Source organism: Pedobacter sp. ok626 (assembly GCF_900100435.1).
Classification (GTDB): Bacteria; Bacteroidota; Bacteroidia; order Sphingobacteriales; family Sphingobacteriaceae; genus Pedobacter.
In genome coordinates this window covers 57,672-115,342 of sequence record NZ_FNEX01000021.1, presented here as the reverse complement: position 1 = coordinate 115,342, position 57,671 = coordinate 57,672, and the positions used below count along the sequence as shown (strand labels likewise).

Sequence of the window (57,671 nt, the reverse complement as noted above, 5' to 3'; positions counted from 1 at the left end):
CCATTTTAAATAAAGGTGGGGAAAGCTCCTCAAGAATGAGTGAATATTACGATAAATTTTCGAGTATTTCCAGTTTAAAAGCCTCTCTATATGATGAAAAAGGCAATAAAATAAAAGATTATAAAAATGCCGACTTTAAAGACAAAAGCGCTGTTTCTGATGGGACCCTCTATCAGGATGACAGAATCAAGTATCTTGACTTTTTACATACCAGCTTTCCATATACTATAGAGTTTAGTTACACTGTTGACTACAATGGGATCCTTAACTATCCTACATGGTACCCGGCAAGTACATGGGATATTGCTATAGAAAAATCAAATTACACCTTTAAGATTCCTGAGAACATGACTTTCAAATACATGAAAAGTAAGGGACTAAACACAGATTCACTAAAGGTTAAAGACAAAATAAATTACAAATGGAGCTGCCAGAACATATCTGCGGTAGAGTTTGAAGCCATGAGTATTGGCTTAAGAAATATAATGCCCTGGGTAAATGTTGCACCTAATGAATTTGAATTTGACCATTCGAAAGCCAACATTGAAAACTGGAAAAATCTGGGCTCCTGGCTATTTACCCTTAGTAATGGTGGACAAGTGTTGCCAGAAGCTACGAGAGCTAAAATCCAGCTGCTGATTAAGGATGCAAAAACACCAAAAGATAAACTAAAGATCCTTTACAATTACCTACAATCGAATACCAGATATGTAGGTGTGCAGCTAGGTATTGGAGGCTATAAACCGATTCCGGCAGAGAAAGTATCGGCTGTAAATTATAGCGATTGCAAAGGCTTATCGAACTACATGAAAGCCCTATTGCAGGAAGCAGGTATAAAATCTAACCTTGTAGTTATTGGTAATGATCTACCTTCTTTAAATAAGAACTATGCCAGTATGAATCAGGCTAACCATATGATACTTTGTGTTCCTTTTGAAAAAGATACCACCTGGCTGGAATGTACCAGTCAATACAAACCTGCAGGATTTATTGGAAACAGCAATTCGAACAGGACTGTTTTATTGGTTACCGAAGAGGGTGGTAAACTTGTTCAAACACCTACTTATAGTCCGGCCAGCAATCTTCAACATCGCAATACCAAAGTAACGCTAGATGAGGAAGGTTCTGCAAACATCAATATTGAAACGCAATATAAAAATGCGCAATATGAAGATAACATTGGCCTGTTATTAATGGAACCCACAGACCGGAGAAAAAGAGTAATGAACACGCTAAGCATACCGAATATGCAGATTACAACATTGAACATTACTCAACCAGATAAAGATGCCCCCGTTCTTCATGAGCAAATTGAGCTAAAATCTTCCCAGCTATTAACTAAAGGTGGTGACAAACTGTTTTTAACTTTAAATCTATTAAACAGGCAGGAAAGGACGGTAACGCCTTTGGAAGCACGTAAAACATTTTTCAGTATTAAGTATGGTTATAACGATGAGGATCATATCACTTACACCATACCAAAGGGATATAAAGTAGAATTTATGCCTAAAGATATTGCGATAGAATCAGAATTTGGAAAATATACTGCTAAGGTAGTTGTAAAGGATAATACGCTGGTATATACCCGCACGCAGATGATGGTAAACGCGATTTATCCACCAGAAAAGTACAATGATCTTGTTGCCTTTTATAAAAAGATATATCAGGCTGATAAACAAAAAGGTATCCTGGCTAAAATAGATTAGCCAGGATATATTTTATTTTTTACCCACAACAACCTTAGTAAAGCTCTCGGTATTGAGGTATTTATTTGCCAGATCTTTTAAATCGGCAGCAGTAATTGACTTTACTGTTTTAATATAGTTTTCGTAGTAACTGTAGTCCAGTCCAGAGAAATAAACATTCTTGAATTTGTCGGCATGTGAGAACGCATTTTCAAGGCTACCTAACATGGAACCTAGCATATAATTCCTCACTAATGCCAACTCATCATCCTGCACCAAATCAGTCTTAAGTGTACTGATCTCCTTTTCAATTTCTGTAAGAGTATTGTTGCACACATCTACACCTACTTCTGTAGCAATAAAGAAATAACCTGCATCTTTTAAAGAGGCTACAGCCGAACCAATACCGTAAGTATAACCTTTATCTTCGCGAATATTAGCCATTAACCTGGAACCAAAATAACCACCAAGTAAACAGTTTAACACTTGAAAACCTGGGAAATCAGGATGGTTTCTGGTGATAGCAAGAGTACCCATTCTGATTGCCGATTGAATCGCTTCTGGTTTTTCAACAAAAATCTCTCCCTGATGAATGTTGGTAAAACTAAACTTGTTGATTACCGAAGGGGCATCGTTATCCCAATCTTTACCAACAACACTGTTTAGTATATTAAATTCTGTTTCTTCAAACTTACCCGCTACAAAAATGGTACAATTCTTAGGTTTGTATGCCGCTTTAAAATAATCTAAAAGATCTTCTCTTTTTAAATCATCGTAATGAGAAGGCTGAATATTAGAACCGTATGGAGTTTCGCCAAAAAGTGCATTTGCAAAATTCTTCCTTGCCAGGAAATCATTCTTTTGCAAACTTACCTGTAGCGACTGCTTTTGATTCTGGATAAAAATAGCCAGTTCCTGCTCAGGAAAAATACTTTCATTTAAAATTGAACGCAGAATAGGCAAAACTGATTGCAAGTGTTTATTTAAGGTATAAAGCTTAACGCAGGTTTGATCTGCACCATACTCTGTTTGCAGGAAAGCACCATAATAATCCACTTTATCAGCAATCTCCTTGGCACTAAGTGTACTGGTACCATTGTTTATCAAATGGCTAACTGCAATTGCTTCCAACGGTTTTGAAGCATTCCAATTTACATTTTCAAATATAAATTCTATACGAACAAGTTCTTGTTTACCTGCATTGATGGTAAAAACCGGTATACCATTATCCAGTACTTGTTTTAAAGGTTCAATAAAACTAATTTCATCAACCAGTTTCGATTCTGGGGCTAGTGTACGATTAAGCATCTTGGGCAGTTAAATAATGTAAAGTTGAGCATTGTTCATTCTTAAAGGTAGCTTTTGCAGCCTGCTGAATATCTGCAGGTGTTACCGCAAGATATTTGTTGATCTCTGTATTCAGGCCATCAGCATCTCCTAATAATTCATAGTAAGCAAGGTTCATCGCCTTATCTAACAAACTCATTTCCGCGAATACCATGATAGATTCTGACTTGTTTTTCACCTTGGTAATCTCTTCTTCAGTAACCTGTGCTTCAATAAGTTTATGGAGTTCAGCCCAAATTGCTGCCTCTGCGGTTTCTATGCTAACGCCTTCAACTAGTTTACCTTCAATTACAAATAACCCTTCGTCGATACTACTGGTGATATAAGCATGAACATCACTAAATAGCTGCTGTTCTTTTAACAAACTGTTGTACAACCTGGAAGATTGGCCTTGTGAAAGCACATCAGACATCAGATCAAAACTTTGATAGGCTTTATCGTTCCTTGCAGGCATTTTAAAGGCCATATAAATGGCATTTAAAGGAACATCTGCACGTACCACCTCTCTTCTCTCAGTTATCTGCACTGGTTCTTGAGGCAGATCTCTAAGGTATCTTTCTCCAGCTGGAATTGGGGCAAACCATTTTTCTGCAAGTGCTCTTACATCTTCAGTCTTAACATTTCCACCTACTACCATGATGGCATTTTGTGGATTGTAATGCTTTTGGAAAAATGCTTTTACATCTTCCATTTTCGCATCCTCAATTTGCTTTAAATCCTGACCAATAGTAGCCCAGCGATAAGGGTGAGTTGAATAAGCTAAGGGTCTTAATTTTAACCATACGTCGCCATAAGGTTGATTAAGGTAACGTTGCTTAAACTCTTCGCATACTACATTACGTTGTGTCTCCAGACTCTTTTCAGAAAAAGCAAGGCTCAACATCCTATCGCTCTCCAACCAGAAAGCGGTTTCAAGATTTACGGCTGGTAAAGTAATGTAGTAATTGGTGATGTCATTGCTGGTAAAAGCGTTGTTCTCGCCTCCTACCCTTTGCAAAGGCTCATCGTAACTTGGAATATTTACTGATCCGCCAAACATGAGGTGCTCAAATAAATGCGCAAAACCTGTTTTGTCATGCTCTTCGTCTCTGGCACCAACATCATATAAAATATTTAACACCGCCATGGGCGTAGTGTCATCTTCGTGTACTAAAACACGCAACCCATTGGCTAATGTAAAACGGTTAAAATCTACCATATATTGAAAATAATTGGGCCAAATATAGGAATAATGGGCAGCCGAAATATCATCATCTTTAATAAAGGACAAACAAATTATATTGATAAAAACAACTTATGGTATATTTGTAGTATGAATACTGCCGAATTATTACACAGGGCCTTGCATTTCGACTTTTTAACAAAAGAAGAGGGTGTATTTTTATATCATAATGCAGCAACTGCTGAACTGGCTTATGTAGCCAATGAACTTAGGAAAAAACAAGTGCCAAGTGGCAAAGTAACCTGGCAGATAGATAGGAATGTAAATACTACCAATGTATGTATCGCTAACTGTAAATTCTGTAATTTTTTTAGAAGGCCTGGTCATGATGAAAGCTACATCACGGATATAGAAACCTACAAACAAAAAATAGAAGAAACATTTAGATTAGGTGGCGATCAGTTGTTGTTACAAGGTGGTCACCATCCAGATCTAGGCTTAAATTTTTATGCCGATTTGTTTAGACGCCTTAAGGAACTATACCCTGATTTAAAACTTCACGCTTTAGGTCCACCCGAAATTGCCCACGTAGCTAAACTGGAAAGCCTTTCTCATACCGAAGTTTTATCTGCGCTAAAAGAGGCTGGAATGGATTCGTTACCAGGTGCTGGTGCTGAGATATTGAATGATAGAGTTAGACGATTGATATCAAAAGGTAAATGTGGTGGAAAGGAATGGCTTGATGTAATGCGGGCTGCTCATCAATTAAATATTACGACCTCTGCAACTATGATGTTTGGTCATGTTGAAACCATAGATGAACGTTTTGAACACCTGGTATGGATTAGGGAAGTGCAAAGTGAAAAGCCTGTTGATGCTAAAGGTTTTCTAGCCTTTATTCCATGGCCTTTCCAGGATGATGGTACTTTATTAAAAAGGTTAAGAGGGATCAGCAATAATGTTTCTGGTGATGAATATATCAGAATGTTGGCTTTAAGTCGCATTATGCTACCTAACATTAAAAATATACAGGCTTCATGGCTTACTGTTGGTAAAAACGTAGCAGAACTTTGTCTGCATGCTGGTGCCAATGATTTTGGCTCTATCATGATCGAAGAAAATGTCGTTTCTGCTGCTGGTGCACCACATCGTTTCACAGCAAAAGGGATTCAGGATGCGATTAGAGAAGCTGGTTTTGAGCCACAGTTACGTGGACAACAATACAACTACCGTGATTTACCTGACCATCTGGAAGAGCAGGTGATTAATTACTAAAATACTTATTGAAATATAGCACCATTATCTGGCTATAAAATCTATATTAGGAATATGCACTGTATTCCTAATATAGCATAGATAGAAAAGATGTACAATTTACTTTCTTTCCAAAAGAAAAGTATTTACTTTACAAATCGAATGAAGCTTCTATTTATGAAAAAAATAACGCTACTAATTATCCTAGTTTCTCTTTGCGGCATCTTATCTTACGTAGTTCCTCAATTACCAATGTATTTCTGGAGAATCTATGATTTGTTAAAACCTTTTAGTGTTGATTTCTTAACCCTAAATATATCAAACGGCAACAACGTACAGATTAATTTTACACTTAATATATTACTTTTAATTGGAGCCCTACTGTTTCAGTTTACCCGCGGTAAAGAAATGCGGCTTATCAGGTTTTTATTCTCGATCATCTTTGCATCCAAAATTATAGAAATAATTACCTCATTCATATTTTTATGTTTGAGTATTGGTGATGCTGAAGCATATTTTTCGTGGTGGACTTTTCTCTTGTCTTCTATTATAAATATCGGTTGGATCTATTTATCATATCGAATACTGCTGGATTTAAACAAATCAAGAGAGCTGGATATACAAAGAGCGAAGTATAAAGAGGCTGTATCCGAATCATATATCGCCGCTTCTTCTACACAGCGTATTTTTCATTTATTTATTGACTTGCTGGTAACCATACTTATTTTTTCCAACTTATTTAAATTATTGATAAAAACAGATGCATTAAGATCCGTTCTGGAAAGTATTGCATCAGTGCTTGGAGAGCGGGGCTTAATTCTATTGATATTTGTCATTTTTAGAGTAATATACTATGTGTTTTTTGAAACAATTTTTCAGTACTCTCCAGCCAAATTTTTATCAGAGACAAAGGTCATAAAAAATGAGGAAGACACTTTAACACTTAAAACAGCAATTTATCGAACAATTTACAGGTTCATTCCTTTCGAGGCACTATCCTTTATTTTTAATCATACCGGATGGCATGACAAGTGGTCAGATACTTCGGTAATCAGGGAAAAAAAAACTGGCGTTAAGGGCAATTATTATTTTCTGCTAATTCCTGTTATTGCGCTTTGTTTTATTGTGACTAATTACGCCTCATTTTGGTATTCATCTTATTTGAGAGAGGTAACATTTAATGAAGCCCACGAGAAAACTATGTTAGAATTTGATCAGAAAATTAAAGGACTAACCACCAACGATATCATAGAATTATATGATAAAGAAGATTATAATACCTTGATATATTTAAAACCCGAAAAAATTAATGGCAATCATATTATTTTTTCATTAGTGAGTCTTGACAATACTTTTGAATATCACCCTGATCAGGAAAGCATTGAGCCTTTTTACGTTAGAAATAAAACAATCTGGCCGGAAATTTCTTTGACCAAAAGGAATTTAAAAAAAGGTATTACTGCTAACAAATATGCAGGATTAAATTACCTAGATCCTGAACAAAAAAGAAAGTCTGATAAAAATGAGGATGAAGGAATTCCTTTAAAGGGGAAAAAATATATCATTAAAAGTATTGAACCATATTTCCAACCGAACCTCAAACTTAAAGACAGCTATGTAAATAACAATTATATCCAGCTAACAATTACCAACATGGGTTGGAAAGCGAATATTCTTAAAATTGATAACGTTGAAGGAGATATCGAATGGAAAGGGCAATTTCCTCAATTAATAGAAGGAAAACGTTTAGGTAATTATTTGACGGGGACAATTAAAAGTGAATCCAATAAAATAAAGTTCGATATAGTTGCACAAGATTCAACACATAAACTACACGTCTATCGGGTTGAAAAGGATGGCCCCGGAGAGATTGAAAATTTTACAAAAATTAAATAAAGAGTAAAAAAGGGAAGAGGATATTGATCCCCTTCCCTCATCTTAAACTTAAACAAACTACAATTTAAATCCTGTTCGAAGGAATAGATTGGCAATCGCAACAACTTCAATTTTTGATAATGTTTCATCAAAAGACTCTACTGCTGCGGCTTTAGTTACCCCTGTTGCAATACCTGTAATGGTAATGCCAGCCTGAACATCATTATTTTCGCGGACATAGACTGCGTCAACAGCACCAACACCTGTGTCATTGGCAATACCTCCGGCACCTAAACTAATCCATGGTTTTAATCCTGTTGCACCATTTGCCGCTAGCATCTGACGAATGTGTGAAGCGTGACGCGCCTCTACAGAATGGATCTGCAAAGCAGTTGTCAAAACAGCATTCCCTTTCAAAGCTGTAGCCTGCCCCTTATATGCCCTTACTCCTGTATCTTCAAAGCCTAAAGCAACTTTAAGAAAAGTGACATAATCATTATATACCAAAGGAAATGTTCCTCCAGCAGTAAAATCTGTCATGGCATAGGTAATTTCTGCTCTTGCCGAAGTCCCTAAAGCTCCCTTTAGCAAGTTAACGTGGGCCATTTCGTGATTACGAATGGTTGTAATTGCTGCTGTCGGTAGACCGGTAGGAACTAAAGTTGGCGCAGCAACCAATGCATGGTTATAATAATGATATTCCAAATATTCTAAGGCTAAAGCAAAGTTCAAAACATCTGTAACAGTACTGGGCGTAGTTTGCCCATAAGCTTTCTGAAACATAGAACCCATTGCCAAAGGCAAAGCAGCTAACGAGATCTTTTTACCAATGTTAAAAAAATCTTTCATGGCAGCCCTTCTCGGATTTAAACGCTCATAAATCTCTCCGTCGACCTTTTCAATTTCTTCTAATATATTTACGATATTCATGATTTCTGATTTTTAGGTTAAAGATTGATTACGTTAATTTTCGTTTTGATGTATTTCCCGGCTATTCCAAGCACCTTATCAGGTGTTAAAGCTCCATCTAAACCGCCAGCATCATTTGAATTAAGTGCAGTTAGACTGGGTAAATCGGCAAAACTACCATTTGAAATCAAATCTCTTATGTATGCAGCATGACGTGCTTCGACTGAAACAATCTGTCCCGCTAAGGTTAAATAGGTATCACTTTTTATCCGCACACCAGCGCCATTGTAAGCTGCAACTCCCAAATCCTCAAAAGCCTTGGCAGCTCCTAAAACGCTCGAACGATCCAAAAAGTTTATACTCGAAAAATCAACTTCTAAACCAGCAATAGCCGCAGGTCCGAGTGCCTTTTTGAAGAATTCTCTGTGTGCAATTTCATGAAATTGAATATCCTGGAAATACGCTTTTTCAGTAGGACTAAAAGTTGCAGGTGGATTTGAAGCTACCTGAATATAAAATGCAGCTTCCAATTGTTCCAAAGCGTATGCATAGTTCAACACACCGAAGTCGTCCTTAAAATCTAAAGTTACCCCTGAAGGCATCATTTCATCCCGGCGATTCTTTTTGCAGCCAGCTGCAATTAAAGCAATCCCTGCTGCTCCGACTCCTGCATATTGCAAAAAGGAACGACGCTGCAAGCGGGCATTAAATATGTTACGTTCTTCCTGCAACGCATCAACTTGTTCATTTTTCTGTAAGTTTTTCATAGTCTTTAGTTTTTCTTAACTATGAGCCCTGCCGTCGCATGATTCACAATTGTTAAATTATTGGTTGTTTCAGTAAGACGTTTTACAGGTTCACTTACGAAAGAAGAAGACCAGTGGTTTTCTTCCCTGCCTTATATTTATTAAAAGCACCTTGTTGTGCCTTTTTTTTAATAAATTCACCGTATTAAATTAAAGCCGTGCTAAATACTATTATTGTAGACGATGAGGAATTTGCCCGTTCTTCATTATACTTTCTTTTACAGGAGAATTGCGAAAGCATCCACATATCCGGAATTGCGAAGTCCGTAGCCGAAGCGCGCAATCTGCTTTCACAACATACTATTGATTTGATTTTCCTTGATATTGCAATGCCGGGAGAAAATGGTTTCGAACTCATCCCCTATGCACAATCAAGTAAAGCTCATGTTATTTTTACTACCGCATACGACCAATATGCCTTAAAGGCGATAAAAGCAAATGCGCTTGATTATCTATTAAAGCCTATCGATATTGATGAGTTGAAAATTGCTGTTGATAAAGCCGAGAAGCTCATTGCCTTAAATAAAAACGATAATAGCCGTGCAGAAAGCATGCAAAACCTTGCGCTAAGTCTTTCGGAAAAAAACGAGATTCGGAAAATCAGTTTGCCAAATGGTCAGGGTTATAGCCTCGTAAATATCGACGATATTATTCACATCGCGGCAGATAGTAACTATTCTGTTTTTTACTTGTTAAACAAGGATAAAATCACGGTTTCCAAAGTCCTAAAAGAATACGAGGAAATATTACCTGACAACCAATTTATAAGGATCCATAAATCAAGTATTGTTAATTTGAATTATGTAAAAGAATACAACTCAAAAAATGGGCTGGAAGTCATCCTTAAAAATGGAGAAAAGATTGCGGTATCAAGGAGACGCGCAAGTGATTTTCTTGAGAAGATAAAAACATATACTAGTTTTGACAGCGATAAATAAACATCTTAACTTGATAGGAAGATTTTTAATCCTCATAACTCTGTTGTTAACCATCAGCCTTAGCAGCTATTCTCAAACCACCAATTTACAGCGTTTTAGTACAAAAAACGGATTACCAAGTAACAATTGCTATTATACCTTACAAGATTCCAAAGGCTATATATGGGTAGCAACAGACGCTGGAGTTAGTAGATTTGATGGCAAAATATTTGAAACCTTTTCTATTGACGATGGCTTACCTGACAATCAAATTTTACAGGTAAAAGAAGATAAAAGCGGTAGAATCTGGTTCTTAGCGCTAAATGGCCAACTTAGCTACTTTTTTAATGGTAAAATATACAACGAAACCAATGAAAAGCTACTTAAATTACTAAAATTTAATGCTGTAATTGTTTCTTTCTTTGAAGACAGTAAAGGTAGAATCTGGTTTGGCACGAACAAAAACATATTGGTAATGTGGGATGGAAAAGCAATTATGAAATACATTTCTGCTGATCCGCAACACCCATATGCAAGTACATTTATACATGAAGACAAATCGGGAACAATATGGGCTTTTAGTAATGAATGTGTGCGTACTTTCAATAATAATACTTTCAAAATTTCGTCTCACGGCACCCTCCCCCTTTCTTACAAAACCATATTGAACCTGCCTGACAAAACACTGGGCTATCTTGATAAAAACGGACTCAATATTAGAAATGCCTACAATCAGCAACTCTTATTAAAGCTCGATACATCGCTGTTAAATAATGACCCAGGATATTTCTTTCTCAACAAAAACAACGATTTATGGCTGAGCAATAGTAATGGAATTTACCATATAGAACCTTCAGGAAAAACAACGCAGTATTTAAAAAACATATCCTCGAGTCAAATCATCAAAGACTCAAAAAATAACATGTGGTTTACCACCACAAGTGGAATCTATATGCTCCCCCAGAAAGGTGAGCGCCTCTATGTTATCAACAAAACAAATGGTTTAAATAGTGATATGGTAAAAAGTGTGGTTCAGGATGACCACAACAGATTATGGTTAGGTTTGGACGAAGGAAATATCAATATCCTTGATTTGAACACCTTCAAAACCTCAAAAATCCAACTAGAGGATAAAAAAAGATATAATGCCATAAAGCATCTGATTTACGATACGCTTAAACAAACCGTGTATTTCGCATCGGATTATGGTCTGGGTAGAATCAACAATATCTACAACACCCACCGTATCGATTATCTGAAAGAAACAAACAATAGGATGTTTGTAATTAAAAGTTTGAGTTTACGTAACGACCGTACATTGGCAATTGCACTCTCTTCAGGTGTATACATTTTGCCTTATCACGTCGATAAGCTAGAGTTCACTTTAATGTATTTTAAACAGGGAGTAGATTTTTTTACCAATAGGGCTTACCGTGTGTTTTATGACAAAGAGCAGAATCTATGGTTTTCGAATATTAACGGCCTATCAGAATATTCCAAAGGTATTTTATACAATTACTCTGGAGAGAACCTACTGCTAACAAAAAGGATTAACGACATTCAGAAATTAGATGATGGCACGATTGTTTTGGCAACAGATGGTTACGGGATTGTATTCCTTAAAAACAAAAAAGTTATTAAAGTAATTACCAGAAAAGACGGACTAGCCAACAATATCTGCAAACGCCTTTTTGTAAAGGACAATTACATATGGATCATTACCAATAATGGCATTAACAGGATTGCCTTAAACAACAAACAGCTTCCGGTAGAATCATTTGAATACACCAATGCTTTACTAGCTGATGATATAAATGATTTATTTATTGATGACCGTTATGCCTATTTTGGGACCAACAATGGCCTCATTTACTTTTCATACCACAAGGAAAATGGCCAGCATGAAGCACCTAAGGTTTTAATCTCCTCTATAATAAATAATAAGACGAAGCTAGCGCTCAATACTGCAATGCATACGCTAGCCCCATCTAACAATAGCATCACCTTTACATACAGTGTAATTGACTTCCAAAATAAGAGCATTACCTATCGCTACCGACTAAAAACAGAGGCCAATTGGACGGAAACTAAGAGTCGACGACTTGAATTCCCTTCCTTAGAGCCCGGAGACTATACCTTTGAGATTAGTGCAAAATCAAACAACAGTAACTGGAGTACCCCTACCAGGGTTAATTTTTCTTTAAAAAAACACTTTTGGCAAACGACATTATTTGTCGTTGGCATTTTTCTGTTGGCCGGTTTTGCTTTTTACAAAGTAGCCGTAGTGGTTACCAAGATTCAGAAAAATAAAGAACAAGAACAACTGCTTTTAAAGAACAAGATTTTAATGCTCGAACAACGTGCATTACAGGCGATGATGAACCCGCATTTTGTTTTTAATGTAATGAACTCTATTCAGCATTACATCAATACGAAAGACACGAATTCGGCCAATAAGATATTAACAGGCTTCGCAAAGCTGATTAGAAAAAACCTGGAGATCTGTACCAAGAGCTTCATCGGTCTGGATGAGGAACTAGAATACCTTGAGCTTTACCTGAGTCTGGAGAAAAAAAGGTTTGGCGAAAAGTTTAAATACCACATATACGTAAATCGCGCAATCGATAAGGAAGAGACGTTAATACCGTCCATGATCCTTCAGCCTTATATTGAAAATGCGATTTGGCATGGCTTAATGCCCAAAGAAGATGGCGGTAAACTGGATATACGTATCGATCTCAAAGGGGATGATCACCTGGTGATCGAAATCATAGACGATGGTGTTGGAATCGACAACTCTTTGAAAAGTAAAAAGGGGCACCATGTCAGCAAAGGTATGAGCCTTACCCGCGAGCGAATCAATCTTTTGAACCAGGTTGAACCAAATCCGATACAGATAGACATTAAACAAAACGGCATTTCGGGCACTTTTGTCTCCATTTTGATCCCATTAAACAACTAATTTACCGTTTACTCAATTATTCATACCACTTACTAAGTTTACATTAATCATTCTAAAATTAGCATTAAACTTGTTATAGATATTAAAACAAACAGAAGTTTGTAAAAGCGTTCTTATAGGATTGATCAAAGATATTTTTACCTAACCTAAAACTATATCTCAATTCAGGTTTCATTTGTGTGTTAAAAAATGGTAAAGTTCATAGCTTTACCATTTTTTTTTGCCCCTATCTCAGGTATTTTTTTTTTAGATTATTTTATAAAAAATTCTTTGCAGAATTTCTTTTTGTCTTACTTTTGATGAGCTAAAAATTTAAAAAAAACATCGTTCTTTTGATTTAAAAAGATTTTTAGTAAATTTAAATTATCAAATAAAACCCTTACGGAATTATATTTTTTGTAATGAAAACTCCAAAAAAACCAATTAACAAAAGCAAAGCAGAAGATCCAGAAAATGATCTGGACGATTCGTATGAAGAAACAACGAAAAAGAAATCATACGACGATGATGAAGATGACGACCTCGACATGCCATTAGATGATCTGGACAACTTTGATAGTTTTGGTTCGGATGATGATGATGACGACACCTATTAACAGGTAAAAAATAATTATTAATAAAGCATCCCTCTTAGGGATGCTTTTTATTTTAATTCCATTAGGAGAAAATGCAAATAACCACCGTATCCGGAAAGCGTTCCAGAAAAGATTTTTTAGCCACTGCCCGTTTTATATATAAAGATGATCAAAATTGGATCTGCCCACTGGATCAGGATATTGAAAACATATTTGACAGCAGTAAAAATCCATTTTTTCAACATGGAAAATGTACCCGGTGGTTGTTGCAAGATGACAATGGAAATTATATAGGAAGAATTGCCGCCTTTATCAATGATAAAAAAGCGTACCAATATGAGCAACCTACTGGTGGCATGGGCTTTTTTGAATGTATAGACAACAAAGAAGCTGCTTTCTTACTCTTCGATACAGCCAAATCCTGGTTACAAGAACAGGGAATGAAAGCCATGGACGGTCCCATCAATTTTGGAGAGAATGATTCTTTCTGGGGATTACTCGTAGAAGGCTTTACACAACCCTCTTATGGCATGAATTACCATCACCCCTACTACCATAGCTTTTTTACAGATTATGGCTTTAAAACAGAATATCAGCAAATCACTAATCACCTGGCTGTACGAAATCCTTTTCCAGAACGATTTACCAAAATTGCCAACTGGGTAGCCAATAAACCAGGATATACTTTTGAGCATTTCTCAAAAAAGAAAGCCTCAAAATATGTGGCAGATCTGATGGAGATTTACAATGATGCCTGGAAAGACTTTGAGAATTTCGTACCAATTAAAAGAGAGACGCTGGAAGAGAGCTTTGAAAAGATGCAGACCATCATGGACGAAAAGCTAATTTGGTTTGCTTACATCAACGGGGAGCCCGCTTCATTTGTCGTAATTATTCCGGATGCCAACCAAATGATCAAAGGATTTAACGGAAAACTAGGACTGATAGAAAAACTTAGATTTGTATATAGACGCTGGAAGGGTGTAAACCGAATGCGGGCAATCGTAATGGGTACAAAATCTGCTTATCAAAAGCATGGCTTAGAATCAGCCTTATTTATTAAACTTAAAGAGTATGTTTTGCCGATGAATCAGTACGATGAGCTCGAACTTTCCTGGGTTGGTGATTTCAATGATAAAATGCTTTCTATTCATCAAGCAACAGGTGCCACTTTTGGAAAGCGACACCTGACTATGCGTAAGATCTTTTAGATCTATTTTTCTCTGATTTCTTCGTAAAGATCAATAACCTTCTTTTGTAGTTTAATGATCTCTTCTTCTCTTAGTGCTAATTTTTCTTTCAAATTATTGATTTCTTCAAAATTAAGCGACTGAGGGTTTTCTCCTTCTTTAGAGATAATATCCATTGTCGAAACCTCAAAAAGGTTTGCGATCTGTGCAAGTCGTGAGATGTTAATATCTGTGATACCTGTCTCGATTTTCGAGAATGCAGGGATTGAAATATTTAGACGTTTAGCCACTTCCCCCTGGCTCCAGCCGTTTTTTTGGCGTAGTTGTCTAATGTTTTTTCCAATGATATTCATATTATAAATTTAGGTGTGTAATCTTGTAATTAAATTCCTTGCTCAACTGTATTCAACTCACGTGCCAATTTAACGAGATCAACTCCGCCAAAATTTCCTGAACTCATCAAAAGTAAGTTCGTACGATAAAAATTTATACTTAGCAAATATTGCCTTAACAGCTCTGAATTATCAAAAAAGTGCAATTCATCACTTTTAAATGCTGTTTGAACATCTATTTTGGTAAAAGGTTCAAGTTTTTTATGCTGAAAAGTTTTTTCATCAATATATACAATTGCTGTATCAGCAGCTTTCATTGTATCCGCATATTGAACTAAAAAGTTTTTATTTAAACTACTAAATGTATGTAACTCTATACACGCTACTAATTTCCTATTTGGAAATTGAGCCTTCACAGCCTCAATGGTAGCCTTTAATTTAGATGGCGAATGCGCGAAATCCTTATAAACGTTAGTCTCACCAACGCTTAACAAGCCCTCTAAGCGCTTAGCTGCCCCAGTAAATGAAGCAATAGCCTGATCAAATGCCTCACTTGAGATGTCAAGTTGCGCACAAATTAATTTAGCTGCGTTAAGGTTCATTAAATTATGATCCCCGAATACCTTAAGCGGCATTTCATCCGGTAATAGATAAGTAATTCCATCCCTGACCGTATGCTCAGGAATTCCGTAACCAATCTTCTCAATATCGGCAGTAGATTTCTCTACGATCTTATTCAGATCTTTATCAGCATTGCAATAAATTAGTTTGCCACACGGCTGAATGGTATCAATAAACAATTCAAATTGGTGGGTATAATCCTCATAAGTTTTAAACACGTTGATATGATCCCATGCAATACCACTTATTACAGCTAGATTAGCCTTATATAAATGAAATTTCGGTCTTCTATCAATAGGAGAAGCTAAATACTCATCTCCTTCAATAATGATTACAGGTGCTTCATGAGTAATCTTCACCATGGTATCAAAGCCCGCAAGCTGAGCTCCAACCAAATAATCAAAATCTCTTTCGTAAAAATTAAGTACATGTAAGATCATAGAAGTAATGGTTGTTTTGCCATGACTTCCTCCAATTACAACTCTTAACTTGTCCTTCGTTTGCTCATAAATATACTCCGGATAAGAATATATCTTCAAGCCCAATTGCTGGGCCTTTAACAGTTCCGGATTATCAGTCAAAGCATGCATTCCCAAAATCACAGCATCTAAATCAGCCGTAATATTAGCTTCATTCCAGCCCATTTCCTTCGGCAAAATACCATGCTTAGCCAGCCTGCTGCTGGATGGCTCAAAAATAACATCATCTGAGCCAGTTACCTGGTATCCTTTTTTGTGTAAAGCTATCGCCAGATTGTGCATAGCACTTCCGCCGATAGCTATAAAATGTATACGCATACGTTATTTGTTAACCAGTTAATCTTTCTTAAAATAAGCCGCTACCCATTCACCAATCTTCTTATGATTAACATATTTAATCCCAAAAGGTTCACAAGCTTGCTTAATCATCTCCAGATCAGGAGACTCATAAAATCCACTGAAGAAAATACTACCAGCTGACTTCAACACATTTGCATAGGTTGGAATCTGATCCAGCAGGATATTTCTATTGATATTGGCCAAAATGATATCAAATTGCAAGTTAGGAATAACTTCCTTGCCTCCGCAAATTGCTTCCAGATTATCGATTCCATTTAATGCAGCATTTTCTATGCTACTTTCATAACAAACTTCATCATTATCTATGGCAACTAATTTTGACGCACCTTTTTTAGCTGCAAGTATGGCGAGGATCGCTGTACCACAACCCATATCAAGAATTTCCTTATCCTTAACATCAGTTTCCAGAATATACTGCATCATCATGGTAGTCGTTTGATGATGACCAGTACCAAAAGCCATCTTCGGGTCTATGACAATTTCATAAGCGTATGCTGGTTTTGCTTCATGAAAGGTAGCACGCACGTAGCACTGATCATCAATAATCAGGGGCTCAAAATTCTTCTCCCACTCTTCGTTCCAGTTCTTTCCTTCAATTTCTGCAACTGCATAGTTGCTTTGAAATTCGCCCTCATATTGACTCAGTACATCTTTAAGCTTACCCTCATCGTAGGTATTGAACTCTATAAATGCAACAAAACCATTTTCTATCTCTTCGAAAGTATTAAAACCTATATCGGCTAGCTCAGCGATCAAAAGATCCTGCTGATACTCCTCAATGGCATTAAAACTGAACGTTACCTGTATATACTTCATTAAGAATTAAAAGCTTTAACAATGTCTACAAAATCTCTTGATTTTAGTGATGCCCCACCAATCAGACCACCATCTATATCTTTCTGAGCAAAAAGTTCGGCAGCATTTTTCGGATTGCAACTTCCACCATATAAAATAGTTGTATTTTCGGCTACTTCAGCAGTATACTTGTTCGCAATCTCATTTCTAATGAAAGCATGGACTTCCTGAGCTTGCTCAGAACTAGCTGTTAAACCTGTGCCAATTGCCCAAACTGGTTCATAAGCGATAACAATTCTGGAGAAATCAGCTGTGCTTAATCCAAAAACACCTTGTTCTAATTGAGCTTTAAGTACTTCAAAATAAATGTCGCTATTTCTTTCCTCTAATGTTTCACCAATACAGAAAATTGGAGTAAGTCCATTTTCCAATACCTTAACAGTTTTCTCAGCAAGCAATTCATTGCTTTCAGCAAAATACTGACGTCTTTCTGAGTGACCTATGATCACATACTCACAACCAACAGACTTGATCATTCCTGCAGAAATCTCTCCTGTAAAGGCTCCACTATCGTTTTGGTGACAATTCTGTGCACCTATCTTAACCACTTCACCACCTAATTTAGCCAGGCTGTTTAAATGAATATATGGAGCGCAAATAATTGCGATCTGATCGCCCTTTTTCTCATCTCTTACCATATTAACGATTTCTGAAAATAAAGATATACCACTGGCATAATCCAGATTCATTTTCCAGTTTCCTGCAACTATTTTTTTTCTCATTGTGTATTGTTATTATTAGGTTTTATATTAATTGGTTTGATTGATTTAAAAACTTAAAAGGGCCTGTATTTGCTGGTCATCTCGAAAATCGCTGATAAAATATCCTTTTCTGTTTGGTCGAACACCATATCTCTCCGTTCGTAAACCTTATCTGCTGTTTCGAACATCTTTTGAAGATTATACACGTCAAAGCCACTTGCTCCACCCCATGCAAAATCAGGGATAAAATTTCTAGGGAAGCCATCACCAAAAACATTGGCACTAACTCCGGCAACTGTACCTGTATTAAACATGGTATTGATGCCGCACTTACCATGATCAGCCATAATTAAACCGCAAAATTGCAAACCGGTTTCACGAAAGCTCTCCAGTTCATAATCCCATAATTTAACAGGAGCATAATTATTCTTCAGATTGGAATTGTTACTATCGGCACCAATGTTACACCATTGTCCCATCACCGCATTGCCCAAATAGCCTTCGTGCCCCTTAGAAGAATAACCCCAGATTACAGCATTATTGATCTCTCCACCAACACGACTAAAAGGGCCAATGGTTGTTTGTCCGTATATTTTTGCCCCCATTTTAACCTGCGAATTGTTACACAATGCGAAAGAACCTCTAATATGACATCCCTCCCACACCTGCGAATTTTCGCCTATATATATGGGTCCTTTTAAGCTATTAAACGTAGAACATTCTGCTTCGGCACCTGCTTCGGCAAAAATATCATCCCCCAAAAAAGTATTGGTACCGCTTAACTGGACACTGGTTCTTCCCTTGGTAAGCAAGTCAAAATCTCTCCTGAGCTCTACATCATTACATCTAAAAATATCTTCGGGAACAAAGATCCTTACAAAAGTCCCCCGATAAGCTTTGGTATGCAGTTGCTTATAAATTCCAGGACGATGTACCTCAGACGCATTGATCTTATAAGCGATAAGGACATCGTTTCTTTGAAGTGCTTCACCAACTTGAAGTGTGGAAATGGCCTCCAGCAAAGCTTCATCCGGACATATTGAGCCATTGATATACAACTCAGCCCCAATAAGTGCTGGATATTTTACAGACAGATACGGTTCAGTAACAAAACCGCATTCAGCGGTCAAATGCTTCTGCCATTTTTCGGCTATAGTTAAAATTCCTACTCGGAGATCTGCAACTGGTCTTGTAAAAGATAGGGGCCGCAGGGACTGCCAGGCATTGTCATCAAATAAATTGATCATCATAAGCTACAAAAATAAAAAAAGTCCCGAAGCAAACGCATCGGGACTTAAATAATTTCTTATTTGTGTATAATTACTTTTTAGCGTAACGAGTTTTGAATTTATCGATACGACCAGCAGTATCAACCAATTTCATTTTTCCTGTATAGAAAGGGTGAGAAGTGTGAGAAATCTCTAATTTATATAAAGGATACTCGTTGCCATCTTCCCATGTGATAGTTTCTTTAGTATCTACACAAGATTTAGTTAAAAAAGAATACTCGTTAGACATATCTTTAAATACTACAAATCTATAGTTTGATGGATGCAGATCTTTTTTCATGTTAATATTATATTATTATATACTTATTTGTCGCTTATTTTTAAGGATGCAAATATCAATAATTTATTTCTCAATAGCAAGCATGTGTGGAAAAATTATCGACTATACTTTTTTCTAGTCTCTACTTTCTCCTTTTGTCTACTGATATAAGCGTCAGCAATGACCTCTGCTGAGGGTAAATTAGAATTACTGATCAAAAGTCCTTTTAGTTTTTCTTCATTAACATCCGTACGATAAAGTATATTCATCATTTTAGAAATGTCATTATCCAACAAATAAGCAAAAGCCTCAACGAGTCGCTCGCGCAACAAAGTTTCCGAAGTAATATCCTCAATCTCAAAATCCGTATTCACTATCTTACTTAACGATTTAAAATCATCCATAACCTAACCTTTCAGCTCCTGACACAACTCCAACAAAACACCATTTGTTCCTTTAGGGTGTACAAAACAAACCAATTTATTATCTGCCCCCAACTTAGGCTCTTCATTTAACAACACAAATCCCTCTGCCTTTAATCGAGCCATCTCTGCTACAATATCATCCACATCAAAAGCAATGTGATGAATCCCCTCTCCCTTCTTCTCCAGAAATTTTGCAATGGGGCTATCAGGGGTAGTTGCCGTTAGCAACTCAATCTTATTAACACCTGTCTTAAAAAAGGCTGTATTCACCCCCTCAGACCGTACTTCTTCCTTTTTATAACAAGAGGTCCCCAACAAACGTTCGTATAGCGAACAGGAAACATCCATGTCTTTAACCGCAATACCTATATGCTCTATTCTATTCATATCTATCAGAACCGTTAAAAAAATGTAAAAATGCATGTTTTAACTATACGGTCATAGCTATTATTTATAATTGTTGGCAATCTTTTTTCGTACCTTTGTCTATTAATAAGAACAAATATATACAATGGAACTTCCTATTTACTTAGATAATAACGCAACTACGCCTCTTGATCCTAGAGTGCTGGAAGCGATGTTGCCCTATTTCACCAACAAATTCGGTAACGCTGCAAGTCGTAACCACGCATTTGGATGGGTTGCTGAAGAAGGTGTTGACTACGCCCGCGAACAAGTTGCTAAATTGATTGGCTGTACTGAAAAAGAGGTGATCTTTACTTCAGGCGCTACAGAGGCGGACAACTTAGGCATTAAAGGTGTATTCGAAATGTACCAGGAGAAAGGTAATCACATCATTACCGCTACAACAGAGCATAAAGCAGTTTTAGATACCTGTAAACATTTAGAGAAATTAGGTGCCAAAGTTACTTATCTAAAAGTAAAAGAGGATGGATTAATTGATCTTCAGGAGCTTGAAGCTGCCATGACAGAGCAAACTATCCTGGTTACCATCATGTATGGAAACAACGAAATTGGTGTTATTCAACCAGTAAAAGAAATAGCTGCTATTGCACACAAATTTGGTGCATTGTTTATGACTGATGCAACACAAGCTGTAGGTAAAATACCTGTAGATGTAAATGCTGATGGAATTGACTTAATGGCTTTCTCCGCACATAAAATGTACGGACCTAAGGGTGTTGGTGTATTATATGTACGTCGTAAAAACCCAAGAGTTAAGGTAACTGCACAAATCGATGGTGGTGGTCATGAGCGTGGTATGCGTTCTGGTACCTTAAATGTACCAGGTATTGTAGGTTTAGGAAAAGCTTGCGAATTGTGCCGCTTAGAAATGGATGAAGAAGCTAAACGCTTATCTGCTTTAAGAGATAAACTAGAAAATGCACTTACTCAGCTTGAGGAAAGCTATGTAAATGGGAATACACAGCATCGCTTACCGCATGTAGCCAACATCTCTTTCAAATATGTTGAAGGTGAAGGCTTAATGATGGCAATGAAAGATTTAGCAGTATCATCAGGTTCAGCCTGTACTTCTGCTTCATTAGAGCCTTCTTATGTATTAAAAAGTCTTGGTTTATCGGATGATCTTGCACACTCTTCTATCCGTTACGGATTAGGTCGTTTTACTACCGAAGAAGAAATAGATTACGCAATTGAGAACACTAAGAAAGCGGTAAATCACCTGAGAGACCTTTCTCCACTTTGGGAAATGTTTAAAGAAGGTATTGATTTAAGCAAAATTGAGTGGGCAGAACACTAATCTGTACACCAATAAATATTATACTAACCCTGATATAAAGGTTTAAGAAGAAAACAAAATGGCATACTCAGAAAAAGTTATAGAGCATTATACCAATCCAAGAAACGTTGGTACTTTAAATAAAGACAGCAAATCAGTAGGTACAGGCCTTGTTGGCGCACCTGAATGTGGTGATGTAATGCGTTTGCAAATCGAAGTTGATGAAAACAACATGATTACAGATGCTAAATTCAAAACATTTGGTTGTGGATCAGCAATTGCATCTTCGTCGTTAGCTACTGAATGGTTAAAAGGTAAAAGTATTGATGAGGCTTTAACAATAGACAATATGGATATCGTTGAAGAATTAGCTTTACCTCCGGTAAAAATCCACTGTTCAGTATTGGCAGAAGACGCAATTAAATCTGCAATCAACGACTACCGTGTTAAAAATGGCATGGAGCCAATTGAAATGCCTAAGTCACACCATTAATTAGATTGAAATCTAAGGTTGGAGACATCTGGTTTCCTATCTAACATTTCAAATAAATCTCTAAGAAAATGATTACGATCACTGATAAAGCAAAAAGCAAAATCGACCAGCTCATGCAAGAGTCGAACATGGATTCCAGCTATTTTTTGCGTGTTTCTGTTAAAGGAGGAGGATGTTCAGGATTATCCTACAATCTCGACTTTGATAACGAGGAAAATTCTGGAGATCAGTTTTTTGAAGATAGAGGCATCAGAATTGCACTAGACATGAAATCCTTCCTTTATTTGGCAGGAACTGAGCTTGATTTTTCTGATGGTTTAAATGGAAAAGGATTTAATTTTAATAATCCCAACGCAAGTCGCTCCTGCGGTTGCGGCGAGAGTTTCTCCGTTTAAAATACAATTATTATATTTACATAGGCCGGCACAGTTTATTCTGTACCGGCCTATTTTTATGAGCACCCAAACCTTTACCAATGGAATTATTTAATGAGCACTCTACGATCCCAACTTTACTGAGAAACGTAGTCGCAAACATTCACAAACCGGAAGAAACCTTCCTCATTCACAAAAAGAATGCAGAATGGGAAGAAATTTCTTATAAACATACCCTGGATTGTGCTGATGCCGTCTCCTCGTTTTTCCTCGCAAAGGGCATTACCAAAGGTGACAGAATGGGCTTAATGATCGAGAATTCACCTGAATATGTTTATTACGATCAGGGAATTCAACAAATAGGTGCTATAAATGTATCTATTTACCCGACCCTATCTGAACAAGAAGTTGCTTATATCGTAAACGATTCGGGGATGCGGGCCATCCTGATCGGGAATACATTTCTCTATAAAAAGATACTCAAAATAGCAGATAATTGCAGACATCTGGAATACATTATACCTGCTTTTCCAGAATATATTAAAGTTGCTATACCTGAAGATTTAAAAGCTCAGGTGATCAGCTTTGAGGAGATACTTGCTACCGTAGGTAAACTAGATGTAGACCAGCTTGAAGCAATCGGAAAAATCCGCAGTACTGTGCGTCCTGCCGACGTTTCTTCCTTAATCTATACTTCTGGCACTACCGGAACTCCAAAGGGCGTAATGCTAACCCATAGTAACTTTGTAGAAAATGTAAAAGTTTGCCTACAGCAAATACCAGTGATAGACGAGACAGAAACTTTTCTTTCCTTTTTACCTTTATCACACGTATTTGAACGCACCGCAACCTATCATGTTTGTTGTGCACAAGGCTGTAAAATCGCTTATGCGCAAAGTTTGGAACTCCTGGCTAAAAACATGGCTGAGGTTAGACCAACAGTAATGAGTTGTGTACCTAGACTTTTAGAAAAGATCCACGACAAAGCCATTAAAAGTGGTACTGCAGGCGGCGGCCTAAAAGCCAAAATATTCCTTTGGGCACTAGAAATAGGTCAGGAATATAGAAGAATCAAAGAAGCAGGTAAAAATCCTGGAATGATACTCAGTGCAAAAAAAGCATTGGCAGAAAAACTGGTTTTTAGCAAAATAAAAGAAAAAACCGGTGGCAGATTAAAGTTCATGATATCCGGCGGAGCCGCACTACCTAAAAACGTAGGTGAATTTTTCGGGAACCTGGGCATTAAAATATTGGAAGGTTTCGGCTTAACGGAAACATCACCGGTGATGGCGGTTACAGAGTTTCACAGACAAATATATGGTACCGTTGGAAGAGTAATTCCAGGGATTGAAATCGCCATTCAGAATGTGGAATCTAAGCAAATGATCAGCATTCAAACCCATGAAAGCTTTCAGGAGGATTTTGAATGTGAAGAGGGTGAAATTATTGTCAGAGGGCATTGCGTAATGAAAGGATACTTTAATAAGCCTGCCGAAACTGCAGAGGCCATTGATAAAGACAACTGGTTCCATACGGGTGATATCGGACGCTTTTACAAAGGAAACCTGCAAATCACAGATCGCTTAAAAAACATGATTGTAAATGCCTATGGCAAGAATGTTTATCCTACTCCGGTAGAGAATATTTATATGAAAAGCCTCAAAATAGATCAGGTTTTTCTAATTGGTGATAAGCGTGAATACTTAACCGCAATCATCATCCCGAATAAAGAAAACCTACAGGAAGCATTCAAACTACCTGAATCGTTCTTCTTGAAACCAGAAACATTTATCTTTGAAAAAGAAATCCTCGACTGGATTGGGCAGGATATCAGGAAGCTTTCCAATGAACTGGCCAAGTTTGAGCGCATTAAAAACTTCATGGTTAAACGAAATCCTTTTAGTCTTGAAGAGGGTGAAATTACGCCAACCTTAAAACCAAAACGTAAAATCATTGAGGCAAGATATGCCGGACCTATCAATGAAATGTATACAGAGGCTGTTGATGCAGATTAAGTAGGTTTAAAATATTTTACGTTTCTTATTCCAATCGACATAAAGAACTAAGGTAAATCCCTATTTTTGCCTAATTTTAATTTTTTAAAAAATAAGCTATCAGGCTTGATGCCAGATACAAAAAATATATGAGTACAGGACTATCAGAACTAGAAGTATTGCGCCGTAATTCGTTAAGCCAATTACGTGAGCTTGGGATCAATCCCTACCCTGCCGAAGCATTTGAAATCAATGCCAATGCTGCAGACATATTAGCGAACTACGAACGGGATAAAACTGCCTATAAGAATATCAGCATAGCTGGCCGTATTATGGGAAGAAACATCATGGGTGCAGCGTCTTTTGCAGAGTTACAAGATTCAACTGGCCGCATACAAGTTTATTTTAAAAGAGATGAAATTTGTCCCGGAGAAGATAAGACCCTTTACAATACTGTTTTCAAAAAACTATTAGACATTGGCGACTTTATTGGTGTACAAGGCTACGTTTTTACTACTCAAACAGGAGAAATCTCCGTACATGTCACCCAATTCACCGTATTGTCTAAATCATTACGTCCTTTACCAATTGTAAAACGCGACGATGAGGGAAATGTTTATGATGGTTTTACCAACCCAGAACTTCGTTACAGACAGCGTTATGTAGATCTTACTGTTAATCCGGAATTTAAACAAATCTTCATCAACCGCTCTAAGGTGATCAACACCATGCGTAATTATTTCGATAGCCAGGGATGGATGGAAGTAGAAACCCCAATTCTTCAGCCTATCCATGGTGGTGCTGCTGCACGCCCTTTCGCTACGCATCACAATACACTGGATATGCCACTTTACCTACGCATAGCTAACGAATTATACTTAAAAAGACTAATCGTTGCTGGCTTTGATGGTGTTTATGAGTTCGGAAAGATGTTTAGAAATGAAGGAATGGATAGAACCCATAACCCTGAGTTTACTTCTATGGAAATCTATGTAGCCTATAAAGACTATATCTGGATGATGACTATGGTAGAGGAATGTCTGGAAAAAGTAGCTCTAGCTATCCACGGAAAATCTGTTGTAAAAGTTGGTGAGCATGAAATCAATTTTGAAGGTCCTTATGAAAAACTGACCATGTACGAATCGATCCAAAAATACACGGGTATTGATGTATCGAACATGACAGAGGAAGAACTTCAAGCGACATGCAAAAGCCTGAACATCGAAATCGATGCCACTATGGGCAAAGGAAAGCTTGTTGATGAAATTTTCAGTGAAAAAGTTGAAGCCAATCTAATCCAGCCAACATACATTACAGATTATCCGATTGAAATGACTCCACTTGCTAAAAAACACAGAAGCAAAGAAGGTTTAGTAGAGCGTTTTGAGTTGTTTGTAATGGGTAAAGAAATTGGAAATGCCTATTCTGAGCTCAACGATCCGATTGACCAGAAAGAACGCCTGGTAGATCAGTTGAAACTTGCAGAAAGAGGTGACGATGAAGCAATGGCAATGGATGAGGATTTTATTCGTGCATTGGAATATGGTATGCCTCCTACTTCAGGTTTAGGTATTGGTATAGACCGTTTGGTGATGTTAATGACTAATCAATCGACCATACAAGAAGTATTGTTCTTCCCTCAGATGAGACCAGAGAAGAAAGCTAAAGTAACTACTGATGAAGATTTCGTAAACGCTGGTATTCCTGCCGAGTGGGTTCAGGTGATCAGAAAGATGAATATCAATACGATAGAAGAACTGAAAGCTGCAAATCCCAACAAAGTATTTAATGATTTGGGCGGAATGCGTAAAAAGTTGAAACTGGAATTAACCATGCCTTCGAAAGAAGATGTAACGGCCTGGTTCGCTTAACATAAAGATAACAATATCTTAAAAGCCTGCTACAATAACTGTAGCAGGCTTTTTTTATTTTTACTCCTATTAAAATTAAAAAGATATGAACAGTTCAATCCTGGAAATTACAGATAACGAGTACTGTATAAAACTAAACAAAGAGGCCTTTGACCTGACTTTAATCCGTCAGTTGATTACAAGGATACAATCGGAACAATTGTTCTTTAGCAAAAGCAAAAATGACATGGAAGACGATATCATTAGCAGAGGGTCTTACTATGAAGAGAACGACAACTTTGACAGATTGAGTGAAAAATAAAAGGCCACATTTGCATGTGGCCTTTTATTTTTCACTCAATCTAATTACCTGTATCTTACTTGCTGTTGTCTATCCATCATTCCCAGCTGATCTTTCATTTGTTTAATCTGGTCAGCTAGCAGCTTACTCTTATCTGCTTTCTTCGCTTCAGATAAATACATTGTTGCTTCGCGTTTATTCCTTTTAGCCATTGCAATTCCTGCAAGGCTTAATTTTGCCAATGCAATGTTATGATCCATATGCATGCCCAGAGAAAGAGATTTCTTAAAATATTTCTCTGACTGCATTGGTGCTTTTCTTGATTCAATCAAACCAATCAATAAATTGTAATAACCGTGTTGTACTCTAATCAATTGTTTTTCGTAATTGGTTATTCTATTTAAATAAGCTTCAGCTTTACCCATATTATCTTTTCTCAGAAACCACTGAGCCAATAACATGTTCTCATTAAAGAAATAAGTAACTATAATTAAGATGCTTATCAAGATGGCCAAAATACCCCAGCCCCAAAAACCGAAGATCATAAGCGCTATTGCACCACCCAACACTGCAAAACCTAAAATAAGACGAACTACATTTGGCATATTCTATTGTATTTTTTTTTCTGCAAATATCGTGTTTAAATACCAAAAATCAGATTTAATTGATAATTTCAGCAAAAAAAGAAATAACAGATGTCCGTTTCCATAGAAGAAAGCTGGTTAAAGGTATTGAGTGATGAGTTTGAAAAACCTTATATGAAAACACTAAAAACCTTTTTGCTTGAAGAAAAACAAAAAGGCCATACCATTTACCCTAAAGGTGAAGATATATTCAATGCACTAAATCATACTCCTTTTGATAAAGTTAAAGTGGTTATTTTGGGACAGGACCCATATCATGGTACCGGACAGGCACATGGTTTATCCTTTTCTGTTCAAAAGGGTATTGCCGTCCCCCCATCTTTAAAAAACATTTATAAAGAATTAGTTACAGATATTGCTGGATTTACAGCTCCCAATCATGGCAACCTAACACAATGGGCGGATGAGGGCGTTTTATTGCTAAATGCAACGCTAACAGTAAGAGCTCATGAAGCCGGTTCACATCAAAAGATGGGTTGGGAAACCTTTACAGATAAAATTATTAGTGAACTGTCTGAAAAAAGAACAGGGTTGATCTTTCTATTATGGGGAAGATATGCACAAAATAAGTCGGCATTAATTGATCAAAGTAAACACACAATTATTGCTGCTGCGCACCCCTCTCCTTTTTCAGCCTACAATGGTTTTCTGGGGACTGGCCCTTTTTCAAGAACCAATGCTAAATTAATTGAACAAGGACAAAGCCCAATCAACTGGCAAATAACCTAAAACAAAAGCGCCTATATCGTATTGATACAGGCGCTTTTGCTTTAATTCTTAATACTAGTATTCCAAAGGAACAATCGGCTCCTTTTTAGTAGTAGACATGATCATCATCGTCTGGAAAGTCTTAACTACAGATATCTTACTAATTTTATCCATAATCAAACGCTCGTAAGCTTTAATATCATTCACATATACCTTCAATAGGAAGTCAGCCTGGCCTGTCACGTGGTGACATTCCGTAATCTCTTTAATCTGATTTACCTCATCCAGAAAAATCTGAATGGTATTGTTCTTATGAAAATCCAGTTGAACCTGGATAAAGGTTTTTATTCCTAAGCCTAGTTTCTCTTCATCAACTAAAGCATGATAACTTTTAATAAAACCCGAAACCTCCAGTTTCCTTACTCTTTCCAATGTTGGGGCCGGTGAAAGTCCAATCTCCTGAGATAAAAGCAGGTTGGTCATCCTACCATTTTCCTGTAACAATTTAAGAATCTTAAAATCCGTTTTATCTAGTTCTGTCGCCATTATTTTAAAGTATGTCCAAAGATAGAATAAGAATGCATTACACACCAAATTTTATTCTAAAAAAAAACCTATTATTTATAGTTTATTTCTCTTCTATTTTTTTAGATTTGTCTAAACATATAGTTAGTCGAACAAAAATGCAATCATTCACTGAAGAGAACTACCTGAAAATCATATACCATTTGTCGCAAAACAACGACGAAGCTGTGCAAACAAATGCAATAGCAGAAAAAATGCAGACTAAAGCGGCCTCTGTTACCGATATGATAAAAAAACTGGCGGATAAGCAATTGATCGATTATAAGAAATATCAAGGTGTTAAACTCACACCAACTGGTAAATCTGCCGCTATTAATATTGTGCGGAAACATCGTTTATGGGAGGTCTTTCTGGTAGAAAAGCTAAACTTTAAATGGGACGAGGTTCATGATATTGCTGAAGATCTGGAACACATTCAATCTATTGAACTGATCGAACGACTGGATGAATTTCTGGCATTCCCTAAAAGCGACCCACACGGCGATCCCATTCCCGATAAAAACGGGCAATTTGATACCATTCCATTTACAAAACTCAACAAACTTAAACCAGGAGAGCAAGGCTTGATTATGGGAGTTAGTGAACATTCATCTATATTCTTAAAGCACCTTGAAAAATTAGGACTAACTCTCGGAAAAAAACTTAAAATAGAAGAAATCACTGATTTTGATGGCTCTGTGGAATTGATATTAGAAGAAAAGAAAATTAGTGTAAGCCGGGAAGTTGCCAAACATATCCTTATTAAACTATAACATGAAAGCCCAACATAAAGACACCCAATCCTTAAGCGAAGTACATCAAAGCGTAGACACCAGCAAACGAACCGGCTGGAAACGGATTCTTTCTTTTATAGGACCAGCCTACTTAGTAAGTGTTGGTTACATGGATCCCGGCAACTGGGCAACGGACATCGCAGGCGGTAGCAAGTTTGGTTACCAATTAATCTGGGTACTGCTTATGTCAAATCTTATCGCCCTACTGTTGCAATCGCTCAGTGCCCGTTTAGGAATTGTTAGAGGACTCGATCTTGCTCAGGCTTCCAGGAATGCTTATCCAAAATGGATCAACATCCCGCTTTTTGGATTGGCTCAAACAGCGATTGTAGCTTGCGATCTGGCCGAAATTATAGGAATGGCCATTGGATTAAATCTTTTGTTCGGATTACCATTAATCTGGGGAATAAGCATTACCATTTTTGATACCGTTCTACTTCTTTTCCTACTCAACAAAGGCATGCGTAAAATGGAAGCATTCATTGTCTCCATGGTATTTATTGTAGGCATCTCCTTTTTGGCCGAAATGTTTATCGTAGAACCCTCGCTTAAAGAAATAGCACGCGGATTTGAGCCTTCTATGCTGTCTGGCGAAGCCTTATATATTGCAATAGGCATTATTGGTGCTACGGTAATGCCCCATAACCTATACTTGCATTCATCACTGGTGCAAACCCGTAAATTTGAACGCGATGAAAAGGGCATCAAGGAAGCTATAAGATTCAATTTCATCGATACCGCTATCGCTTTAAATCTTGCTTTTTTTGTCAACGCCGCTATACTTATCCTTGCTGCTGCCGCATTTTACAAGAATGGTTTACACGAGGTAGCCGAGATACAAGATGCTTATAAACTGCTTCAAAATATATTCGGCAATGTGGCTCCTGCCCTTTTCGCCATTGCGTTGATTGCAGCAGGTCAAAGTTCTACCATTACCGGAACTTTAGCAGGTCAAATTGTAATGGAGGGACACCTTAAATTGCGCATACAACCTTGGCTACGTAGACTGATAACTCGTTTACTCGCTATCATTCCTGCATTTCTAACTATACTCTGGTATGGGGATGATGCATTAGGTGGACTACTTATTTTAAGTCAAGTGGTTTTAAGTTTACAGCTTGGCTTTGCCGTAATCCCACTAATCCACTTTACATCAGATAAAAAATTAATGAAAGGCTTTGCCATAAGACCATGGGTAAAAGTTTTGGCTTGGGTGAGTGCTATTGTCATCGTATCTCTAAATGTTAAACTGGTGATTGAAGAAATAAAAACCTGGGGAGCAAGCGGAGACTGGTATATCTATGTCCTTGTAGTTCCTGCGGCGATACTAATAGGATTACTCTTGCTATACGTCTTTATATATCCGCTAGTTACCCGTTTAAGAAAAGGTAATAACAACGTACCACATGGAGAGGCTTTAGATATTGAAAACATTGAAAAGATCGATTATGCTCGTATTGGCATCACGGTAGACTTCTCCAAAAACGATCGTAACACCATACGTCATGCCCTTATTCAAGGCGGAAAACATGCGCAGTATTACCTGATACACGTAGTAGAAACTGCGGCTGCACAGTATTATGGAAATTCTGCATTAGATCACGAAACAGTGAGTGATACCGAAAATCTTCAAAAATACTGTGATAATCTAGCCGATTTAGGCTATAACGCTAGCCCATATATCGGTTATGGGGGTACTGTAAAAGCTATTGTAGCCATAAGTGACGAGAATAAGCTGCAATTATTGGTTATGGGGGCACATGGTCATCAAGGCATAAAAGATTTAATACTGGGCACTACAGTTAATTCTGTGCGTCATAAAGTATCCATTCCAGTGCTTATTGTGAGATAAAATTGAGATATTAGCGGATTGTTATGAAGAACGACGTCCAAATAAAGAATAAAAGAGCCTTTTTCGACTACCACATTATTGAAAAATATAATGCCGGAATAGCCCTTTTAGGCACTGAAATAAAAGCGATAAGACAAGGCAAGGCCAATATGACAGATGCTTTCTGCATGTTTATTGGCAATGTCCTTTACGTAAGAAACTTGCATGTATCAGAATATACCCACAGCTCTTTTCATCACCATGAAATTAAGCGCGACCGTATCCTGCTACTCCATAAAAAAGAACTTAAAAAGCTTAAGGCAAAAAGTGAAGAAAAAGGCTATACTATAGTTCCTTTGCGAATATTCACCAATGAAAGAGGATTTGCCAAGCTGGAAATAGCACTGGCACAAGGTAAAAAAGAGTTCGACAAAAGAGACAGTATCAAAGACAGGGAATCTAAAAGAGAAATGGACCGGGCAATGAAGGTTTAATCAACCTTACCAAGCCTGGTCGCCCACAAGCGGCACAAATCTAAAAGTATCCAGTTCAATCCGATCATAATCAGTTTCGTTAATCCGAATTACAGTTACCATCTTTTGTGAGTTCTCGTCACCTACCGGAATCACCAATATTCCGCCAATCTTAAGTTGTTTCAACAATGCTTCAGGTACAAAGGGAGCACCAGCAGTTACGATAATCTTATCATAGGGAGCATGCTCAGCAATACCTTTAGATCCATCACCAAAAAAGAAGTGTGCATTATATCCCATTCCAGGCAATACCCGTATGGTATGTCGGTATATACTTTCCTGACGTTCTATCGTATAAACATTTGCGCCTAACTCCATCAGCACACAGGTCTGATAACCGGAACCAGTTCCAATTTCCAAAACCTTATCACCTTTTTTTACATGGAGTAATTCACTTTGATAAGCTACTGTGTATGGCTGGGAAATAGTTTGTCCATCGCCTATAGGGAACGCAATATCCTTATAAGCCTGATTCCAGAAGGTTTCATCAAAAAAGAAATGTCGTGGTATTTTTCCTATCGCTTTAAGTACTTTCTTATCCGCTATCCCTCTCGACTCGAGGTGAACTACCAAACGTTTCCTCGCCCCCTGCTCTCTGTAATTATCAACAAACTTGTATGCCATTTCACCCCAAATTTAACGATTTGAAAACTAATAACTCAATCTTTTCGGGTCTAAATAAGTAAAGGAAGTCTAATCAGCACAGGATCAATCCCAATAAAATCTAGTAAGGATCAACATCAACCTGTATGTTCACCCCCCTATAATCCTTTTCGCTTAGAAATTGTAAGATGGTATCTTTAAGAATAGATTTCACTTTCTGGATGGAAGTATCTTTATCACTTTTGATGATCACCTGTTTGATGTAATAATTCCTTACCCGAGCTACAATAGGCTGCTCTGGCCCTAATACCCGCTTACCCAATTGCTGCCTTAAGGCCGTAGCAAAACGCTGAGCAGCAACATTCAAAAGATCCTGATCTTTGTGTTTTATATTGATAAATATTAACCTCGTAAAAGGAGGATAATGGAACATCTTACGCTCTGCAAGCTCTTCATTATACATTTCAAGATATTTGTTTTCTATCACCTGCTTAATGATACGATGCGAATCATCGTAAGCTTGTATAATCACCTTACCCTGCTTATTTCTTCTTCCTGCACGACCAGCAACCTGAGCTAGCAACTGATAACTCCTTTCAAATGCCCTGAAATCAGGATAATTAAATAACGTGTCTGCATTAATCACCCCAATCAAAGTCACATTATCAAAATCCAAACCTTTGGCCACCATCTGCGTACCAATCAAAATGTCCGTCTTCTTTTCCTGAAAATCAGAAATGATCTGCTGCAAGCCATTCTTGGTTCTGGTACTATCCACATCCAGCCGCGCAATTTTAGCATCAGGAAAAACAAGGCTTAGTTCCTCTTCCACTCTTTCCGTTCCAAAACCTTTTTGCTCGATATGTACCGAGCCGCAAGCTGGACAAATATTAATGCTACTTTGATGATATCCACAATAATGGCAATGCAGCTTACCACTGGTTTTATGATAGGTTAAACTTACATCACAATTCACACATTTTGGTGCGAAACCACAAGTAGCACAAATCAATATAGTAGCATACCCACGACGATTCTGAAACAGAATTACCTGTTCCTTTTGTTCTATAGTATTAGCGATTTCATCGATCAGCTTAGAAGAGAAATAAGAAACCATCTTTTTCTTCTTCGTTTCTTCAGAAATACTTACCACCTCATGCAGAGGCAATTCGACTCCACCAAAACGCTCATTCACAGTAACCAATCCATACTTATGATTAACTGCATTATAATAACTTTCCAGAGAAGGCGTAGCCGACCCCAGTACAGCCTTTGCTTGATGTAAATGCGCTAAATAAACAGCTACATCCCTTGCCTGATATCTTGGCGATGGCTCCTGTTGTTTAAAAGAAGACTCATGCTCCTCATCCACCACAATTAGTTTCAACTCTTTAAAAGGCAAAAACACGGCAGATCTGGCGCCTAAAACAACCCTATATTTACCATTCAGTACCTTATTCCAAATTTCAACCCTTTCATTGTTGTTGAATTTAGAGTGGTATACACCAATAACATCACCAAAATAACGCTGAATCCTTTGTACAATCTGAGTAGTTAGAGCAATTTCCGGCAGTAAGAATAAAACTTGTCCACCTTTTTCAATTGCCTTTTCAATTAACTTAATATAAATCTGAGTTTTACCCGAAGCTGTTATCCCGTGCAGCAGCACTACATCCTTCTGCTCAAATTCTGTTTCAATCTGCGTTAAAGCTTTATCCTGAGCTTCACTCAGTTCAAAGTTTAACACAAAATCATCATCATTTTCTTTTAGCCTGCTTACAGGCAATTTATCAACCTTAAATATTCCTTTATCTACAAGCGTTTTAAGAGCCGCCTGTCCACAACCACTATCTTCCAATAGTTGATGCTTAGGAATTAAATTCTGTTGTCTGTAAAGCTTTATATAGGACAATAACGCATTCAGCTGCTTAGGTGCCCTTTCCAGGATTTCGAACAGCTGTTTTAAATTTTCCTCTTCCTGATAAAATGCATTAAGCGAAACAAATGATTTTAATAAGGGTCTATATTTTTCGACAACTTCTTCGGCAATATAAATTAGGTCTTTTTCAAGTAAGGAATTGATAATAGGATAAACCGTTTTTTGTCCGAGTAATGCAGATACATCATCAATGGTTAAACGCTTCTGGTTATTTAAAGCATTGATCAGAATGTTTTCCTTATCCGTTAAAACCTCTTCAACTGGCTCATCATCCTTCCTTACAATAATGGTCTCGCTGGCTAACTTTAAACCAGTAGGCAACGCAGCCGACATCACATCTCCCTCATTGCACAAGTAATAGCTCGTCATCCAATCCCACAACTGCAATTGATTTGCAGTGATTATCGGATGCTCATCTACTACATCAATGATATACTTAGCCTGATAATGTTCTGGAGCAGTCTGACTAACGCTTTTAACAAGTGCGGTATAGATTTTATTCTTCCCAAACTGCACCACCACACGTTTTCCAACAGCGATGTGTTCGTTTAATTCAAACGGAACACGATACATGTAGTTTTTAGCTAAAGATAAGGGTAAAACAACCTCTACGAAAAGTGTTTCCCGTTCTTTAAATTCCAGTAGCCCATCGCCCATTGTTACTTACTTTTTAATGCACTAACAAATAACAATGTCCATCCAAGTATAAAGCATAAACCGCCTATTGGAGTAATTGGACCTATATAATTCACGAAGGCTATGTTTAAAATAGCTCTTGTAGCCAACAAATACAGCGAGCCTGAGAAAAGCACAACACCAAGAGCAAAGAAAATGTACGACCATTTTACCAGTTTCTGATTACCAGTAGCTAACTGTGAAAGAAAAAGCAAGGCCAATGTATGATAAAACTGGTACTCAACCCCTTTAGCCCAAATCTCTAAACTCCCTGAGCTTAAAACACTCTTTAAAGTATGTGCACCAAAGGCACCAAACATTACGGCTATGATACCAAATAAAGATGCGGTTAAGATAATACGTCTGCTCATGATTGATCGGCTTTTATAGCACAAAATTAACAAACTTGACAGCATTTCCCCAGTATTCACTACGATTAAATTAAATAGTCAAACTATTCAGTTAAATTTGTAAGTAACACATGAAAAAGATTCTAATTAGTATCATCCTATTGCTTATCGCCATTGTTACGATGGCTTATTTATATTTTTCCAAACTCAACGCCGACCACAACACTTCAGACATTGGCCTGTATGCTGCTACTTCCAGCTCAGGTTTAATATTTTCTTTTGAAAATGAAAAAGGCATAACGGATATCTTAAAGGAACAACACCTCTTTAATGAAATTCTAGGCGATGAAAAATATCAACAACTGAGTTCCTTAAAAAAGCACTTGCTCAATTTGCCAAAAGTAAATCAGGCTATAGAAAACCAAAACATATATTTCAGCTTTGTCCCGGGCAGTAAACAAGAAATAGATTTTTTATGCCTCACTCAACTCCATAATCCAAGCCATACCCCACAACTCATCCACTCCATAAAAGCCAGTGGCACGCAGTTAGAAATACTCAATAACCTGACTAAACTTACATTGCCAGATAGCGCTGTATTTTATCTAGGTATAAAAGGAAACCTCGTTGCCCTATCTAATTCTCAGCAGCAGGTAACCACTATTTTAGCTAAAACCTTAAAAGACAAAGCTGATAAATTTGCAGAATACATCCAGGCCAGTAACCGATTCAACAAAAACAGCCTTGCTCAGTTATACATTAACTTCAATACGCTACCCGCGCTGTTAAAAAACATTATTGCTGGCAAACTAAATGGAGAACTCTCCAGCTTAAACAAGCAAAACGCATTTGCAGCTTTAACATACAATTACAGTAATAACAAAATTTTACTAACCGGTACTACCATAGCAAATGACCCCAACAACTACTACAATCTCTTTTCTGATCTACACGCACAAAAAATCAGTATCCAGAATATCCTTCCTATCAACACTGCTTCTTACACAATCTTTGCCATAGACAGTTACCTGCCCTGGAGAAAAAAACTGGATCAGTGGTTTTTAAACAAAAATGAAGATAAAAAAATAACCAAATTGATTGCAGACATCAACGCCAAATATCATCTTAATATGGATGATATCTTCCCAAAATTCTTCAAAGACCAGTTGATCACTTTTCAGCTCAGTACAACGGAGAGAATTGGAGCTATAAACTTAACCAATGGCGACAAACTCATGCAACTTTTGATAGACTTGAGCGAGGATTACACTGACGAAATTAAGCAACTAAAGGAGGCTGATATACTGTACGCTTATTTCGGAATGCCATTTGAAGGTTTCAAAAGGCCTTTCTACATCATACTTGATAATTACATGGTATTTGCAAACAATGCAAGTACGCTAACCGCGTTCTTAAATAATTACAACAGTAACCGCCTTTTAATTAACACCCCTAATTACATCAACGCAAACAATCAGCTTCCAGGCAATTCTAGCATTAGTTTTTATATAGACCATACTAACTCTACCGACATCTTCAGCAAAAACATTTACCTACCTTATAACAAGCATTTGCAGTCAGACAAAGGATTAAAAAAATACGATTCTTTCACTTATCAGTTAAGTGGTGATAATGGTAAATTCCAAACTAACATCTTAATCAACAAACAGCCAGATGTTTTACAAAAAGATTCTTTAGCTTTATAGCACCAATCATCCCTATGTTGAAAAAGTACTTTATTCTTTGCTTTATTTTAAGCTGTAATGCCACATTTATAAAGGCGCAGCAATACGGGTTATTTAATACAAAAACCATGTTCGATGGTTTTGAAAACCCGGCGCAAAAAACATTTGTCTTAGATTCGTCCCGAAAATTCTCCTCGAACTTCTTCTTGCCCTATTTCGGACTAAATGCTGCAAATAAAGGAAATTCAGATTTCATCCGTAAAATCATCAACGAAGGAAAATATAATGCATCAGATCTTAAGTTAGGAACCGGTGACATCAATACCGTTCATCAAAACACAAATATCTACTTACTTACTTTGAGGATATTTAAATCGTATAAGTACCAAAAAGAAATGGGCTTTGCCTGGCAAGTACGCAGTGACGCGCATCTGGATTACACCAATGAAACGCTGGCAATCTTAGATAACTATAAAAGATTCCTTGGTTATCAAAACCAGGACTTTACCAATGCCTTTAACAATGACGGATATGAGCAATCTTACCATCAATTTAGTTTTAGCTACCGCGAAAATTATAATAAAAGACTAGCCTTTGGTGCTAAACTGAGCTTACTAAGTGGTATTGCCTACAATAAACTAAGCATCGTTAAATCTAATTTCAATCCTGGCTCATCAACACAGCCACTTGTTGCATCGCTTAGCGGAACCTATAAAGCCAGTTTTCTCGATGCAGACGACTTCTCCAGTAAAGATTTAATCCCCACATTTAAAAACCCGGGACTTTCCCTTTCAGTTGGTACCAGCTATACCTCAAAAAGCGGTGTATTTTTAATGGCCAATTTAAAAGACCTTGGCTTCATCAGATGGGCTAAAAGTTCATACTATAATAAATTCGACAATCTCAATGATCCTTTAATCATTGACGACCCCGAAATGAATTCATCCGATATCGATAAGAAAATTTCAAATATTGCCACAGAAAACGAAACCCATAAAAGTTTCTTCACCCCAACTAATGCAAAAGTGGATTTTATGGTCTCTAAAGCCTTTGCAATAAGTTACCCACTTACCTATACCCCTAGCATTATTGCATCTAAAAACCTGTTTTACAAAGGAGGGGATGTAGCATTTGTAAACAAAATCAAGTACGAAGAAGTATCCTTAAGTGTTATCCCAACTTATAATTTAAATAACCTGTTTTTAGTAGGAATGCAAGGTATGTACCAAACACCGAACTTTGAAGTCTTTCTAGGTTCAGATAACCTCCTAAAAACAGTTACACAAATTAATGGCGTAATAAAGCAAGACCGTACCATTGGGACTGGTTATAATGGCGCATCATTTTATATGGGACTGGGAATAAAGTTTGGAGATGTCGTAAATCACCCGCAAAATAGCAGTACAATGCCGGGTGTAGGTGACGAAGAAAGTAGTTTTTTCAAACGCTTGTTTAGCGTTTTTTCTAAAAAGAGATAATTAAACCTTTTTCTTTGGCGTAGTTAGCACAAAGTCTTTCAAGTAGAAAGGTTCAAAATACGCTAAATCCTCAAATTGAGCAGTTGTAAAGGCTTTAAATGCCAACTGGCTCATATGAGCTGCAGAATTAAAATTAAGGTCAGAAAAAGCAGCATGATCATTCTGCAGAACCTCAGCACATTTCATTGCACCATCACCAATAAAGGTAACCTTACTTGCTGCTAACTCAGTTGCAAAACTATTTTCATCAATAATCTTAGCTTCCGTAGGTAGCACATAGTTTAAATCTGCATCAAACATTGCGGTAAAGACCTCCATCCTACGCGCGTCTATCATTGCACAGATCACCCCTTCATTGTCCTTCTGCTGCGCTAAAAACCCAGCGGTCATCATCTGCAACGTATCAACTGCAATTAACGGCTTATCCAATGCAAAACATAAACCTTTGGCTGTCGAAACCCCAATACGTAAACCTGTATAAGAGCCAGGACCTTTACTTACCGCCACAGCATCCAAATCGGCAAACTGTAAGCCTGCCATATCCATCACCTCCTTAATAAACAAAGTCAAACTGCCTGCATGAATGTTACTGGCCATCTCCTCTTTTAAGGCAATGGTATTGCCATTTACAGAGATTGCTGCAGAACAAACTTGGGTAGCGGTTTCAATTTGAAGTATTGTGGCCATGGTATTGGAATTTAATGATAATCGAAGATAAAATTAATTAAGGAACAGGATCATGACCATGACTACCCCAAGGATGACAACGGCCAATGCGTTTCAAAGTTAGCCAGCCTCCTTTAAAAGGGCCGTGCTTTTTTATGGCTTCTATTCCATATTGCGAACAAGTAGGTGTAAACCTACAATTTGCCCCCAACAAGGGAGATATAAACCACTGATAAAGCCTAATCAGTGCTAAGAAGAACCAGCCTACAACCTGTTTAATTATTCCCATCTGCTCCTGTGGCTTTTTTAGCTTCCAGATTGGCAATCAACCGTTTTAAAGTAGTGGCCAGTTTTTTCTCAAAAAAAGAAAAATCGTAAATCTTTTTACCAACAAATTGTAGGGAAAGCAGTAATAACTCTTCCGATTCGGGCAATAGCATATACAGCTCCTGCTCCTTTTGTAAACGGTAGGCCTCGCGACTGCGACGCTTGATCAGGTTTCTATCGACCGCCCTTTTGTATCTTTTTTTAGCGACATTAATCACTATCTGTGCCGGAAACTCATGTTCAACCGGAACATACATATAAGATACGCGGAACGGATATAACAAAAAAGAAGAACCGTTCTTAAATAGCAGGTCTAATAATTTCCTGCTACATAACCGTTCTTCTTTATTAAATGTGTTCATCTTTTTGATCGCAAATTTGCAGACATTCTGATCTGCTAACACTACTTGTGCTGCAATCAAAAATTATGCTTTGTGGCGGCCTTCGCTTGAAACCGTTAATCTTTTTCTTCCTTTTGCGCGACGTGAAGCTAATACTCTTCTACCGTTTGCTGTAGCCATTCTTTCGCGGAAGCCGTGTTTGTTTCTTCTCTTTCTTTGCGAAGGTTGGAATGTTCTTTTCATAACTGTATTATATCTTGACTAAATATTTTTAAATAAGAGGTGCAAATATAGGGTGATTTTTATTCAATTGCAAATAGATTTTGCTATAGTTTTTAAATTAACTGTTATTCAGCTAGATCCCTAATGCTGCTTTCAGCTTTATGTACCCGGTTTTACTCACAGGTAGCCATATATCCGATTTTAAAAGCACTACATAGCTATCTTTTTCTTTCAGCTCTATTTTTGTAACCTGCGCCAAATTTATGATATATGATCGATGAATACGAATAAACTGACTACTTTCCAGTGTTTTTTCAAAAAAGCTCATCGTTTTATTCTTCTGAAAAATCCCTTCTGACGTACTCAGTTTTACATAATCATCGTCAGCCTCCAGGTAGTGAATATCAACTACTGCAATAATTTTAATTACTCCGTTCTTTTTTACTACTACCCTATTGCTCTGCGCCGGACTTAGTCCTGCTACATCCAACAACTCCTTAGCAACGGCATCTATATTATTTAATCGTGTGGGTAGTTTTTGCATTGCCAGGTCAAACCGCCCCTGCTCTATAGGCTTTAGTAAGTAATCAATAGCATTCACCTCAAAGGCCTTAATAGCGTATTCATCAAATGCCGTAGTAAAAATAACTGCCGGATGCTTCTCTATTAGCTCTAGCATTTCAAATCCACTAATTTTAGGCATTTGGATGTCCAGAAAAATAAGATCTGGCTGATGCTCCGCAATAGCCTTTATCCCTTCAAAACCATCGCTACATTCGGCTACTACCTCAACATCAGGAAAATTACTCAGGTAATGCTTTACTACATCCCTGGCCAAAGGCTCATCATCAATTAATATCGTTCTAATCATTTTGTTGAGGTATTTTAAGCGTAGTTTCAAACCTGTTCACTGTACTCACATTTGTTTGCAATAACCTTTCATCGGCAAACAATAGATATAACCTTCGCTTGATCGCAGTTAAACCAAATCCTGTACCTTCTGTAGCCTTCATCTCCGGATCATAAGGGTTCTGTACCACAATCACCAAATGATTCTGCTCCAGCTTTACGAATACCGATATGGTAATCGCGGCAGAAGTATTATATAGACCAAATTTAATGGCATTCTCTACAATGGGCTGTAAAAGCGTTCCCGGCAGACGTAAATTTAAGGTTTCTTCGGCTATTTCAAGTTCAATATTTAATCGGTGACTAAAGCGTACCTTTTCTATATCCAGATACAGTCCAATGTATTCCATTTCCTCGGCCACAGTTACCCAAACCTCATCGTCCCTTTTTAAAGTTCCCCTTAAAAAAGCGGCGAGCTTAGTGATCATGGTACCTGCTTCTTTAGGATTTACAATGGTTAATGCATAAACAGAATTTAAACTATTAAACAAAAAATGTGGTTGCAGCTGGTGGCGTAGTTTATTTAATTCGGCTTCTTTAGAAAGATTTTGTGCAGCAAGTAAGCGCTCCTGTGTGGCCGATTGCTCTTCAAGCATGTACCATAAAATATTTGCCAGAGCGCACCAGGCAATAAACACAAACACAATCAAGAAACGTACAGAAAGTGAAAAATTAAGAAAACTGAGGTAAGTCTTTTGATCAGAAAACAATAAAACTAACAAAAATTTGCTCATGAAGGTGATAAAAAGCGCCATGATAACGCTAAGCGCCAGCACAAAGATTTTGGTTTCATTTTTAGGCTGGTAATATCCTAGTAAATTACTCATTAACATGCAAGCAAGTGCAAGTAGGCCATTGGTAATTAGACTATCGGCAATAGCTATCGTCCAGCTAAAATTAAGGGTAAAATAAAAAAGCACAACAAACACTGAGACCCAGCCCAAAAATATGAGTAATGAAAACTTCTTAACGCTGGGAATTGACAGTGGTCTGTTTATCAAAACAACTTAATTGAAGGAGTTGAAAATGGCAACAACTGTTGCAAGTATGTCTTATGTTGATTTACATGATCTAAAAACGCATTCACATCTTCAGGCTCATGCAGTACCGAGGCTACTTCTGCCCCATCGGTAGGAGATTCAATTTCATATAGATCTGCCACACAGATAAAATTCCAGTTTACCATATCGCCATTGCAATTCCTAAAAGGACGATGGAAATCTTCGGCCTGGCGCTCGGCCTTTGCAAGTGCTTCATCGCAATTTGTAGCAATAGTTAATCTTAATTGCTCATCAAATTGAGGCGAATGGTCACCTTCTCCGGTAATTATCTGATAAATATATCTTACTACAAACCATTTCATGATCTTGAATTTTAAAAGTTTCTAATCTCTACCCCTCCAAACATCGTCACCCCTTGAATTTTAATGATTTTTCGTGGCTCTTCACTCACAGGACCTAGCGACCTTTTATCTTCCAATCCGCCAAAAATTGCCACAATTTCCGATTTCACTTCCCAACTTGGAGGAATAATAATTTTCACCCCACCAAATATGGCTACCACTTCAAGCTCTATGGTACCTTCGAAATCTGCCTGTGTTAAATTCACATCACAACCTCCGAAAACAGCTATCGCCTCGCCTCCCTTAAAGTTTTTTGAATGAACATGTTGATGGCTACCACCAAATACACTTACCGACTCCAGAACGTCGTTTCTATCCGCATTGATATATGATGCATATGGTTCCTTTTCCGAGGCTTTGAAATCAAACTTTTTTTCAAACTTACGCTCCCAGCGTTTACCAAAGCCTTTACCCTTATAATCTATACTTTTTGGTCTCAAAATCAGATTTAATCCAGCAACAACAAGCGCTCCGCCAAAGTAGTACTTCGAAACTTCCTGTCCCCAAACGTCATTTACAATAAAGTATCCACCAACCAATACCATAACCAGCCAGCCTGTTCCATTAAAATTGCGCTTAAAACCTATAAGTAAACCAATTGCAATGAGCAACATGGGCCATGTAAAGATCCAACCAGGAATATACAATCCAAAATTCCTTAAAAGGAATACCAGCCCTATCACCAAAATAACCAAACCACTACATATCCTACTCGAACTACTACTTTTGTTCCACTTATCCATCTTGTTCTTTTATTAAAATTTAGACTTACAAAATCTTTATTTGTTTCAAATTTAGATACAATTAAGGCGCTACAAATAACCTCAGCTTATATCCCATCAAATCATCGGTAAACTGCAGCATTTTGTCGGTAAACAAAACACAGGAAACGCAAAAGGCGCTTAGTCGAAAAAATATGTTTCCGAATAAGCACCTTATATATGTGCTAATAAATAGCTAGAGCTATTTGTTTTTTAATAAGTCTCTGATCTCAGTAAGCAATGCTTCACCAGGTGTTGGAGCAACAGGTGCAGCAGGAGCAGCTTCTTCTTTACGTTTTAACGAATTGATACCTTTCACCAACAAGAAAACAGCCATTGCCAATAAAAGGAAGTTTATACCTACACTGATAAAGCTACCATAGGCAAACACTACTGCTTCAGGTACTTTTCTAGCTTCCTCTAAAGGTACGTTAGCTCCAACTGTGCCCTTCAATACCACATAGAGGTTACTGAAGTCTACCGAACCAATAACTGCAGATATCAGTGGCATAATTAAATCTTTTACAGCACTGTCAATAATTTTGCCGAACGCACCACCGATAATCACACCGACAGCAAGGTCCATTACACTACCTTTAACAGCAAATTCTTTAAATTCTTTTACAAATCCCATAGGTATAAATTTATTTATATAATAAAATTAACAACTTTCCCGGAAAATCAAAGGATTCACCAGGCAAAAATTTACTTATATTTTAAATTATTTTGCTGTTTCCTTTATTGCCAATTGGTTATACTATAAAGTTTCCAGCTATTTTTTTTTACACAGATCCCGTAATCAATATTTAGTATTTATGCAGGTCAAATACAAATCGACAGTGAAATTTAAAATATTCATACCTGTTTATCAGTATCGTTCCTGATTTATATTTCCGTAAGTACTTTTATCAATACGAAATGTGTATTTTTGGAGCGGGTACATAAATACCTAGTTATCATTTTATGCTAAAACAACATCTACAACAAAAATTACTTCAAAAGCTATCTCCACAGCAAATTCAGTTTATAAAGCTGTTGCAAGTACCGACAGTTGCTTTAGATACTCGCATAAAAGAAGAGTTGGAAGAAAATCCTGCATTGGAAGATCCAAGCTTAATGATAGCTGAAGAGCCTAAGAGTGAATACGACGACTTAAACGATACACCGGAAGAATACGATGCTAGCGCAAAGGAAGAAAATACGGATGAATTTAACGTTGACGATTATTTACAAGATGACGATGTAAATGACTACAGCACCTCATACAATAACAATGACGATGATGAGGAAAAAAAGGAAACTCCAATAGCTATTGAAAGTACCTTTTTTGAAAGTTTACAGGAACAGTTAGACCTGGTTCCGCTTTCCGATCAGGATTTTATTATTGGAAAGCAAATTATAGGCAGTTTAGATGACGATGGTTACCTAAGAAGACCCATTACTTCTATGATTGACGACCTTGCATTTTCTCAAAATGTTATGGTTGAGGAAGAGGACGTTCTTGAGATGCTTAGGGTAATACAAAATTTTGATCCTCCGGGCATCGCAGCAAGAGATCTACAGGAATGCCTTACTTTACAGTTAAAACGTAAAGACCTCAACAATCCTATTATTGTAAAAGCCATCCTTATTGTTGAAAATTATCTTGACGAATTTACAAGAAAACATTACGATAAACTCGAAAAATCCCTTAACCTGAACAGTGAGGATTTAAAAGAAATTATCGCAGAAATATTGAGGTTAAACCCTAAACCAGGGGACTCTAATCAGGTAACGACAAAACAGTTGCAGATTATTCCGGATTTCCATGTATCCAATAATGATGGGGTACTGATCCTAACCTTAAACTCGAAAAATGCACCGGAATTGAGAGTAAGCAGGTCGTACATTGATATGTTTGACCATTATGATAAAGCAGCTCAAAAGGATAAAAAACTAAAAGAAGCGGTACAGTTTGTAAAACAAAAGCTGGACTCCGCTAAATGGTTTATTGATGCCATTAAGCAGCGACAACAGACCTTGCTTAAAACTATGAATGCCATTATGCAATATCAATATGAGTATTTATTAACGGGTGATGAACGCAAAATGCGTCCGATGATCCTGAAAGATATTGCTGATAAAATAGATATGGATATTTCCACTGTTTCACGTGTCGCCAACTCTAAATATGTACAAACTGAATTTGGTACTTTCTTATTAAAATCCTTCTTCTCGGAAGCCATACAAACAGAAAGTGGCGAAGAGGTTTCTAATAAAGAGGTAAAGAAAATTCTGGAAGATTGTATTGGCAACGAAGACAAACGTAAACCTTTAGCTGATGAGAAACTAACAGAAATCTTGAAAGAAAGAGGTTATAACATCGCGAGGAGAACGGTTGCTAAATACAGAGAGCAAATGAATATCCCCGTTGCCCGGTTAAGAAAAGAGCTTTAATCGGCTTATTTTACCACATTCTTCCGCCACTAAAAACTTCATAAACATTATTAAGTTGCAGGCCCAATACAATTTCGTGGCTGCCATTGCTTACCTGATTCAATCCTGATGTAGTAAAATCGTAAGCATAAGTTAGATTAAGCAATTTGCTGATGTTGATTCCGGCCATTGCCGAAAAGGAATCGTCTTTACGATAGCTACCACCCAACCAAAGCCTATCTCTAAATGACACCTTTAAGTTCAGATCAATTGATGCTGGTACCGGACTCACTTGCTTAACCATGATTGAAGGAGTCGCCGAAACTTCATCATCAATGTATAACTTATAACCAGCTGTAACAAAAAAATGTGGTTCCTCTTTTCCCATATTGTAATTGGGATCACTCGTAAATGAAAGCTTTTGCTGTAAAAGCTGTTGTACGGATGCACCGGCAAACAGCCTTCCGCTATACAACCATACCCCCACGCTCAGGTCGGGTTTCAGTTGACTTGGAATACCATTTGAGATGGAGGGGTCAACGCGGGTTTGATCTTCAAAAGTTAAAGCATTGATATCAAGCGCGATCCTACTTACCCCTGCAGCAACCCCCACAGACAAATTATAAGTATTACTTAGTTTAAGGTGATAGGCATAGGTTAAATTTGCGTCCAGCCTCGAAAGTGGCCCCAATTTATCGTAAACAGCAATAACACCCATACCATGGTGTGCTGGGGATGAGGTATAATTCTGCATATAGCTCCGACTCATTGGGTCATCGCCTTTATCAGGTAAGGACAAGGCATTTTTCCAAAGGTAATCGCCCCCTAGATTCCAATTAGCAGTTACAAAAGATGTCTGTGGTGCATTATCGATACCAGCCCATTGTTTTCTATAGCCTACTTTTACATCTGTATAATTTTCTATACCACTAATCGCCGGATTTAAGAGGTAATTATTGAGCACATATTGTGTATACTGTGGCCGCTGCTGCGCAAAACCACAAAGCCCCAATAACAATTGTAACATAACTAAATACACTGAGCGTCTCATTTTACCTGATTAAAGTTAATGAGCCAGTAATTGTTTTCTTTCCATTTCTTGGATTGATGATATAATAATACGTACCTACAGGCAATTGTTTCCCCTGATAATTGCCATCAAAAGGTATTGAATATCCCTGACTAAAAAAAACTTTTTCTCCGTACCGATTAAAAACATCTACGGTAGCAGCTACATATGTTTCGATATATTTGATAACCCAAACATCATTTACACCATCACCATTCGGACTAAACGCATTAGCGGGCTCAATGCCTTTTATAACATGAACAAAAACATGTTCTGACGTAAAACAGCCTGTTGCGGTTGTGACCCCAAGTGTATATACCCTATCGCTGGTTGCAAAAAAAGTAGGGCTTAACACATTGTTTTTGCTTATTCCTTCAGAAGGACTCCACTCGTAGGTATTTCCAGAACTACTAACACTCGCGTCAATTTGTTTTTCCCCACCTTCAAGAATATACAGGTCCGAAGGTAGCGTGACTACAGGAATGGGGGCAACAGTAATTGACTTGGTCAGAGATTCCTCGCAGCCACCGTTGTGAGCAGTAAAAGTATAGGTGATATCATGTCGTCCTACCCCAGCTACGCTCGGATCAAACCAGCCATCTTCGGTAATACCTGGTCCCGTATATTTAAAATCGCCTGATATGCCAAGCGTTTCTGAGCCTTGTGTAAGCTGAATTTTGCCAGCATTGATGCAAACTGCAGGGATATTATCAAAAGAGATTATCGGCGAGGGGTTTAATAAAATATCGAAAGGATAAGTATTGGAACAGCTCTCTCCAGAATAGGCTACCATTTTTATGGTAAAAGTTTTCGGATCAGAAGTCGTCAATGCAGGATACATATGCTCGTACGATTTATTGAGCACAGGATCATCATCTTCAATAAACTCATTTGGTTTATTTAAGGCATCAAAATAAATACGCAACTTGATAACAGTCCCAATAGTTTGTACGATGGAAGTATTGATGATTTTGACTTTTTTGTTACTGCATAAATTATCTTTATTTTCCACATCAAACTTAGCCAGAACGTCTGGACTATTGACTGTAAAATCGCTGGTGATAAAATCCGAACAACCATTGGCATTGGTAACCGTAAGTTTCACGCGATACAGTCCCGGTTGATTATATTTATGTTTGCCATCAACATCAGTAGATGTATTATTAACACTGCTATTATCACCAAATTCCCAGTAATAATTTGTTAAAGCTGCTGTAGTTCCATCACCATCAACAGAAAGATTTTTAAACTCCGCAATATTATCCGAAGAGCATATTTTAGGCAAGGTAAACTTAGGTATAGGTAAAGCAATGATGGTAATTTCTTTTGAATAAAGTAAACTCATACAACCAGTTGCACTTTCCGTAACCAATGTAACTCTAAATTTGCCTAATGATGTATAAGTGTGATGAACAATACGAAGAGCTTGATCCGTTGGTATTGGTGGTGTATTATCGCCAAAATCCCAATGCCATTTTACGATAGTCGCACCAGGCTCGACGACAGACTTGTCTTCGAAGCTATGTAGTTTATTGATACATCCTACTAAATCCGTTGCAAAACTGGTTGTTATTTTAGGCCCTATAGTTATTGTTTTAGATAGTACATCAGACATACAACCTTCATCCAGACCAACAGATAGCTTGACGTCAAAAGGCCCTGACGCGCTAAAAATATGCTTAGGGTTTTGTTCAGTAGAAGTTGTTCCATCACCAAAATCCCAGAGCCATTTGTTTAGGTCTTTACCTGGAATATTGGAGACACCTGCATCGGTAAACTGAATTTCAGTATCGGCACAGTTTTCCATGGGGAACTGAAAGTCGACTGTAGGCAAGGGATACACATCAAATGTATAGCTAAATTCTGCCTCTCCGCTAAGGCAGCCCGTACCATCATTTGGTAATTCTACCTTTATAGTGATCCGGTGCGATCGGAGTTCAGTAAAGGTTTCGTCTCTGCCATACCTGTATTCGTAAGTTGATGTACCATCGGCCGCAGGAATAATTTCATGATCTAAAGAACCAGGTTCCTCAGGACCATCATCAAGCTTCCATGTAATTTTAGCCACCAGATAAGGAAGAATAAATTTAAAATCAGACACCTGGCCAACACATGCATTCTGCGCATCGCGTTGCGTAATTTTATTGGTAACCAGGAAGTAAGTAGTCGCCGCAAGATTGGTACCTGCCGAATAAGCATAAGATTCGTGATCACCGAAACCATAAGCTATTGCATTAAACCCTTCATTAGCTGTCAAATAAGAACTTGCAGCATTAATTTCAATTTGTGTGTAACTGTATTCAGGATTTAAAGGAACTGGAGTCCACACTGTATTCACAGGCGTTCCATCTATTTTAAAAGTAGAGTTAGCTGATGTTTTTATCAAGACATTAATGTATCGCTCAGTGATGCGCTCCTTGTCGGACGAAAAGAGCGTCGTAGATTTTACATTAAATTCGATTGGATTAAGTAGCACCATTTCGGGGTCACCAAAGATTTCGGTACCTCCAGTAGATGAGCAAGCTTGAGTTAAAGAATATTGCGCCACACTTATTCTTTTGTTTGCGGTGACTAGCGCACTATTGCTTAGCTCGCCACTCGTATAGAATTCACCTTTATTAAGATTATAGACATTACCATCAAACTGCACAACGGTATTGTCTTCCTGAGCCAATATCCTTATGATATGGCGCCTGTTGATAAAAGGTACAATCCCATAGATCTTTCCCCAACTCCCCGTCGGATAAAGCTGTTGAAAAAGTGGATCACGAGATCCATTACAAGCTATTTTAAGTGAGGTACTACCTGAATAAGCGGCAAAACGTTTATTACAATTATCGGGAGATGTTTTGTCCACCTCTACATACATACCGGTAAGATCTTCCTGGTTCGTAGGTGTATATTCATACACATCTCCCGCATTCGCAAAGTCCACCTGAAAAGAACTCCCGTCCTTTTTATGAACTAGTAGCGTAGTATTGGCATCCGCCGCAACGAGGACTAAAAAATTTTTATTTACCTCTCCATTACTTATATCCTGTGTGTAATTCATGGAGTAATATTCTCTCCCCAGTGCCTCCCGGGGGAGAATAAGTGAAGCGGCAGACCGTGCCCCTGCATAAATATGTTCAAATACAGCTACCTTATCATGCCCAGGCGTAACTTGTACATGAATCCCCTTGTTCGCAATTACACGGTTTGCATCTCCTACAACTACATAGGAATCCGCTCGGGGTACATCGACCCAGACAGCAGTGTTACCGGGTATATTTACCGGTCCAGAATTAAAACTACCACAAGTAACCGTTACTTCTGAACTGGTCTTTGTGGTAATGTAAATCCGAACATTAGCTAAATTAACCGTCCCATTATTGTTTCTTGAAGGGTCATGTGTTGGAAATACGGCCCAGAAATCTGTGCCTTCATTCGAAATATTTTGGGCTTTCGCATTAACAAATAGAAAGCACAAGAGCGCCCATATTATTAAAACCCATCTATACATATCTCTTAGTTATCCCTTTAGGATAACTAAGATAATAGATTTTGCCTTAATAAAAATTCAAGTTGCTGATTTGCTAATAATAATTTTGCAGTAAGATCTCTATTTTCTTTTCTAAGCATATATATTTCATATGCTTTTTCGATATTAATCTTTAAATCTGCTTCCATCCAGGGCTTCTGGATATAGCGATATACCTGTCCTTTATTAATGGCATCAATTACTGCATCAATGTCCGTATAACCAGTAAGAATCATCCGAATTGGATCAGGATGCTTCTCTAAAATAGAGGCCAAAAACTCTACTCCAGTAGTTTTGGGCATTCTCTGGTCGGTGATGATCACATGAATTTCTTCCTTATCTAAAATAACTCTGCCTTCATCTGCAGATTCCGCGGTAAAAATATTATACAACCTTCTATAAGTGGCCTTAAACGCACTTAAATTGTGAGGTTCATCATCAACATAAAGGATATTCACATTCATTTGTCTGGAAATAAAAGTTAAAAATACTTTTTTATTATTACTCTTAAAAGCCTATTTTTAGTTCTTTCAATAATTTACCTATTTTTTTTTATTTTTATAGCATACATATATTAAAAAAATGCAGTCTCAAGCTCATACTCATTTAAATTTTGAAGCCTCAATTAACAATACGAAACAATTAAACGCTCTCTACAAGCCTGTATTATTTAATACCAAAAACAGTACCGAAAAACAGAATCTCGCTGATCTTTTAGCGAATAAACCACATATTCAGATTTTTGATTGCATTGAGTCTCAAATTGAAGAGTTAATTAAATGTTTAAAGCCTGGAATCCCCCCTACTGAATTAAAAAAAGTTGCTGAAAATCACCGCGGCTCAACCTCATTATTTGACTACGGAATATGGGTATATTATCCATGGTCTGATAAATTAGTTCATCTACTTGATGAAGAAGAATTTGTTGTTGTACGTACCAATAGAAACAAGCATAAAATTACCGCAGAGGAACAAACAACACTTTCGCAAAAGAAAATAGGTGTTATGGGATTGTCGGTTGGACAGTCGGTTTCTTTAACATTGGCCATAGAGAGAGGCTTTGGAGAATTGCGCATTGCCGACTTTGATGAACTTGATCTTTCTAATTTAAACCGCATCAGAACTGGTATCCATAATATACATCTTCAAAAAACAGTTATCGTCGCCAGAGAGATTGCCGAGCTTGATCCATTTTTAAAAGTAATTTGTTTCCATGAAGGAATTACTGATGATAATATTGATGCTTTCTTGACTGAAAATGGGACGCTTGACCTTTTAATTGATGAGTGTGATAGTTTTGATGTAAAGATTAGTGCAAGAGAAAAAGCTAAAGCATTGGGCATTCCTGTTTTAATGGAAGGTAGCGACAGATGTACAATTGATATCGAAAGGTTTGACTTAGAACCTGAAAGACCTGTTTTACATGGGTTCGTAGAACATATAGATATGAGCGTTTTTAAAACGCTTAAAACATTGGATGAGAAAGTACCTTACATAGCTCCGGTAACCGGAATTGAGACTTTATCACCAAGAATGAAAGCTTCTGCAGTTGAAATTATGAGCACCATATCTACCTGGCCCCAACTTGCCAGTGCCGTTACTTACGGTGGTGGAATTACAGCTGACCTTTCAAGAAAAATATTATTAGGCAGCTTAAAAATATCAGGCAGATTCTTCATCGATATTGATGAATTAATTACAGACGATGTCCCTGCTCCTGAAGTAGTTGAAGAGCCTCGCAATAAGCATTTAGATCCTTTAGAGCTGAACACCTATTTGTCAGTTCATAAGATTGGAGATGGTACGAAAGGTGATCCTATCCCAGAGTCCCTAATTCATAAATTGATTGCCTCAGCAAGTAAAGCACCTTCAGGAGGAAACAATCAGCCATGGCATTGGCATTATAAAAATGACACGTTACACCTATTTTTAAATAAAGAGGTATCTGGTGCTTATTTAGATCCCGATTACATTTCTTCATATGCGTCTTTAGGTGCTTCAATAGAGAATTTACTTTTAGAGACTGCTGTAAATGAACTAGGTGTGGAATGGAGTTTCACGCCTGAACTTTTCCCTGATCATATTGCTTATTTCAATTTTAAAGGAAAACATGAAGTAAGCGAGGATGAAAAGAAACTTGCAGCACAAATATCAGAAAGACATACCAACCGAAAATTTGGTAAAACACAGGAAGCTAATACTGCTGATCTTGATCAGCTAAAAGCCGTTATTGAAGCCGAAGAAATCGGCTTACACTGGCTTACTGCTGCTGAAGATAAAACCGTATTGGGTGATATATCAGGACAAGCAGATCTATTACGCATGTTTACCCCTGCTGCTCACAAAGATTTTATAAAAAAAGAAATGCGCTGGAATCAAGAGCAAATTCTGGAAACGGCAGATGGTATCGGAATAAATACCCTCGACTTAAGCAATCAAGATCAGATTGGATTAAGGCTGATGAAAGATGAAAGAGCTGTTGAATTTCTAAAAAAGATAAAAGGTGGTAACGCCTTTAAATACCTTGCCCTAAAGCAATTCCAATCATCCCCCGCTATTGGCTTAATTACTTTACCGCAACACAGTCCCCTCGATTACTTAAAAGGAGGCATGGCAGTTGAGAAACTTTGGCTTACAGCCACAGCATTAGGCTATCAAATTCACCCCGTAAATGTTCCTTTAATTTTCTTTTACAAGAATAATGTTCAGGAATTAAACGACCTTCCTGACGAAAGTAGAAAGCAAATTTTCAATTTACATCAAAAATTAAAGCATTTATTTAAAATAACTGATAATATTGCAGAAATATTCATGTTCAGAATATTTAAAGCAGAATCATCACCTCAACGTACAATTAGAAAACCCTTAAATAAAACTTTATCCATTGGAACAGCATAGACCGCAGATCACCAAGCTTTATTTTAAAGCGTTTAGAGCCGTAGATAATCGCGCGGCTTGTATGAAATTTATTGAAGGGCACACGCATGTATTAGAAATATTCGGTATCACGAAAATCACTTCTGCAAAAATAGACTGGGTACTTAACCCTGGTGTTTATGTGGTTATTGTGAGTGCCGAAGAGGATGGAAAAGCATTGGCCGGCAGTAGGGTTCATGTTGCCGATGGAATTACCCCGCTCCCTATTGAGGGTGCTGTCGGCGATATGGATGATCGGATATATGGTATGGTGGCCGACAGAATTCCTAACGGAACCGGAGAGCTTTGCGGCGTATGGAACTCTTGGGAAATTGCCGGATTAGGTGTTGGTAGTTGGGTGTTAAGCCAAATTACTGTGGCACTATCCAGCCTTATCGGATTGCAATCATTATTTGGTCTTACCGCTCCTGCAACCTATAGAAATGCTGTTAGAGGTGGTTTTAGGGTAGTTAAAGAGATTGGTATCAATGGAAAGTTTTATTACCCTAAAGAAGACCTTACCGCCACTGTTGTCTTGAATGACGAACTAGATACTTTACCTACTGCAACACAGGAGTCTCATGATTTTGTAATGGCTTTAAGAAAGAATCCAAAACAAATTATCCCTATCCCAAACAAAACAAACGATGGCTTTATAGACATGCATATTGATATAATTTTATGATAAAACATCTTTATAAAAAGCTATTTGTTTTCTTCTTATGCCTAACTTATTCTTTTCTTTTAAAAGCTGAACCAACTGAAAAAAGAGATTCGATCATTAATGTCACCCAACATTCGTCCATTCTAACTGATTTTCCTGACACTGCCTCAATCGGATGGATCATTAAGGCCTCGGATAAATTCAAGCCCTTAAAAGCCCCCTTTATCAATTTTGCTGAATTGAGCAAACCCATATGGTTAAGGGCCGATAAAACACATCTGATTACGCTTTCCGAGCCCAGTATCATGATTGATCAGGCAAGAATGAAGGTCTCTGATATCTACTTTGTAAAGAGCGATAAGGTTATCTATAAAATTACGAGTACTCCTTATAGTACAATTGCTGATCTGGACTATCCGGGTAATGTCAAAAGTTATATTATCCCTCAATACGTTGTGGCGCAGCAACCCGATATTATCCTTAAATTATATTCAGATGAGATTGTAATCGCACCGGTTTTTGTAGCCTCAAAATATGAATTTGATAATATTTTTGCGCAACGGGATATACTTTTCGGTATGTATGCAGGGGTAATGATCATCATGTTTACCTACAACCTGTTCTTGTACTTCAGCATCAAAGACAGCAGTTACCTCAACTATATTTTCTGTATCTTTTTTACCTGGGCAACCCAAACGGCGTTACAAGGTTATTTCACAAAATATTTGCTGTTAAGTGATGGGTGGTTAAATAATATTTCGGTCTGCCTCTTTGCCAACCTCGGTCTCGCAGCCTCTATTATGTTTACCCAGTCTTTTCTGAACACGAAGGTAAATGCACCGAAGAGCCATAAAATCATCAATATCCTGCTGACACTTTCTATCTTCAATACTTTATTGTTGCTGGTCGGATTTAAGCAATTCTCTTTTATAGCCATGCAGATTCTTATCCTCGCAGGCTCTATTATTGGTACTTCTACAGCATACCAGGTTTTCGTCCACAAGAAATTTAAGCCGGCGGGTTACTACCTCGCTTCCTGGTCATTCTTGTTTTTCGGTATGCTGGTCTTTATTCTTAAAGATTACGAGATATTACCGTACAACGTCTATACCACCTATGCGGTACAATTCACATCGGTAGTTGAAGTCATGCTCCTTTCATTCGCCCTTGCGGACAGGATTAACTTCTTTAAAAAGGAAAACGAGCTTGCCCAGAAGCGTGCCTTGTTGATTTCTAAAGAAAATGAGCAATTGATACTGCAACAAAACATAGAACTGGAGAAGAAGGTCAATGAACGTACTGAAGCCTTACAGGAAACAAACACCAACCTGAATGATGCGCTGAGCAACCTTAAGGCGGCACAGTCACAATTGGTAGATGCGGAGAAAATGGCAGCGTTAGGTCAGTTAACGGCTGGCATTGCCCATGAGATCAATAACCCGATCAACTTTGTTACCTCGAACATTAAACCTTTACAACTAGATATAGATGATTTGAAAGAAATCATTACTAAGTATGAAAATGTTGATTTTTCAGCTGAAAATGTGGAAGAGCAGATCAGGGAAATAGATGCCTTTAAAAAGCAAATCGACCTAGAATTCGTCAACAATGAGATTGATTCACTGCTGGTAGGTATTACCGACGGAGCAAAAAGAACAGCAGAAATCATCAGAAGTTTAAGAAATTTTAGTCGTTTAGATGAAGATGATTTAAAACCAATTGATCTTAACGAAGGCTTACAATCTACCTTGGTTTTGGTAAAAAACACCATGCCAGATAACCTTAAGGTATATAGAGAATTTGGAAATTTGCCTAAAATCGAATGTCTGCCAGGTAAAATAAATCAGGTATTTATGAACCTGATATCCAATGCCATACAAGCAATAAAATCTAACGGAAAAGACAGAGAAGAAGAACAACTAACGATAAAAACCTGGTACGAGGACAATACGGTTAAAATTAGCATCAAGGATACTGGCACTGGTATGACTGATGAGGTTAAACATAAAATATTTGAACCTTTCTTTACCACTAAAGAAGTTGGCGAAGGAACGGGTTTAGGTTTATCAATTGTTTTTAGTATAATTGAGAAACATAAAGGTCATATCGATGTTCTATCCGAAGTAGATCAAGGTACAGAATTCATCATTACATTACCTGTTAATACACAATAAGCAAAAGCGTACTATGAGTGCACCCAATGTAAGAGTTCTATATATTGATGATGAGGAAAATAATCTTCAGGCTTTTAAAGCGAGTTTTAGGCGACAGTATGAAATTTATACAGCTATCTCAGCTGCCGAAGGTTTAAAAGTCTTACAAAACATTTCTGTTCAGGTTATTCTGGCCGATCAAAAGATGCCGGGTACTACAGGTGTAGAGTTTTTTAAAAGTATTACAGAGTCCTATCCTGATCCAATAAGGATATTGCTAACTGGCTATACAGATATTGAAGCGCTTGCCGATGCGATTAACCATGGCGATATCTACAGGTATATTACCAAGCCCTGGAATGATCTGGAACTACACAATTCCATCAAAAATGCTTACGATGCTTATAAGGCAAAAATTGACCTTAGGAACAAAGTAGCTGAATTGGAAAAGACAAATGATGAACTCAACAGGTTTATATATAGTATTTCTCATGAATTAAGAGCTCCCCTTGTATCGGCAATGGGTATTGTGAACCTGGTTAAAATGGAAGGACTTTACAACTCCAGTGGCGAATATTGGAGTTTGATTGAGACCTGTTCTAATAAGTTGGATTACTACATTCAGAAAACACTTCAATACTATAAAAACAATAAAACCATTTCGGAAAACACGGCTATTGACTTTCATAAGCTGGTACCTGAATTGGTTGAATTGTACACTTATTCGGATCATGAAACGACTTTTAGTGTAGATATTAATCAGAACGAAGAGTTTTATGGGGATGTTTTTAGAATTGAAGTGATATTGGGCAACCTGATCTCCAATGCGATAAAATATCAGAAAGAGACCGAAGTAAACAAAAGGGTAAGTGTGAATGTTAATGTTAGAAGAGAGCAAGTTGAAATTTCTATCACGGATAACGGCATGGGCATTTTGAATGAGCATTTAGAAAAGATTTTCACTCAATTTTTCAAGAGTAAAGTTAATCAGGGCAGCGGATTAGGCTTATTTATTGTCAAAGAGGCATTGAATAAGATTAATGGAAAAATCACTGTAAGTTCTGATCCGGCTGAAGGTACTACCTTTAAAATAACCATTCCTAATGTCAAATAATCATAAAACAGTTTTATTAATAGATGATAATGATGTTGATTTAAAGATCAATTCCAAAATCATAAAAATATCAAACTTGTTTGAGGAAATCATTACTTGCCTATCAGCTGAAGAGGCGCTAAATTACCTCCATACTACCTTAAACAATGGGGGTAAACTGCCCGATTTTATATTGCTGGACATACAAATGCCGGATATGGATGGTTTCGAATTTTTAGAAGTTTACAAAGATCTTCCCAAACGGTTAACCCAAAATTGTTCAATTGCAATGCTTTCTTCAACACTTGATTTTGGAGATCTCAAAAGAGCCGAAGCAAGCCCACATGTGGTCAAATTATTGAAGAAACCCCTGTTGCCCAAAGAACTTGCCGAAGTATTGAAGAAACATTTGCATTCATAATACGCACTAACTATTTCCCCAAACCTTCAGGCTCAAAATCCATAGCGATAGAATTCATACAGTAACGCTTGTAGGTTGGTGCTGGGCCATCATCAAAAATATGTCCTAGGTGAGAACCGCAGCGACCGCAGAGCACTTCTGTCCGATGCATCCCTAAAGAGTTATCGTTCTTGTAAATGGTACTTTTTTTACGGATAGGCTCGAAAAAACTTGGCCAGCCGCATGTACTGGCAAACTTAGCGTCGGACTTAAACAGAGGATTGCCGCATAC

The 57,671-nt window shown here is 37.5% G+C and carries 55 protein-coding genes (2 of these 55 cut by a window edge); 25 read left to right on the top strand and 30 right to left on the bottom strand.

Translation table 11 applies throughout. The annotated features are described in order from the left end of the window. Window positions 1–1,706, top strand: the 3' portion of a protein-coding gene (locus tag BLS35_RS24205; RefSeq protein ID WP_090786221.1) for a DUF3857 domain-containing protein. The gene continues 190 nt to the left of window position 1, outside the view; the window shows 1,706 of its 1,896 coding nt (coding positions 191–1,896); the start codon falls outside the window, past its left edge; it ends in the stop codon at window positions 1,704–1,706. 12 nt (window positions 1,707–1,718) lie between these two features. On the opposite strand, the gene BLS35_RS24200 is transcribed toward BLS35_RS24205, so the two are convergent. Next, entirely contained in the window at window positions 1,719–2,993 is a 1,275-nt protein-coding gene (locus tag BLS35_RS24200; protein ID WP_090786219.1) for a M16 family metallopeptidase, read from the bottom strand. Beyond that, window positions 2,986–4,230 carry a M16 family metallopeptidase gene (locus tag BLS35_RS24195; RefSeq protein WP_090786217.1) on the bottom strand — a complete coding sequence of 415 codons (1,245 nt, stop codon included), beginning with the start codon at window positions 4,228–4,230 and terminating at the stop codon, window positions 2,986–2,988. Before BLS35_RS24195 ends, BLS35_RS24200 begins: the two co-directional genes overlap by 8 nt. Before the next feature lie 114 nt (window positions 4,231–4,344). Here BLS35_RS24195 and mqnC point away from each other — a divergent pair, with 114 nt between their 5' ends. Next, window positions 4,345–5,469 carry a cyclic dehypoxanthinyl futalosine synthase gene (gene mqnC, locus BLS35_RS24190; RefSeq protein WP_090786262.1) on the top strand — a complete coding sequence of 375 codons (1,125 nt, stop codon included), beginning with the start codon at window positions 4,345–4,347 and terminating at the stop codon, window positions 5,467–5,469. 156 nt (window positions 5,470–5,625) lie between these two features. Next, window positions 5,626–7,344, top strand: coding sequence for an RDD family protein (locus BLS35_RS24185; RefSeq protein WP_165973402.1), 1,719 nt, complete (start codon window positions 5,626–5,628; stop codon window positions 7,342–7,344). Between the two features lie 57 nt (window positions 7,345–7,401). Here the strand turns inward: BLS35_RS24185 and BLS35_RS24180 are convergent, their stop codons facing one another. Continuing rightward, window positions 7,402–8,253, bottom strand: coding sequence for a ferritin-like domain-containing protein (locus tag BLS35_RS24180; protein WP_090786213.1), 852 nt, complete (start codon window positions 8,251–8,253; stop codon window positions 7,402–7,404). Window positions 8,254–8,270: 17 nt separating this feature from the next. Further along, on the bottom strand, window positions 8,271–8,999 hold the full coding sequence (locus BLS35_RS24175) for a ferritin-like domain-containing protein (RefSeq protein WP_090786211.1): 729 nt from the start codon (window positions 8,997–8,999) through the stop codon (window positions 8,271–8,273). A 197-nt stretch (window positions 9,000–9,196) separates the two neighbouring features. On the opposite strand from BLS35_RS24175, the gene BLS35_RS24170 reads away from it, so the two are divergent. From BLS35_RS24170 to BLS35_RS24155, 4 genes are all read left to right on the top strand, one after another. Next, window positions 9,197–9,976, top strand: a complete 780-nt coding sequence (locus BLS35_RS24170) for a LytR/AlgR family response regulator transcription factor (RefSeq protein ID WP_090786209.1) — start codon at window positions 9,197–9,199, stop codon at window positions 9,974–9,976. A 10-nt stretch (window positions 9,977–9,986) separates the two neighbouring features. Next, window positions 9,987–12,917, top strand: a complete 2,931-nt coding sequence (locus tag BLS35_RS24165) for a ligand-binding sensor domain-containing protein (protein ID WP_254779117.1) — start codon at window positions 9,987–9,989, stop codon at window positions 12,915–12,917. 401 nt (window positions 12,918–13,318) lie between these two features. Next, on the top strand, window positions 13,319–13,513 hold the full coding sequence (locus BLS35_RS24160) for a hypothetical protein (protein ID WP_090786207.1): 195 nt from the start codon (window positions 13,319–13,321) through the stop codon (window positions 13,511–13,513). 71 nt (window positions 13,514–13,584) lie between these two features. Beyond that, window positions 13,585–14,703, top strand: a complete 1,119-nt coding sequence (locus tag BLS35_RS24155; RefSeq protein ID WP_090786205.1) for an N-acetyltransferase — start codon at window positions 13,585–13,587, stop codon at window positions 14,701–14,703. 2 nt (window positions 14,704–14,705) lie between these two features. Here BLS35_RS24155 and BLS35_RS24150 read toward each other — a convergent pair whose 3' ends face one another. From BLS35_RS24150 to mce, 8 genes are all read right to left on the bottom strand, one after another. After that, window positions 14,706–15,035: a helix-turn-helix domain-containing protein gene (locus tag BLS35_RS24150; protein WP_090786203.1), complete on the bottom strand. Its 330-nt coding sequence runs from the start codon at window positions 15,033–15,035 to the stop codon at window positions 14,706–14,708. Between the two features lie 29 nt (window positions 15,036–15,064). Continuing rightward, a complete protein-coding gene (gene murC, locus BLS35_RS24145; RefSeq protein WP_090786201.1) occupies window positions 15,065–16,432 on the bottom strand; it encodes a UDP-N-acetylmuramate--L-alanine ligase in 1,368 nt (455 codons plus the stop codon). A gap of 18 nt (window positions 16,433–16,450) precedes the next feature. Continuing rightward, window positions 16,451–17,290 carry a 50S ribosomal protein L11 methyltransferase gene (gene prmA, locus BLS35_RS24140; protein WP_090786199.1) on the bottom strand — a complete coding sequence of 280 codons (840 nt, stop codon included), beginning with the start codon at window positions 17,288–17,290 and terminating at the stop codon, window positions 16,451–16,453. Beyond that, window positions 17,290–18,051, bottom strand: a complete 762-nt coding sequence (tpiA, locus tag BLS35_RS24135) for a triose-phosphate isomerase (RefSeq protein ID WP_090786197.1) — start codon at window positions 18,049–18,051, stop codon at window positions 17,290–17,292. Before tpiA ends, prmA begins: the two co-directional genes overlap by 1 nt. A gap of 53 nt (window positions 18,052–18,104) precedes the next feature. After that, window positions 18,105–19,280 carry a putative sugar nucleotidyl transferase gene (locus tag BLS35_RS24130; RefSeq protein ID WP_090786195.1) on the bottom strand — a complete coding sequence of 392 codons (1,176 nt, stop codon included), beginning with the start codon at window positions 19,278–19,280 and terminating at the stop codon, window positions 18,105–18,107. Between the two features lie 70 nt (window positions 19,281–19,350). Further along, the gene (locus tag BLS35_RS24125; RefSeq protein ID WP_090786193.1) at window positions 19,351–19,599 is read right to left on the bottom strand and encodes a type B 50S ribosomal protein L31; all 249 of its coding nucleotides are present in this window, start codon (window positions 19,597–19,599) and stop codon (window positions 19,351–19,353) included. 95 nt (window positions 19,600–19,694) lie between these two features. Further along, window positions 19,695–19,982 carry a hypothetical protein gene (locus BLS35_RS24120; protein WP_090786191.1) on the bottom strand — a complete coding sequence of 96 codons (288 nt, stop codon included), beginning with the start codon at window positions 19,980–19,982 and terminating at the stop codon, window positions 19,695–19,697. 3 nt (window positions 19,983–19,985) lie between these two features. Further along, entirely contained in the window at window positions 19,986–20,390 is a 405-nt protein-coding gene (mce, locus tag BLS35_RS24115) for a methylmalonyl-CoA epimerase (RefSeq protein ID WP_090786258.1), read from the bottom strand. Window positions 20,391–20,514: 124 nt separating this feature from the next. Here mce and BLS35_RS24110 point away from each other — a divergent pair, with 124 nt between their 5' ends. The 6 genes from BLS35_RS24110 (at window position 20,515) to BLS35_RS24085 (ending at window position 26,738) form a co-directional block, all read left to right on the top strand. Next, window positions 20,515–21,726, top strand: a complete 1,212-nt coding sequence (locus tag BLS35_RS24110; protein WP_090786189.1) for an IscS subfamily cysteine desulfurase — start codon at window positions 20,515–20,517, stop codon at window positions 21,724–21,726. Between the two features lie 58 nt (window positions 21,727–21,784). Further along, window positions 21,785–22,198, top strand: coding sequence for a Fe-S cluster assembly scaffold IscU (gene iscU / locus BLS35_RS24105; RefSeq protein ID WP_084292325.1), 414 nt, complete (start codon window positions 21,785–21,787; stop codon window positions 22,196–22,198). A 68-nt stretch (window positions 22,199–22,266) separates the two neighbouring features. Further along, window positions 22,267–22,593, top strand: coding sequence for a HesB/IscA family protein (locus BLS35_RS24100; RefSeq protein WP_090786187.1), 327 nt, complete (start codon window positions 22,267–22,269; stop codon window positions 22,591–22,593). Between the two features lie 80 nt (window positions 22,594–22,673). Continuing rightward, window positions 22,674–24,587, top strand: a complete 1,914-nt coding sequence (locus BLS35_RS24095; protein WP_090786186.1) for an AMP-dependent synthetase/ligase — start codon at window positions 22,674–22,676, stop codon at window positions 24,585–24,587. A gap of 128 nt (window positions 24,588–24,715) precedes the next feature. Then, window positions 24,716–26,437 (top strand): lysine--tRNA ligase, encoded by a 1,722-nt coding sequence (lysS, locus tag BLS35_RS24090; protein WP_090786184.1) that lies wholly within the window; start codon window positions 24,716–24,718, stop codon window positions 26,435–26,437. An 85-nt stretch (window positions 26,438–26,522) separates the two neighbouring features. Then, on the top strand, window positions 26,523–26,738 hold the full coding sequence (locus BLS35_RS24085; RefSeq protein WP_090786182.1) for a hypothetical protein: 216 nt from the start codon (window positions 26,523–26,525) through the stop codon (window positions 26,736–26,738). Between the two features lie 44 nt (window positions 26,739–26,782). Here BLS35_RS24085 and BLS35_RS24080 read toward each other — a convergent pair whose 3' ends face one another. Next, window positions 26,783–27,322, bottom strand: a complete 540-nt coding sequence (locus BLS35_RS24080; RefSeq protein WP_090786180.1) for a hypothetical protein — start codon at window positions 27,320–27,322, stop codon at window positions 26,783–26,785. Between the two features lie 90 nt (window positions 27,323–27,412). On the opposite strand from BLS35_RS24080, the gene ung reads away from it, so the two are divergent. Then, window positions 27,413–28,090, top strand: coding sequence for a uracil-DNA glycosylase (gene ung / locus BLS35_RS24075; protein WP_090786177.1), 678 nt, complete (start codon window positions 27,413–27,415; stop codon window positions 28,088–28,090). A gap of 54 nt (window positions 28,091–28,144) precedes the next feature. Here the strand turns inward: ung and BLS35_RS24070 are convergent, their stop codons facing one another. Beyond that, on the bottom strand, window positions 28,145–28,615 hold the full coding sequence (locus BLS35_RS24070; protein WP_015807383.1) for an Lrp/AsnC family transcriptional regulator: 471 nt from the start codon (window positions 28,613–28,615) through the stop codon (window positions 28,145–28,147). Between the two features lie 137 nt (window positions 28,616–28,752). On the opposite strand from BLS35_RS24070, the gene BLS35_RS24065 reads away from it, so the two are divergent. The 3 genes from BLS35_RS24065 to smpB are packed head-to-tail and all read left to right on the top strand — an operon-like array spanning window position 28,753 to window position 31,752. Continuing rightward, window positions 28,753–29,406, top strand: a complete 654-nt coding sequence (locus BLS35_RS24065; RefSeq protein ID WP_090786256.1) for a metal-dependent transcriptional regulator — start codon at window positions 28,753–28,755, stop codon at window positions 29,404–29,406. 1 nt (window position 29,407) lies between these two features. Then, window positions 29,408–31,279 carry an Nramp family divalent metal transporter gene (locus BLS35_RS24060; protein WP_090786174.1) on the top strand — a complete coding sequence of 624 codons (1,872 nt, stop codon included), beginning with the start codon at window positions 29,408–29,410 and terminating at the stop codon, window positions 31,277–31,279. 23 nt (window positions 31,280–31,302) lie between these two features. Then, window positions 31,303–31,752 carry an SsrA-binding protein SmpB gene (smpB, locus tag BLS35_RS24055; protein ID WP_175459629.1) on the top strand — a complete coding sequence of 150 codons (450 nt, stop codon included), beginning with the start codon at window positions 31,303–31,305 and terminating at the stop codon, window positions 31,750–31,752. A gap of 6 nt (window positions 31,753–31,758) precedes the next feature. Here smpB and BLS35_RS24050 read toward each other — a convergent pair whose 3' ends face one another. From BLS35_RS24050 to BLS35_RS24040, 3 genes are all read right to left on the bottom strand, one after another. Further along, window positions 31,759–32,415 (bottom strand): protein-L-isoaspartate(D-aspartate) O-methyltransferase, encoded by a 657-nt coding sequence (locus tag BLS35_RS24050; protein ID WP_090786170.1) that lies wholly within the window; start codon window positions 32,413–32,415, stop codon window positions 31,759–31,761. 100 nt (window positions 32,416–32,515) lie between these two features. Continuing rightward, window positions 32,516–34,990 carry a replication restart helicase PriA gene (priA, locus tag BLS35_RS24045; RefSeq protein WP_090786168.1) on the bottom strand — a complete coding sequence of 825 codons (2,475 nt, stop codon included), beginning with the start codon at window positions 34,988–34,990 and terminating at the stop codon, window positions 32,516–32,518. Window positions 34,991–34,992: 2 nt separating this feature from the next. Beyond that, window positions 34,993–35,379 carry a DUF423 domain-containing protein gene (locus tag BLS35_RS24040; protein WP_090786166.1) on the bottom strand — a complete coding sequence of 129 codons (387 nt, stop codon included), beginning with the start codon at window positions 35,377–35,379 and terminating at the stop codon, window positions 34,993–34,995. A gap of 110 nt (window positions 35,380–35,489) precedes the next feature. Between BLS35_RS24040 and BLS35_RS24035 the strand changes: the two genes are divergently transcribed. Together BLS35_RS24035 and BLS35_RS24030 are read left to right on the top strand one after the other, a co-directional pair. Then, window positions 35,490–37,064: a hypothetical protein gene (locus BLS35_RS24035; protein WP_090786164.1), complete on the top strand. Its 1,575-nt coding sequence runs from the start codon at window positions 35,490–35,492 to the stop codon at window positions 37,062–37,064. A 107-nt stretch (window positions 37,065–37,171) separates the two neighbouring features. Then, entirely contained in the window at window positions 37,172–38,521 is a 1,350-nt protein-coding gene (locus BLS35_RS24030; protein WP_254779114.1) for a DUF5723 family protein, read from the top strand. Here the strand turns inward: BLS35_RS24030 and tsaB are convergent, their stop codons facing one another. From tsaB to mscL, 9 genes are all read right to left on the bottom strand, one after another. Then, the gene (gene tsaB / locus BLS35_RS24025; protein WP_090786160.1) at window positions 38,522–39,208 is read right to left on the bottom strand and encodes a tRNA (adenosine(37)-N6)-threonylcarbamoyltransferase complex dimerization subunit type 1 TsaB; all 687 of its coding nucleotides are present in this window, start codon (window positions 39,206–39,208) and stop codon (window positions 38,522–38,524) included. Between the two features lie 37 nt (window positions 39,209–39,245). Continuing rightward, window positions 39,246–39,476 (bottom strand): membrane protein insertion efficiency factor YidD, encoded by a 231-nt coding sequence (gene yidD / locus BLS35_RS24020; protein ID WP_090786157.1) that lies wholly within the window; start codon window positions 39,474–39,476, stop codon window positions 39,246–39,248. Continuing rightward, complete coding sequence (locus tag BLS35_RS24015) at window positions 39,463–39,876, bottom strand: ribonuclease P protein component (RefSeq protein ID WP_090786155.1); 414 nt, start codon at window positions 39,874–39,876, stop codon at window positions 39,463–39,465. The genes yidD and BLS35_RS24015 overlap by 14 nt, the downstream gene beginning before the upstream one ends. Window positions 39,877–39,939: 63 nt before the next feature. Next, window positions 39,940–40,098 carry a 50S ribosomal protein L34 gene (gene rpmH / locus BLS35_RS24010; protein WP_015807371.1) on the bottom strand — a complete coding sequence of 53 codons (159 nt, stop codon included), beginning with the start codon at window positions 40,096–40,098 and terminating at the stop codon, window positions 39,940–39,942. Between the two features lie 112 nt (window positions 40,099–40,210). Next, a complete protein-coding gene (locus BLS35_RS24005) occupies window positions 40,211–40,948 on the bottom strand; it encodes a LytR/AlgR family response regulator transcription factor (RefSeq protein WP_090786153.1) in 738 nt (245 codons plus the stop codon). Continuing rightward, window positions 40,941–41,813, bottom strand: coding sequence for a sensor histidine kinase (locus tag BLS35_RS24000; RefSeq protein WP_254779111.1), 873 nt, complete (start codon window positions 41,811–41,813; stop codon window positions 40,941–40,943). Before BLS35_RS24000 ends, BLS35_RS24005 begins: the two co-directional genes overlap by 8 nt. A 170-nt stretch (window positions 41,814–41,983) precedes the next feature. After that, window positions 41,984–42,349: a DUF4288 domain-containing protein gene (locus BLS35_RS23995; protein WP_090786151.1), complete on the bottom strand. Its 366-nt coding sequence runs from the start codon at window positions 42,347–42,349 to the stop codon at window positions 41,984–41,986. Between the two features lie 11 nt (window positions 42,350–42,360). Further along, a complete protein-coding gene (locus BLS35_RS23990; RefSeq protein WP_090786149.1) occupies window positions 42,361–43,131 on the bottom strand; it encodes a LiaF transmembrane domain-containing protein in 771 nt (256 codons plus the stop codon). A 220-nt stretch (window positions 43,132–43,351) separates the two neighbouring features. Beyond that, window positions 43,352–43,783, bottom strand: a complete 432-nt coding sequence (gene mscL / locus BLS35_RS23985; protein ID WP_090786147.1) for a large conductance mechanosensitive channel protein MscL — start codon at window positions 43,781–43,783, stop codon at window positions 43,352–43,354. Between the two features lie 329 nt (window positions 43,784–44,112). Between mscL and rpoN the strand changes: the two genes are divergently transcribed. Further along, entirely contained in the window at window positions 44,113–45,585 is a 1,473-nt protein-coding gene (gene rpoN / locus BLS35_RS23980) for an RNA polymerase factor sigma-54 (RefSeq protein WP_090786145.1), read from the top strand. A gap of 10 nt (window positions 45,586–45,595) precedes the next feature. Here the strand turns inward: rpoN and BLS35_RS23975 are convergent, their stop codons facing one another. The 3 genes from BLS35_RS23975 to BLS35_RS23965 are packed head-to-tail and all read right to left on the bottom strand — an operon-like array spanning window position 45,596 to window position 50,617. Continuing rightward, window positions 45,596–46,615, bottom strand: coding sequence for a PorP/SprF family type IX secretion system membrane protein (locus BLS35_RS23975; protein ID WP_090786143.1), 1,020 nt, complete (start codon window positions 46,613–46,615; stop codon window positions 45,596–45,598). A 1-nt stretch (window position 46,616) separates the two neighbouring features. Continuing rightward, complete coding sequence (locus tag BLS35_RS23970; protein WP_165973401.1) at window positions 46,617–50,102, bottom strand: PKD domain-containing protein; 3,486 nt, start codon at window positions 50,100–50,102, stop codon at window positions 46,617–46,619. A 59-nt stretch (window positions 50,103–50,161) separates the two neighbouring features. Next, a complete protein-coding gene (locus tag BLS35_RS23965) occupies window positions 50,162–50,617 on the bottom strand; it encodes a response regulator (RefSeq protein ID WP_169472257.1) in 456 nt (151 codons plus the stop codon). 118 nt (window positions 50,618–50,735) lie between these two features. Between BLS35_RS23965 and BLS35_RS23960 the strand changes: the two genes are divergently transcribed. The 5 genes from BLS35_RS23960 to BLS35_RS23940 are packed head-to-tail and all read left to right on the top strand — an operon-like array spanning window position 50,736 to window position 57,400. Next, on the top strand, window positions 50,736–53,051 hold the full coding sequence (locus BLS35_RS23960; protein ID WP_090786139.1) for an Rv1355c family protein: 2,316 nt from the start codon (window positions 50,736–50,738) through the stop codon (window positions 53,049–53,051). Beyond that, window positions 53,038–53,754 (top strand): hypothetical protein, encoded by a 717-nt coding sequence (locus tag BLS35_RS23955; protein ID WP_090786137.1) that lies wholly within the window; start codon window positions 53,038–53,040, stop codon window positions 53,752–53,754. Before BLS35_RS23960 ends, BLS35_RS23955 begins: the two co-directional genes overlap by 14 nt. Beyond that, on the top strand, window positions 53,751–55,907 hold the full coding sequence (locus tag BLS35_RS23950) for a 7TM diverse intracellular signaling domain-containing protein (RefSeq protein WP_090786135.1): 2,157 nt from the start codon (window positions 53,751–53,753) through the stop codon (window positions 55,905–55,907). Before BLS35_RS23955 ends, BLS35_RS23950 begins: the two co-directional genes overlap by 4 nt. Window positions 55,908–55,920: 13 nt before the next feature. Next, window positions 55,921–57,000, top strand: coding sequence for a hybrid sensor histidine kinase/response regulator (locus BLS35_RS23945; RefSeq protein WP_090786132.1), 1,080 nt, complete (start codon window positions 55,921–55,923; stop codon window positions 56,998–57,000). Further along, window positions 56,990–57,400, top strand: coding sequence for a response regulator (locus BLS35_RS23940; protein WP_090786130.1), 411 nt, complete (start codon window positions 56,990–56,992; stop codon window positions 57,398–57,400). The genes BLS35_RS23945 and BLS35_RS23940 overlap by 11 nt, the downstream gene beginning before the upstream one ends. 10 nt (window positions 57,401–57,410) lie before the next feature. Here BLS35_RS23940 and msrB read toward each other — a convergent pair whose 3' ends face one another. Further along, window positions 57,411–57,671: the 3' portion of a peptide-methionine (R)-S-oxide reductase MsrB gene (gene msrB, locus BLS35_RS23935; protein ID WP_090786128.1), read on the bottom strand. It continues 243 nt past the right edge of the window; only the last 261 of its 504 coding nucleotides appear in the window; its start codon lies beyond the right edge, outside the window — the gene reads right to left on this strand; its stop codon occupies window positions 57,411–57,413.

Bases quoted from the DNA above. Each gene is read 5' to 3' on its own strand.
- BLS35_RS24035 (WP_090786164.1), top strand. From the start codon at position 35,490: ATGAAAAAGATTCTAATTAGTATCATCCTATTGCTTATCGCCATTGTT.
- prmA (WP_090786199.1), bottom strand. From the start codon at position 17,290: ATGAAGTATATACAGGTAACGTTCAGTTTTAATGCCATTGAGGAGTAT.
- iscU (WP_084292325.1), top strand. From the start codon at position 21,785: ATGGCATACTCAGAAAAAGTTATAGAGCATTATACCAATCCAAGAAAC.
- BLS35_RS24185 (WP_165973402.1), top strand. From the start codon at position 5,626: ATGAAAAAAATAACGCTACTAATTATCCTAGTTTCTCTTTGCGGCATC.
- BLS35_RS24180 (WP_090786213.1), bottom strand. From the start codon at position 8,253: ATGAATATCGTAAATATATTAGAAGAAATTGAAAAGGTCGACGGAGAG.
- BLS35_RS24040 (WP_090786166.1), bottom strand. From the start codon at position 35,379: ATGAGCAGACGTATTATCTTAACCGCATCTTTATTTGGTATCATAGCC.
- BLS35_RS24100 (WP_090786187.1), top strand. From the start codon at position 22,267: ATGATTACGATCACTGATAAAGCAAAAAGCAAAATCGACCAGCTCATG.
- tsaB (WP_090786160.1), bottom strand. From the start codon at position 39,208: ATGGCCACAATACTTCAAATTGAAACCGCTACCCAAGTTTGTTCTGCA.
- BLS35_RS24065 (WP_090786256.1), top strand. From the start codon at position 28,753: ATGCAATCATTCACTGAAGAGAACTACCTGAAAATCATATACCATTTG.
- BLS35_RS23995 (WP_090786151.1), bottom strand. From the start codon at position 42,349: ATGAAATGGTTTGTAGTAAGATATATTTATCAGATAATTACCGGAGAA.
- BLS35_RS23950 (WP_090786135.1), top strand. From the start codon at position 53,751: ATGATAAAACATCTTTATAAAAAGCTATTTGTTTTCTTCTTATGCCTA.
- mscL (WP_090786147.1), bottom strand. From the start codon at position 43,783: ATGGGATTTGTAAAAGAATTTAAAGAATTTGCTGTTAAAGGTAGTGTA.
- murC (WP_090786201.1), bottom strand. From the start codon at position 16,432: ATGCGTATACATTTTATAGCTATCGGCGGAAGTGCTATGCACAATCTG.
- BLS35_RS24130 (WP_090786195.1), bottom strand. From the start codon at position 19,280: ATGATGATCAATTTATTTGATGACAATGCCTGGCAGTCCCTGCGGCCC.
- BLS35_RS24060 (WP_090786174.1), top strand. From the start codon at position 29,408: ATGAAAGCCCAACATAAAGACACCCAATCCTTAAGCGAAGTACATCAA.
- BLS35_RS24195 (WP_090786217.1), bottom strand. From the start codon at position 4,230: ATGGTAGATTTTAACCGTTTTACATTAGCCAATGGGTTGCGTGTTTTA.
- BLS35_RS24005 (WP_090786153.1), bottom strand. From the start codon at position 40,948: ATGATTAGAACGATATTAATTGATGATGAGCCTTTGGCCAGGGATGTA.
- BLS35_RS24120 (WP_090786191.1), bottom strand. From the start codon at position 19,982: ATGGATGATTTTAAATCGTTAAGTAAGATAGTGAATACGGATTTTGAG.
- BLS35_RS24160 (WP_090786207.1), top strand. From the start codon at position 13,319: ATGAAAACTCCAAAAAAACCAATTAACAAAAGCAAAGCAGAAGATCCA.
- mqnC (WP_090786262.1), top strand. From the start codon at position 4,345: ATGAATACTGCCGAATTATTACACAGGGCCTTGCATTTCGACTTTTTA.
- BLS35_RS24085 (WP_090786182.1), top strand. From the start codon at position 26,523: ATGAACAGTTCAATCCTGGAAATTACAGATAACGAGTACTGTATAAAA.
- smpB (WP_175459629.1), top strand. From the start codon at position 31,303: ATGAAGAACGACGTCCAAATAAAGAATAAAAGAGCCTTTTTCGACTAC.
- rpmH (WP_015807371.1), bottom strand. From the start codon at position 40,098: ATGAAAAGAACATTCCAACCTTCGCAAAGAAAGAGAAGAAACAAACAC.
- tpiA (WP_090786197.1), bottom strand. From the start codon at position 18,051: ATGAGAAAAAAAATAGTTGCAGGAAACTGGAAAATGAATCTGGATTAT.
- BLS35_RS24200 (WP_090786219.1), bottom strand. From the start codon at position 2,993: ATGCTTAATCGTACACTAGCCCCAGAATCGAAACTGGTTGATGAAATT.
- BLS35_RS24175 (WP_090786211.1), bottom strand. From the start codon at position 8,999: ATGAAAAACTTACAGAAAAATGAACAAGTTGATGCGTTGCAGGAAGAA.
- BLS35_RS23975 (WP_090786143.1), bottom strand. From the start codon at position 46,615: ATGAGACGCTCAGTGTATTTAGTTATGTTACAATTGTTATTGGGGCTT.
- priA (WP_090786168.1), bottom strand. From the start codon at position 34,990: ATGGGCGATGGGCTACTGGAATTTAAAGAACGGGAAACACTTTTCGTA.
- rpoN (WP_090786145.1), top strand. From the start codon at position 44,113: ATGCTAAAACAACATCTACAACAAAAATTACTTCAAAAGCTATCTCCA.
- BLS35_RS24015 (WP_090786155.1), bottom strand. From the start codon at position 39,876: ATGAACACATTTAATAAAGAAGAACGGTTATGTAGCAGGAAATTATTA.
- BLS35_RS24070 (WP_015807383.1), bottom strand. From the start codon at position 28,615: ATGGCGACAGAACTAGATAAAACGGATTTTAAGATTCTTAAATTGTTA.
- BLS35_RS24050 (WP_090786170.1), bottom strand. From the start codon at position 32,415: ATGGCATACAAGTTTGTTGATAATTACAGAGAGCAGGGGGCGAGGAAA.
- BLS35_RS24000 (WP_254779111.1), bottom strand. From the start codon at position 41,813: ATGAGTAATTTACTAGGATATTACCAGCCTAAAAATGAAACCAAAATC.
- BLS35_RS24095 (WP_090786186.1), top strand. From the start codon at position 22,674: ATGGAATTATTTAATGAGCACTCTACGATCCCAACTTTACTGAGAAAC.
- BLS35_RS24155 (WP_090786205.1), top strand. From the start codon at position 13,585: ATGCAAATAACCACCGTATCCGGAAAGCGTTCCAGAAAAGATTTTTTA.
- ung (WP_090786177.1), top strand. From the start codon at position 27,413: ATGTCCGTTTCCATAGAAGAAAGCTGGTTAAAGGTATTGAGTGATGAG.
- BLS35_RS24110 (WP_090786189.1), top strand. From the start codon at position 20,515: ATGGAACTTCCTATTTACTTAGATAATAACGCAACTACGCCTCTTGAT.
- BLS35_RS23940 (WP_090786130.1), top strand. From the start codon at position 56,990: ATGTCAAATAATCATAAAACAGTTTTATTAATAGATGATAATGATGTT.
- BLS35_RS24150 (WP_090786203.1), bottom strand. From the start codon at position 15,035: ATGAATATCATTGGAAAAAACATTAGACAACTACGCCAAAAAAACGGC.
- mce (WP_090786258.1), bottom strand. From the start codon at position 20,390: ATGAATAGAATAGAGCATATAGGTATTGCGGTTAAAGACATGGATGTT.
- BLS35_RS24080 (WP_090786180.1), bottom strand. From the start codon at position 27,322: ATGCCAAATGTAGTTCGTCTTATTTTAGGTTTTGCAGTGTTGGGTGGT.
- BLS35_RS24125 (WP_090786193.1), bottom strand. From the start codon at position 19,599: ATGAAAAAAGATCTGCATCCATCAAACTATAGATTTGTAGTATTTAAA.
- yidD (WP_090786157.1), bottom strand. From the start codon at position 39,476: ATGGGAATAATTAAACAGGTTGTAGGCTGGTTCTTCTTAGCACTGATT.
- BLS35_RS24030 (WP_254779114.1), top strand. From the start codon at position 37,172: ATGTTCGATGGTTTTGAAAACCCGGCGCAAAAAACATTTGTCTTAGAT.
- lysS (WP_090786184.1), top strand. From the start codon at position 24,716: ATGAGTACAGGACTATCAGAACTAGAAGTATTGCGCCGTAATTCGTTA.
- BLS35_RS23990 (WP_090786149.1), bottom strand. From the start codon at position 43,131: ATGGATAAGTGGAACAAAAGTAGTAGTTCGAGTAGGATATGTAGTGGT.
- BLS35_RS23965 (WP_169472257.1), bottom strand. From the start codon at position 50,617: ATGAATGTGAATATCCTTTATGTTGATGATGAACCTCACAATTTAAGT.
- BLS35_RS23945 (WP_090786132.1), top strand. From the start codon at position 55,921: ATGAGTGCACCCAATGTAAGAGTTCTATATATTGATGATGAGGAAAAT.
- BLS35_RS23960 (WP_090786139.1), top strand. From the start codon at position 50,736: ATGCAGTCTCAAGCTCATACTCATTTAAATTTTGAAGCCTCAATTAAC.